Origin of the sequence: Pseudomonas fluorescens (genome assembly GCF_001648775.1) — a bacterium.
In the GTDB taxonomy this organism is placed as follows: domain Bacteria; phylum Pseudomonadota; class Gammaproteobacteria; order Pseudomonadales; family Pseudomonadaceae; genus Aquipseudomonas; species Aquipseudomonas fluorescens_M.
On sequence record NZ_LVEJ01000025.1, the window covers coordinates 1 to 57,671 of the forward strand.

General features: G+C 58.1%; 48 protein-coding genes, 5 tRNA genes, 2 pseudogenes and 1 riboswitch (1 of these 56 running past the window's edge). Of the genes and pseudogenes, 16 read left to right on the forward strand and 39 right to left on the reverse strand.

Annotated elements, in window-relative coordinates; genetic code table 11:
* The 7 genes from A8O26_RS22390 to A8O26_RS22420 form a co-directional block, all read right to left on the reverse strand.
* The coding region (locus tag A8O26_RS22390) for a calcium-binding protein (protein WP_367600777.1) at nucleotides 1–367 on the reverse strand (367 nt) is incomplete at its 3' end.
* A 288-nt stretch (nucleotides 368–655) separates the two neighbouring features.
* The gene (flgE, locus tag A8O26_RS22395; RefSeq protein WP_064119918.1) at nucleotides 656–1,993 is read right to left on the reverse strand and encodes a flagellar hook protein FlgE; all 1,338 of its coding nucleotides are present in this window, start codon (nucleotides 1,991–1,993) and stop codon (nucleotides 656–658) included.
* 30 nt (nucleotides 1,994–2,023) lie between these two features.
* On the reverse strand, nucleotides 2,024–2,749 hold the full coding sequence (flgD, locus tag A8O26_RS22400; RefSeq protein ID WP_064119919.1) for a flagellar hook assembly protein FlgD: 726 nt from the start codon (nucleotides 2,747–2,749) through the stop codon (nucleotides 2,024–2,026).
* A 15-nt stretch (nucleotides 2,750–2,764) separates the two neighbouring features.
* Nucleotides 2,765–3,208 carry a flagellar basal body rod protein FlgC gene (gene flgC, locus A8O26_RS22405; protein WP_003227217.1) on the reverse strand — a complete coding sequence of 148 codons (444 nt, stop codon included), beginning with the start codon at nucleotides 3,206–3,208 and terminating at the stop codon, nucleotides 2,765–2,767.
* 3 nt (nucleotides 3,209–3,211) lie between these two features.
* A complete protein-coding gene (gene flgB / locus A8O26_RS22410; RefSeq protein WP_007917581.1) occupies nucleotides 3,212–3,619 on the reverse strand; it encodes a flagellar basal body rod protein FlgB in 408 nt (135 codons plus the stop codon).
* 372 nt (nucleotides 3,620–3,991) lie between these two features.
* Nucleotides 3,992–4,819 (reverse strand): protein-glutamate O-methyltransferase CheR, encoded by an 828-nt coding sequence (gene cheR, locus A8O26_RS22415; RefSeq protein ID WP_016983976.1) that lies wholly within the window; start codon nucleotides 4,817–4,819, stop codon nucleotides 3,992–3,994.
* 46 nt (nucleotides 4,820–4,865) lie between these two features.
* On the reverse strand, nucleotides 4,866–5,798 hold the full coding sequence (locus A8O26_RS22420) for a chemotaxis protein CheV (protein WP_064119920.1): 933 nt from the start codon (nucleotides 5,796–5,798) through the stop codon (nucleotides 4,866–4,868).
* 82 nt (nucleotides 5,799–5,880) lie between these two features.
* On the opposite strand from A8O26_RS22420, the gene flgA reads away from it, so the two are divergent.
* The 4 genes from flgA (at nucleotide 5,881) to A8O26_RS22440 (ending at nucleotide 8,468) form a co-directional block, all read left to right on the forward strand.
* Nucleotides 5,881–6,642 carry a flagellar basal body P-ring formation chaperone FlgA gene (gene flgA, locus A8O26_RS22425; protein WP_081265242.1) on the forward strand — a complete coding sequence of 254 codons (762 nt, stop codon included), beginning with the start codon at nucleotides 5,881–5,883 and terminating at the stop codon, nucleotides 6,640–6,642.
* Nucleotides 6,643–6,791: 149 nt separating this feature from the next.
* Nucleotides 6,792–7,118, forward strand: coding sequence for a flagellar biosynthesis anti-sigma factor FlgM (flgM, locus tag A8O26_RS22430; RefSeq protein WP_007960324.1), 327 nt, complete (start codon nucleotides 6,792–6,794; stop codon nucleotides 7,116–7,118).
* Nucleotides 7,119–7,165: 47 nt separating this feature from the next.
* Nucleotides 7,166–7,633: a flagella synthesis protein FlgN gene (locus A8O26_RS22435; protein ID WP_064119922.1), complete on the forward strand. Its 468-nt coding sequence runs from the start codon at nucleotides 7,166–7,168 to the stop codon at nucleotides 7,631–7,633.
* 88 nt (nucleotides 7,634–7,721) lie between these two features.
* A complete protein-coding gene (locus A8O26_RS22440) occupies nucleotides 7,722–8,468 on the forward strand; it encodes a flagellar brake protein (RefSeq protein WP_064119923.1) in 747 nt (248 codons plus the stop codon).
* Between the two features lie 141 nt (nucleotides 8,469–8,609).
* Here the strand turns inward: A8O26_RS22440 and A8O26_RS22445 are convergent, their stop codons facing one another.
* From A8O26_RS22445 to A8O26_RS22460, 4 genes are all read right to left on the reverse strand, one after another.
* Nucleotides 8,610–9,998 carry an MFS transporter gene (locus A8O26_RS22445; RefSeq protein WP_064119924.1) on the reverse strand — a complete coding sequence of 463 codons (1,389 nt, stop codon included), beginning with the start codon at nucleotides 9,996–9,998 and terminating at the stop codon, nucleotides 8,610–8,612.
* A 68-nt stretch (nucleotides 9,999–10,066) separates the two neighbouring features.
* Complete coding sequence (locus tag A8O26_RS22450) at nucleotides 10,067–11,308, reverse strand: glutamine synthetase family protein (RefSeq protein WP_172828196.1); 1,242 nt, start codon at nucleotides 11,306–11,308, stop codon at nucleotides 10,067–10,069.
* Between the two features lie 200 nt (nucleotides 11,309–11,508).
* On the reverse strand, nucleotides 11,509–12,201 hold the full coding sequence (locus tag A8O26_RS22455) for a sensor histidine kinase (protein ID WP_064119926.1): 693 nt from the start codon (nucleotides 12,199–12,201) through the stop codon (nucleotides 11,509–11,511).
* Nucleotides 12,198–13,802, reverse strand: coding sequence for a tetratricopeptide repeat-containing response regulator (locus tag A8O26_RS22460; protein WP_064119927.1), 1,605 nt, complete (start codon nucleotides 13,800–13,802; stop codon nucleotides 12,198–12,200). The genes A8O26_RS22455 and A8O26_RS22460 overlap by 4 nt, the downstream gene beginning before the upstream one ends.
* 210 nt (nucleotides 13,803–14,012) lie before the next feature.
* Here A8O26_RS22460 and A8O26_RS22465 point away from each other — a divergent pair, with 210 nt between their 5' ends.
* Nucleotides 14,013–15,374, forward strand: a complete 1,362-nt coding sequence (locus tag A8O26_RS22465) for a lysozyme inhibitor LprI family protein (RefSeq protein WP_064119928.1) — start codon at nucleotides 14,013–14,015, stop codon at nucleotides 15,372–15,374.
* A 61-nt stretch (nucleotides 15,375–15,435) separates the two neighbouring features.
* On the opposite strand, the gene A8O26_RS22470 is transcribed toward A8O26_RS22465, so the two are convergent.
* Together A8O26_RS22470 and A8O26_RS22475 are read right to left on the reverse strand one after the other, a co-directional pair.
* Nucleotides 15,436–16,110, reverse strand: coding sequence for a hypothetical protein (locus A8O26_RS22470; RefSeq protein ID WP_064119929.1), 675 nt, complete (start codon nucleotides 16,108–16,110; stop codon nucleotides 15,436–15,438).
* Entirely contained in the window at nucleotides 16,110–16,958 is an 849-nt protein-coding gene (locus A8O26_RS22475; RefSeq protein WP_064119930.1) for a hypothetical protein, read from the reverse strand. Before A8O26_RS22475 ends, A8O26_RS22470 begins: the two co-directional genes overlap by 1 nt.
* A 173-nt stretch (nucleotides 16,959–17,131) precedes the next feature.
* Between A8O26_RS22475 and A8O26_RS22480 the strand changes: the two are divergent.
* A pseudogene (locus A8O26_RS22480) lies at nucleotides 17,132–17,748 on the forward strand (recombinase family protein).
* Between the two features lie 26 nt (nucleotides 17,749–17,774).
* A complete protein-coding gene (locus A8O26_RS22485; RefSeq protein ID WP_064119931.1) occupies nucleotides 17,775–18,548 on the forward strand; it encodes a hypothetical protein in 774 nt (257 codons plus the stop codon).
* Between the two features lie 87 nt (nucleotides 18,549–18,635).
* Here the strand turns inward: A8O26_RS22485 and A8O26_RS22490 are convergent.
* Nucleotides 18,636–18,712, reverse strand: a tRNA-Arg gene (locus A8O26_RS22490).
* 295 nt (nucleotides 18,713–19,007) lie between these two features.
* Between A8O26_RS22490 and A8O26_RS22495 the strand changes: the two genes are divergently transcribed.
* Nucleotides 19,008–19,244: a hypothetical protein gene (locus tag A8O26_RS22495; protein WP_064119932.1), complete on the forward strand. Its 237-nt coding sequence runs from the start codon at nucleotides 19,008–19,010 to the stop codon at nucleotides 19,242–19,244.
* Nucleotides 19,245–19,264: 20 nt separating this feature from the next.
* Nucleotides 19,265–19,444, forward strand: a complete 180-nt coding sequence (locus A8O26_RS22500; RefSeq protein ID WP_064119933.1) for a PA3371 family protein — start codon at nucleotides 19,265–19,267, stop codon at nucleotides 19,442–19,444.
* On the opposite strand, the gene phnN is transcribed toward A8O26_RS22500, so the two are convergent.
* Nucleotides 19,419–19,988, reverse strand: a complete 570-nt coding sequence (gene phnN / locus A8O26_RS22505) for a phosphonate metabolism protein/1,5-bisphosphokinase (PRPP-forming) PhnN (RefSeq protein WP_064119934.1) — start codon at nucleotides 19,986–19,988, stop codon at nucleotides 19,419–19,421. The genes A8O26_RS22500 and phnN overlap by 26 nt on opposite strands.
* A 390-nt stretch (nucleotides 19,989–20,378) precedes the next feature.
* On the opposite strand from phnN, the gene A8O26_RS22510 reads away from it, so the two are divergent.
* Entirely contained in the window at nucleotides 20,379–20,705 is a 327-nt protein-coding gene (locus A8O26_RS22510; protein WP_003178899.1) for an Arc family DNA-binding protein, read from the forward strand.
* A gap of 130 nt (nucleotides 20,706–20,835) precedes the next feature.
* Here A8O26_RS22510 and mgtE read toward each other — a convergent pair whose 3' ends face one another.
* Nucleotides 20,836–22,278 (reverse strand): magnesium transporter, encoded by a 1,443-nt coding sequence (mgtE, locus tag A8O26_RS22515; RefSeq protein ID WP_064119935.1) that lies wholly within the window; start codon nucleotides 22,276–22,278, stop codon nucleotides 20,836–20,838.
* A gap of 321 nt (nucleotides 22,279–22,599) precedes the next feature.
* Here mgtE and A8O26_RS22520 point away from each other — a divergent pair, with 321 nt between their 5' ends.
* Entirely contained in the window at nucleotides 22,600–23,118 is a 519-nt protein-coding gene (locus tag A8O26_RS22520; RefSeq protein ID WP_064119936.1) for a hypothetical protein, read from the forward strand.
* 19 nt (nucleotides 23,119–23,137) lie between these two features.
* Here the strand turns inward: A8O26_RS22520 and A8O26_RS22525 are convergent.
* From A8O26_RS22525 to ltaE, 8 genes are all read right to left on the reverse strand, one after another.
* Nucleotides 23,138–23,214, reverse strand: a tRNA-Arg gene (locus A8O26_RS22525).
* Between the two features lie 72 nt (nucleotides 23,215–23,286).
* Nucleotides 23,287–23,363, reverse strand: a tRNA-Arg gene (locus A8O26_RS22530).
* A 71-nt stretch (nucleotides 23,364–23,434) separates the two neighbouring features.
* Nucleotides 23,435–23,511: transfer RNA gene (locus A8O26_RS22535), tRNA-Arg, on the reverse strand.
* Between the two features lie 107 nt (nucleotides 23,512–23,618).
* Nucleotides 23,619–23,709, reverse strand: a tRNA-Ser gene (locus A8O26_RS22540).
* A 62-nt stretch (nucleotides 23,710–23,771) separates the two neighbouring features.
* The gene (gene csrA, locus A8O26_RS22545; RefSeq protein WP_002554426.1) at nucleotides 23,772–23,960 is read right to left on the reverse strand and encodes a carbon storage regulator CsrA; all 189 of its coding nucleotides are present in this window, start codon (nucleotides 23,958–23,960) and stop codon (nucleotides 23,772–23,774) included.
* A gap of 187 nt (nucleotides 23,961–24,147) precedes the next feature.
* Entirely contained in the window at nucleotides 24,148–25,389 is a 1,242-nt protein-coding gene (locus A8O26_RS22550; RefSeq protein ID WP_008086083.1) for an aspartate kinase, read from the reverse strand.
* Between the two features lie 90 nt (nucleotides 25,390–25,479).
* On the reverse strand, nucleotides 25,480–28,098 hold the full coding sequence (gene alaS, locus A8O26_RS22555; RefSeq protein WP_064119937.1) for an alanine--tRNA ligase: 2,619 nt from the start codon (nucleotides 28,096–28,098) through the stop codon (nucleotides 25,480–25,482).
* Between the two features lie 146 nt (nucleotides 28,099–28,244).
* Nucleotides 28,245–29,249, reverse strand: coding sequence for a low-specificity L-threonine aldolase (gene ltaE, locus A8O26_RS22560; protein WP_064119938.1), 1,005 nt, complete (start codon nucleotides 29,247–29,249; stop codon nucleotides 28,245–28,247).
* A gap of 198 nt (nucleotides 29,250–29,447) precedes the next feature.
* Nucleotides 29,448–29,619, forward strand: a riboswitch (FMN riboswitch).
* Between the two features lie 101 nt (nucleotides 29,620–29,720).
* Between ltaE and A8O26_RS22565 the strand changes: the two genes are divergently transcribed.
* Nucleotides 29,721–30,230 (forward strand): 6,7-dimethyl-8-ribityllumazine synthase, encoded by a 510-nt coding sequence (locus A8O26_RS22565; RefSeq protein WP_007919335.1) that lies wholly within the window; start codon nucleotides 29,721–29,723, stop codon nucleotides 30,228–30,230.
* 153 nt (nucleotides 30,231–30,383) lie between these two features.
* Here the strand turns inward: A8O26_RS22565 and astE are convergent, their stop codons facing one another.
* The 7 genes from astE to A8O26_RS22600 form a co-directional block, all read right to left on the reverse strand.
* The gene (gene astE, locus A8O26_RS22570) at nucleotides 30,384–31,394 is read right to left on the reverse strand and encodes a succinylglutamate desuccinylase (protein WP_064119939.1); all 1,011 of its coding nucleotides are present in this window, start codon (nucleotides 31,392–31,394) and stop codon (nucleotides 30,384–30,386) included.
* Nucleotides 31,395–31,406: 12 nt separating this feature from the next.
* Entirely contained in the window at nucleotides 31,407–31,697 is a 291-nt protein-coding gene (locus A8O26_RS22575; protein ID WP_064119940.1) for a hypothetical protein, read from the reverse strand.
* Nucleotides 31,698–31,754: 57 nt separating this feature from the next.
* On the reverse strand, nucleotides 31,755–33,101 hold the full coding sequence (gene astB, locus A8O26_RS22580; RefSeq protein ID WP_064119941.1) for an N-succinylarginine dihydrolase: 1,347 nt from the start codon (nucleotides 33,099–33,101) through the stop codon (nucleotides 31,755–31,757).
* A 139-nt stretch (nucleotides 33,102–33,240) separates the two neighbouring features.
* Nucleotides 33,241–34,710 (reverse strand): succinylglutamate-semialdehyde dehydrogenase, encoded by a 1,470-nt coding sequence (gene astD, locus A8O26_RS22585; protein ID WP_172828197.1) that lies wholly within the window; start codon nucleotides 34,708–34,710, stop codon nucleotides 33,241–33,243.
* Nucleotides 34,707–35,732, reverse strand: coding sequence for an arginine N-succinyltransferase (gene astA, locus A8O26_RS22590; protein WP_064119943.1), 1,026 nt, complete (start codon nucleotides 35,730–35,732; stop codon nucleotides 34,707–34,709). Before astA ends, astD begins: the two co-directional genes overlap by 4 nt.
* Nucleotides 35,733–35,783: 51 nt before the next feature.
* Entirely contained in the window at nucleotides 35,784–36,803 is a 1,020-nt protein-coding gene (gene aruF, locus A8O26_RS22595) for an arginine/ornithine succinyltransferase subunit alpha (protein ID WP_016983955.1), read from the reverse strand.
* A gap of 204 nt (nucleotides 36,804–37,007) precedes the next feature.
* Nucleotides 37,008–38,228, reverse strand: coding sequence for an aspartate aminotransferase family protein (locus tag A8O26_RS22600; RefSeq protein ID WP_008077923.1), 1,221 nt, complete (start codon nucleotides 38,226–38,228; stop codon nucleotides 37,008–37,010).
* Nucleotides 38,229–38,532: 304 nt separating this feature from the next.
* Between A8O26_RS22600 and A8O26_RS22605 the strand changes: the two genes are divergently transcribed.
* A complete protein-coding gene (locus A8O26_RS22605; RefSeq protein ID WP_064119944.1) occupies nucleotides 38,533–46,290 on the forward strand; it encodes a leucine-rich repeat domain-containing protein in 7,758 nt (2,585 codons plus the stop codon).
* 16 nt (nucleotides 46,291–46,306) lie between these two features.
* Here the strand turns inward: A8O26_RS22605 and argR are convergent, their stop codons facing one another.
* Nucleotides 46,307–47,287, reverse strand: coding sequence for a transcriptional regulator ArgR (argR, locus tag A8O26_RS22610; RefSeq protein ID WP_034153329.1), 981 nt, complete (start codon nucleotides 47,285–47,287; stop codon nucleotides 46,307–46,309).
* A 91-nt stretch (nucleotides 47,288–47,378) separates the two neighbouring features.
* Here argR and A8O26_RS30680 point away from each other — a divergent pair.
* Nucleotides 47,379–47,471: pseudogene (locus A8O26_RS30680) on the forward strand (DUF4381 domain-containing protein); the annotation flags it as partial.
* A gap of 61 nt (nucleotides 47,472–47,532) precedes the next feature.
* On the opposite strand, the gene A8O26_RS22615 reads toward A8O26_RS30680, so the two are convergent.
* The 6 genes from A8O26_RS22615 to acs all read right to left on the reverse strand — a co-directional run bounded on the left by A8O26_RS22615 (nucleotide 47,533) and on the right by acs (nucleotide 54,372).
* Nucleotides 47,533–48,297 (reverse strand): ABC transporter ATP-binding protein, encoded by a 765-nt coding sequence (locus A8O26_RS22615; RefSeq protein ID WP_003227281.1) that lies wholly within the window; start codon nucleotides 48,295–48,297, stop codon nucleotides 47,533–47,535.
* A 27-nt stretch (nucleotides 48,298–48,324) separates the two neighbouring features.
* Entirely contained in the window at nucleotides 48,325–49,437 is a 1,113-nt protein-coding gene (locus A8O26_RS22620) for a M14 family metallopeptidase (protein WP_064119945.1), read from the reverse strand.
* A gap of 1 nt (nucleotide 49,438) precedes the next feature.
* A complete protein-coding gene (locus A8O26_RS22625; protein WP_007912703.1) occupies nucleotides 49,439–50,137 on the reverse strand; it encodes an ABC transporter permease in 699 nt (232 codons plus the stop codon).
* Nucleotides 50,134–50,823, reverse strand: coding sequence for an ABC transporter permease (locus A8O26_RS22630; protein WP_007912702.1), 690 nt, complete (start codon nucleotides 50,821–50,823; stop codon nucleotides 50,134–50,136). Before A8O26_RS22630 ends, A8O26_RS22625 begins: the two co-directional genes overlap by 4 nt.
* Nucleotides 50,824–50,914: 91 nt before the next feature.
* Nucleotides 50,915–51,688 carry an ABC transporter substrate-binding protein gene (locus tag A8O26_RS22635; protein ID WP_064119946.1) on the reverse strand — a complete coding sequence of 258 codons (774 nt, stop codon included), beginning with the start codon at nucleotides 51,686–51,688 and terminating at the stop codon, nucleotides 50,915–50,917.
* A 728-nt stretch (nucleotides 51,689–52,416) separates the two neighbouring features.
* A complete protein-coding gene (gene acs / locus A8O26_RS22640; RefSeq protein ID WP_034153332.1) occupies nucleotides 52,417–54,372 on the reverse strand; it encodes an acetate--CoA ligase in 1,956 nt (651 codons plus the stop codon).
* A 465-nt stretch (nucleotides 54,373–54,837) separates the two neighbouring features.
* Here acs and A8O26_RS22645 point away from each other — a divergent pair, with 465 nt between their 5' ends.
* Nucleotides 54,838–55,098, forward strand: a complete 261-nt coding sequence (locus A8O26_RS22645) for a DUF2790 domain-containing protein (protein WP_008084846.1) — start codon at nucleotides 54,838–54,840, stop codon at nucleotides 55,096–55,098.
* A 561-nt stretch (nucleotides 55,099–55,659) separates the two neighbouring features.
* A complete protein-coding gene (locus A8O26_RS22650; RefSeq protein WP_064119947.1) occupies nucleotides 55,660–56,910 on the forward strand; it encodes a ribonucleotide-diphosphate reductase subunit beta in 1,251 nt (416 codons plus the stop codon).
* Nucleotides 56,911–56,994: 84 nt separating this feature from the next.
* Here the strand turns inward: A8O26_RS22650 and A8O26_RS22655 are convergent, their stop codons facing one another.
* Nucleotides 56,995–57,671, reverse strand: partial view of an McrC family protein gene (locus A8O26_RS22655; RefSeq protein WP_064119948.1) — the 3' portion only. The gene runs 652 nt beyond the window's last position; 677 of the gene's 1,329 nt are visible here — the last part of the coding sequence; its start codon lies beyond the right edge, outside the window; its stop codon occupies nucleotides 56,995–56,997.

The following is a 57,671-nucleotide window of genomic DNA, read 5'->3' on the forward strand; positions in this document are numbered from 1 at the left end:
CGTTGACGTAGTAGATGTCATTACCTGCGCCACCGTTTAACGTGCTACCGGATGCCTGGGCGGTAAGAATGTCATTAAATGCAGAACCAATAACGGCCTCTATGGACGTCAAGGTATCGCCTTGGGCATCTGCGCCTACGCCTGTGCCAGCGGTCAGATTGACGGTCACTCCTGCCGTCGAATTGGCATAGGACGCGGTATCGATACCGTTCCCGCCATTCAAGACATCAGCACCTGCCCCGCCATCCAGCAGGTCGTTGCCATCGCCACCACTCAGCGAGTCATTTCCTGCAAACCCATACAACTCATCCGCACTTGACGTGCCTACCAGTGTGTCCGTACCCGACGTTCCGTTTATAACTGCCATTGTTTCTTCCTTGCCTTTTTGATGAATCGATAGTCAACGCAATGCTTCAGAATCGCCTCGATAAGGCCGAGTACTTTTGAGCGTGGTCATTGATGAGACGTTTAACCGCCTTGCAACCAGAGGTCCATAATCTGCGGAAGTTTGACGCGCCCCCTCCTCAGCTCGGGGCATCTGCAATTACTGCACCACAGCGACCGACGAACGGTAGTTATCTGAGAAAAGCCTGGCAGCGGGCAAAAAAAAACCGACGCCCAAGGCGTCGGTTTTCAGTGCTGCTATCAGATAACATCAGGTCATCTGAATAATGGTCTGCATGATGGTGCTCTGAGTGGAAATGGTCTTGGCGTTCGCCTGATAGTTGCTCTGGCCCTTAATCAGGTCCACCAGTTCGTTGGTCAGGTTAACGTTGGACTCTTCCAGCGAGTTGGAGGCGATCGAACCCAAGGTACCGGTTTCCGGTGCATCGTAGCCCGGGATACCCGAAGCGAACGTCTCTTTCCAACTGGTGCCACCGATAGCCTGCAGGCCTTGTTCGTTGGTGAAGCTGGCCAGTGCAACCTGGCCGATGGCCTTGCTCTGGTTGTTGCTGAAGTTTGCAAACAAAGTACCAGTGCCGTCGATGGTCAGGTTGGTGATCTGGCCAGTGGCATAACCATCCTGAGTAGGAATCGAACGCGAGGTATCAGCGTTGTACTGAGTGGTCTTCGCCATCGAAATGGTAATACCGGCCGGGTTCGCCGCAGCACCGTTAGGCGTAAAGTTGCCATTGACCACATTCCCCGGCACCCAGCCTTTAAGCGTCAGGTCGCTGCTGATGATTGGGTTCGGCGCCGGAGGCGGCAAGGTGCTCGGCGTGCTGACCTGAGTCAGTTTGCCCGCCGAGTCAAAGGTCATGGTGGAGGCAACCGGCGGAGTGGTTTTCGGATCGGTACCGGTAGCATCCGGGTTGCGACCGTCTACCAGGGTGTACACCTTCCAGGTGTTGTCACCGGTTTTCACCACGTACTGATCCATCGGGTGCATGTTGCCCTGACTGTCGTAGATCGGGGTGCTGAACGACTTGGTGTAGGTCGCGAGGTTGGTCGGGTCAAACTTGCCGGCCGGCACGGTGTCGTCGATCTTCGGCGCAGTCGAGTTCAAGTTGATGGTCGAGGTCACCAGCGAAGAGGACTTCGGCGCCAGGTTCGAGGTGTCGATCTTCAGGTCGGTCAAGACGCCGTTCATGATCTTGCCGTTGGCATCCACACCATAACCTTGCAGGCGCGAGGTGTAGTCGGTGTTAGTGATGAAGCCGTTATTGTCGACCTTGAAAGTACCGGAACGGGTATAGGACACCGAACCGTTGTTGCTCAGCGTGAAGAAGCCCGAACCGTTGATGCCCATGTCCAACACGTTACCGGTGTTGTTGATATCACCTTGGGTGAACTGCTGGGACACGTTGGCCAGGCGCACGCCGTTGCCGATGACTTTGCTGCCGCTGCCCAGGCGAGTGGCCGAGTAGACGTCTTCGAATTCCGCACGGGACGATTTGAAACCGGTGGTCGCGACGTTGGCAATGTTGTTGCCGGTCACGTCCAGTTGTTTGTTGGCTGCATAGAGACCGCTAAGGCCGATATTGAAAGACATATTCCACTCCTTTGTGCCGGTTAGTCGGCTCTATATACCAATGGTTTGTACTTTGGACAGGGCAACGGTGCCCTTGCCGGACAGGTTGAGCATAAGCTCGCCGCCGGTCTGGCTGATCGTCACGCTGGTGACGGTAGCCGGCAGGTAGGTCGCCATGTCGGTCGAGGTGCCATTGATCGATGCGTTGGCCTTGACGGTATAAGTACCGGTCTTGACCACGTTGCCGTCCTTGTCCTTGCCGTCCCAGGTGAAGCTCGCGCTGCCTGCGGCGCGACTGCCCAGATCGATGGTGCGAACCACCGTGCCGCTGCTGTCGGTGATGCTGACGGTGCCGCCTGCAATCGACGACGGAACGGTGACCGAACCGGTCATGCCTTTGCTCGGATCGTCGAGCTGAACCGAGTTGGTCTGCACGATCACGTTGCGACCGACCAGCGACGAAGCTTGCAGCGCTTGCGAAGAGTTGTAGTTGCCAGCAAGGCCACTCACGGTGGAGTTCAGCGTGGTGATGCCTTCCAGGCTACTGAACTGCGCCAACTGGGCAACGAATGCACTGTTGTCCTGCGGATCGAGCGGGTTCTGGTTTTTCAGCTGGGTGACCAGCAATTGCAGGAACGCGTCCTTGCCCAGGGCCTGGCCGCCGGTGGCGCTGTTCGTGGCCGAAGCAATGCCACCTGTGGTCGAACCGGTCTTTTTCGACGAGTTCGCCAGGATGTCATTCATGCTCAAGCTGCTGGTGGTATCGGAAACACTCATGGCAGTCGCCCCTTATTACTGACCGAGGGTCAGTACCTTCTGCATCATGGTTTTGGCGGTGTTCATCATTTCGGCGTTGGTCTGGAAGGACCGGCTCGCGGAAATCATGTCAGCCATTTCTTCCACCACGTTGACGTTCGGGTAGTAGACGTAGCCTTTGGCATCGGCCGCCGGATGGTTCGGCTCGTAGCGCGCTTCGAGGTTGCTCTGGTCTTCGACCACGCCGAGCACCTGCACGCCTTGACCGGCCGCGTCCTGGCTCTGGAACAGCGAGTTGCTGCCGCTGTTCTGGCCGCCCTGGAACATGGTGGCGAACACCGGGTGACGGGCGCGATAGGTCTGGTCGATGCTCGACGAGACGGTTTCGGCGTTGGCGATGTTCGAAGCCACGGTGTTCAGACGCGTGGTCTGTGCGCTCATGCCGCTGCCGGCAATGTTGAAAACGCTGGACAGGGACATGGATTACTCTCCGCGCAGGGCTGACACCAGCCCTTTGAATTTGCTGTTGAGCAGGGTGAAGCTGGCCTGGAAGCCGACGGCGTTTTCCGCGTAGTTCGACTGTTCCAGTTGGGCGTCCACGGTGTTCTGGTCGATCGACGGTTGCATCGGCGTGCGATACATCAGCGATTCGTCGCCATTGCCCAGACCTTCAGCTTCGATGTGACGGCTGTTGGTCATGTTCAGGGCGATGGTGCCGTTCGCATTTTTCTGGGTCTGTGCTTCAAGCACTTTGGAGAAGTCCAGATCCCGCGCCTTGTAGTTCGGGGTATCGGCGTTGGCGATGTTGTTGGCCAGCACTTCGGCACGCTGGGCGCGGAAGCCCAATGCCTTTTCGTGAATGCCGAGCGCTTTATCGAAGCTGATGCTCATGTCGGGAACCTTCAGGTGACCGGTTTTTCGTAACTGAAGCTTTAGCAAGCGCCGTGCCAAACCGAGAAACCCCCGTAAACCGGGGCTTTGCCGGGAATCGGCAAAGCGGCAATGCCAGAAAAGCGGCAAGCGGTTTCCGCCGGATGCCGCTTTTCTGCCGCTCCCCGTCCATCTCACTATCATCACCGGACAACTGTGGGAGCGAGCTTGCTCGCGAAGGCGGTGTGTCAGCCGATGCAAATGCAGAATGTGACGGCCTCTTCGCGAGCAAGCTCGCTCCCACAGGGATTTTTGGTGTTAAGGAGAATTTCTTGGGGCACAAAAAAACGGCAGGCCTTTGCGGGCCTGCCGTTTTTTGTATTGCCGATGCAGTTATTTCGCCTGGTAAATGATCCCCGGGCTGCACTGGACCATCTGGTAATGGTCCGGCAAACCGTTCAGCGCTTCGGAAGCGCCAAGGAACAGATAACCGCCCGGCTTCAACGTGCTGTGAATGCGCAACAGGATGTCCTTCTTCACTTCGGCAGAGAAGTAGATCAACACGTTGCGGCAGAACACGATGTCGAACTTGCCCAGCGCGGCATAGCTGTCGAGCAGGTTGAACGAGCGGAATTCCACCCGGTTCTTGATCGGCGCCTTGATCACCCAGCGCCCCGGCCCTTTCGGGTCGAAGTAACGCTGCAGACGTTCCGGCGACAAACCGCGACCGATGGCCAGGCTGTCGTACTCGCCCGTCTTGCAGTTGGTCAGCATCAGGCCGGACAGATCCGTGGCAACGATCTGCACGCCCATCTTCAACTGACCGAGGTTGGTCCGCTCGAACTCGTCGATCGACATCGACAGCGAGTACGGTTCCTGCCCCGACGAGCACGCCGCCGACCAGATCCGCAGACGCTGGTTGGGGCTGGCCTTGATCGCTTCGGGCAGGACCTTGTTCTTCAAGACTTCAAACGGATAGGTGTCACGAAACCACAGGGTTTCGTTGGTCGTCATGGCATCGACCACCTGCTCGCGCAAACCGCTGCGCGGCTGGGTCTGGATGCGCTGAACCAGCTCACCCAGGGATTTGATGCCTTGCTGCTCCATCAGTTTGTTGAGACGGCTCGAGACCAGGTACTGCTTGTTTTCACCGAGCAAAATGCCACAGGCTTTTTCCAGGAAGACCCGGAACTGTTCGAAATCCAAATTACCCGTAGACAATGATGCCGCCTCTTAAATCGTGTTGACCGCCAGGAGCAAAGCGCTCCTAGCTGATATCTGCTGCTTTGATCCGGTCGACTACCCGGGATGCCAGGTCATCAGGACGGAATTTGGCCAAAAAGTCATCGGCACCGACTTTCTTGACCATCGCCTGATTGAATACCCCGGACAACGAAGTATGCAGGATGATATGAAGCTTTTGCATGCGCGAGTCAGCGCGAATCTCGGCCGTCAAAGTGTATCCGTCCATCTCCGGCATCTCGATGTCGGAGATCATCATCAGGAACTCTTCTTCGGGCTTCTTGCCCTCATCGACCAGCTTGCGCAGGTAATCCAGCGCCTGCTTGCCGTCGTTCAGCGCCACCACTTCGACGCCGACCGTCTGCAGGCAACGCGTCACCTGCTTGCGCGCCACCGATGAGTCATCGACCGTCAGCACTCGCAGCGACAACGCTTTGGTCTGGGTCTCGACATCGACCACACCGACCGAAATCGCTTCCGGCGTCGGCGCCACTTCCGCCAGCACTTTCTCGACGTCGATGATTTCGACTAACTGATTGTCCACCCGAGTCACAGCGGTCAGGTAATGATCGCGACCCGTGCCCTTGGGCGGTGGATGAATCTCTTCCCAGTTCATGTTGACGATGCGCTCCACCGAGCGGACCAGGAAACCCTGGGTCTTGGTGTTGTACTCCGTGATGATCACGAACGGGTTTTTCTTGTCTTTCAACGCTCCGGAACCGGTCGCCATTGCCAGATCAAGGATCGGAATGGTTGCCCCCCGGATATTTGCCACCCCGCACACGACAGGACTGGACTTGGGCATCAACGTCAGCGACGGGCACTGCAACACTTCCCGTACCTTGAACACGTTGATTCCATAGAGCTGCTGACCGTCAAGACGGAACAACAACAGCTCCAGGCGATTCTGCCCCACCAGTTGCGTGCGCTGGTTTACCGAATCCATTACACCAGCCATGCCCAGACTCCTACACCAACGCCAAGTGTTGTTGCGACGCACATTCATTGCTAAACGGCACGGCGCTTGCTTTTTAACTCGTATGAACGCTCAAACGACATTTTTCCGACACCTGACATCCCGCGCTCGCAAAAGCCTTTGCGCGATGTCAGCCGTCTGCTGCTTTTTCGCTGGCAGCCCTGCCATTGCTGATGCGGTTACCTTGCCTGACATGCTTATCGGCGTCACTCAGGGCTTTCTTGAGTTCACCGTAGAAGACTATCTGGCTACCAGTCAAACGGAAGGCCGCTACGAAATCGAAGTAAACCAGCTCGACCCCCGTATGCGCATGCCTATGTGCGACAAGGAATTGACAGCCACTCTGGAGAGCCCGGCGCGTCCGCTGGGCCGGGTAACGGTCAAGGTTCGCTGTGAAGGCGCCTCGCCCTGGACTGTGTTCGTGCCCGCTCAAGTCCGCCTGTTTCGCGAGATTGTGACGACCACCCGACCACTCAAACGCGCAGGGATTATCGAGCCGCAGGACGTGACCTTGCGTGAGCGCGACGTCAGCACGATTAATCAAGGCTTTCTGACTTCCGTAGACGAAGCGATCGGGCAGAAATTAACCCGACCAACGGTAGCCGATCAGGTGATTACCCTGGTCCATCTGGAACAGGCGGAAGTCGTACGCAAAGGCGATCAAGTGGTCATCACCGCGCGCAGCGGCACGCTCGCCGTGCGCATGCCCGGTGAAGCGCTGGCCAATGGCGGCTTGAAAGAACAGATCCGGGTGAAAAACCTCAACTCCCAGCGGGTCATCAAGGCGCAAGTCACCGCGCCCGGCCAAGTGGAAGTGGCGATGTAGAAAACTGGCGCTGACCCCGGCTGTTCCCTAAACTGTGCCGCAGCAGGACACGCGTCGGCGCATGCAAGGTTCATTGGTAAATGCGCCTAAAGTTTTCCAGGGGATGGCCGAAAACATGGCAAGCGTCCAAATTCCCAGAGGTTTTTATCATGGTCATCGATTTCAGCCGTTTGAACAGCTCCTCGTCACTTACGGGCAGTACACGTACCAGCAACGCCAAGGAAACCGCCGAAACCGGCACCTCCGCGCCGCTGAATACCCCGGCCGAACAGGCCAGTACCGCAAAAAGCGGGGAATCGGTACACCTCAGCAATGAGGCTCAACAGTTGCAGAAGGTCACTGACAAGCTGCGCGATCAGCCTGCTGTCGACAAAGCCCGTGTGGCCGAGTTGAAAGCCGCGATTGCCGATGGCAGCTATAAAGTCGACAGCAACCGTGTAGCCAGCAAACTGCTCAACTTCGAAGCCCAGCGCTAGGCCTTTGCCTGCGCAGGCTTTTGGACGCTTAACCCCCAAGGCCAGCCATGCACGACACTAATTTATTGCAACTGATCAACGACGACTTTGCTCCAGCGCAACAATTGCTGGAGTTATTGCAAACCGAGTCCCTCGCCTTGCACGGTCGCGACATGCCGCTGCTGGAAGAAATTCTGGCGCACAAACAGGCATTGATCATTCTGCTTGAACAGCATGGCCGCAAACGCAGCGAAATCCTCGCCAGCCTCAACCTGCCGACCGATCGCAGCGGCCTTGCGCAACTGGCCAGCCAATCGAGCATTGGCGACCAGTTGCTGACGCAAGGCGATGCATTGACTGATCTGATCGCTCAATGCCAGACGGCCAACCTCAAGAATGGTCAGTCGATCCAGATCCAGCAGGCCTCCACGGCCAATCAGTTGAAGATCCTCACCGGCGGTGAAGCACCGGCGCTGTACAACGCCAGTGGTACTTTCGCCAAACCGGCCGTACCGCGTCCGCTCAGCCAGGCATGAGTCGTTGATGCGCCAGCACTATCAACCCGCGGAACATGCTGGCAAAATGCTGGCAAGTCGTCATATTTTGTCTGGAGATTGATTAACCGTGTCCAACGCCCTCAGCGCGGATGATGCTCCGCAGCCCCCTAAGGTGCTTACCACGCCACTGGAAATCTCCAGCAACCTGCGCCAACTGCAAGAAAGTCACGATCCGCTGATCATCACCTTCCATGAGCGCAGCCAGCGCTTCCAGAGCTACCTGATCAAAGTCGACCGCGACAGCGCTTCGATCGCTCTGGACGAAATGATCCCGCGCGATGGCGAACGCTTCCTGCTGGCCGGCGAACCGTTCCGGGTCGAAGGTTTTCACGAAGGTGTGCGCATTGCCTGGGAATGCACTGGCACGCTGAACATCGAAGAGTCCGAGGGTGATCGCTTTTACACCGGCGATTTGCCGACCGAAGTGGTTTATCACCAGCGTCGCAATGCGTTCCGCGCAGCTTTGAAGCTGACTGATCTGGTCAGCGTCGAACTGGGTGGCGAAAAGCTCAAGGCGCCGATCAACGGCAAGCTGCTGGATATTTCCGCGACCGGGTGCAAGCTGCGTTTCGAAGGCGATATCACCGATCGCCTGCAACTGGGTCAGGTCTACGACCGCTTGATCGCCCCGCCGCTGTTCGGCAACCAGCCGACCTCCGTTGAACTGCGTTATCTGCATTTCGAAGAAAAACTCAACATCACCTTTGCCGGTCTGCGCTTCCACAACATCAGTGGCCAGGCAGCCCGCAACGTTGAGCGTTTTGTTTATCAGTTGCAGCGTGAAGCACGGCGTTTCGATAAAGACGATCTCTGATTCGCACGCCAACACAAAAAAGGGCAGCCCCGAATGGGACTGCCATTTTTTTTGCCTCACGCAATAGCAGGACCGATAACTATCCTGTGGCGCGGGAGCTTGCTCCCGCGCCACAGTTAAAGCATCGTTTGGACTACGGCGTCAGGGCCGCGCACCGCTGATGTCCGGCGTCGGTTTATCGCTGCCGTCATCCGGGTCAGGCACCACCGCCGGATCAGGCTGAATTTCAGGTTCTGCATCAGGTTGCGGTTCTGGCTCAGGCGCCACGGGATTCTGCATCTGCTCCTGCACCACTTGCTCATCCACGCGCGGGTCCAGTGCTGCCACCAGCGGCGAACTGGACATGCTGTCCGGCATCGCCACGTGATGCAGCGGTGCGTCGTCGACCTGGTGCAGATTGGTCACGGCTTTCGGCCGGATCCGCCACACCAGCACCAACGCGAAGAAGCTGAAAAACGCGTACAGGCTCTGGCTGCCGAACAACTTCATCAATACGCCTGCGAGCAACGGCCCGATGCTCGCGCCGACACCGTAAGTGACCAGCAGCATCGCCGTCAGCGACACCCGCCGATCACCTTCCACATGGTCATTGGAGAACGCCACCGCCAGCGGATACAAACAGAACTGCACCAGCGAACAGAGGAAGCCGACCCCGAACAACACTTCCAGCGGCACGTGCGGAAGGATCGCCAGCGGCAATGCCGCCACCGCGAGGAACCCGGCAAAGCAGCGAATCAGCAGCGCCCGATCATAACGGTCAGACAACCAGCCCAACGGCCACTGCACCAGCAAACCGGCAAAAATGCAGCTACCCATGAACAGACCGACCTGCTCGGTCGACAGCCCCTGTTGCGAGGCATACAACGGCGCCAGACCGTAGAACGAACCGATGATCAAACCGGCACCGAGCACCGTACTCAACGACTGCGGTACCCGCTTGATAAAGAAGCGCGGCTCCATCGGTGCCGGATGCAACGGCGCCGGGTGAATCCGCCGGGTCAATGTCACTGGCACCAGACACAACGCGAAGCACAGCGCGACCAGCATCAGCAGTTCCAGGCCGAGGCCCGGGTGCATGACCAGAATCAGTTGGCCGAGTACCAGCCCCAGATACGAGGCGATCATGTAACCACTGAACACCAGCCCGCGCTGATTGGCGTCCGCCTGCTCGTTGAGCCAGCTCTCGATCACCATGTATTGGCACATCATGCCCAGACCGACGATGGTCCGCAGCACCAGCCACGCCGGCAGCCAGTCGACCAGACCATGACCGAGTACCGCCGCCCCGACGATCCCGGCACACGCCGAGTACGCACGAATATGGCCGACCCGGGCAATCAACCGGTGACCGATCTTGCCGCCCAGCACCAGGCCGAAATAGTTGGCCGCCATCAACGCACCGACCCACAGCCCATCAACATGGTCAGCGGCCAGGCGCAACGCCAGATAAGTCGATAGAAGGCCCGAGCCGATCAACATCATCAGCGAGGCGAAATACAGCGCTCGAAAGGATTTCCAGATTTGGCGCATCGGCGTTCCGAGCGGCTCCTTGCAGTAAGTACCGGGCTATCAAACGATAGCCCGGTGGCGACGGTTCGTCAGGCCTGGGCTGCTAGAACGCGCCGTTCCCAGGGAGTGATTTCATCATAGAAGCTGGTCAACTCCAGGGTCTTCGAAGCGATGTAGCCTTCGATGAACTCCTGTCCGAACAGTTCCCTCGCCAATTGGCTACGTTTCAGACGTTCGAGGGCGGCGTGCAAGGTACACGGCAGGGAAAGATTGTCCGGCACCTCGAATTCGCCCTGAATGGCCTCGGTCGGTTCCAACTCATGCTCGATCCCATGCAGCCCGGCGGCCAGACTGGCGGCGATCGCCAGGTACGGATTGGCATCGGCGCCCGGCAAGCGGTTTTCGACTCGACGAGCGACCGGCGAACTTGCCGGAATCCGCAGCCCCGCCGCCCGATTGTCGTGGGACCAGCAGGCGTTGTTCGGCGATGCATACGGATGGCACAGGCGCTGATAGGAGTTCACGTTCGGGGCGAACAACGCGGTGAAATCGGCCATGCCCGCCTGTTGCCCACCGATGAAGTGGCGGAACATCGCGGTCGGCTCACCGTGCGCGTCACTGAACACATTCTTGCCGCTGTTGATGTCGACGATGCTCTGGTGAATGTGCATTGAACTGCCCGGCGTGTGTGCCAGCGGTTTGGCCATGCACACCACGGTCAAGCCGTGCTTGAGCGCGACTTCCTTGAGCAGGTGTTTGAACAGGAATGTCTGGTCGGCAAGCAACAGCGGATCGCCGTGCAACAGATTGATCTCGAACTGGCTGACACCCATTTCGTGCATGAAGGTGTCGCGCGGCAGGCCGAGGGCGGCCATGCATTTATAGACTTCGCTGAAGAACGGCCGCAGACCGTTGTTGGAACTGACGCTGAACGCGGACAAGCCGTCTTCGCGACGACCGTCGAGGCCAACCGGTGGACGGAACGGCTGAGTCGGATCGGTGTTCGGCGCGAACACGAAAAATTCCAGTTCAGTGGCCACCACCGGCGCCAGACCGCGCGCGGCATAACGCGCAATGACCGCTTTGAGTTGACCACGGGTCGAGAGGTTGGAGCTTTCGCCGGTCAGTTCATCGGCATCGCAAATGGCCAGGGCACGCGGGTCGTCACTCCATGGCAAGCGATGGATCTGGGTCGGTTCGGCAATCAGCGCGAGATCGCCGTCATCGCTGCCGTAAAACCGCGCCGCTGGATAACCGCCCATGATGCATTGCAGCAACACGCCACGCGCCAGCTGCAAACGCCGCCCTTCGAGGAACCCCTCGGCGGTCATCACCTTGCCCCGTGGTACGCCGTTCAAATCCGGCGTGACACATTCAATCTCATCAATGCCCGTCAATCGCTGCGCGAGTGAACGCTGACCATCGGTAGTCATGACGCTATCCTTGTTATTGTGCGAGCCGCGAACGGCGACTCGTACAAAATAGGCTCCGGCTGTTCGGAATATCAAGCAGCGTCAAACAAAAACCCGTGTCACGGCAGATAAAGGCTGAACACCCCGCCGCCGAGCGGTCCGCCGTTGCTTATTTCGGTGCGACCTTCGACGCCATTGCGCTGATGCAGCGCCGCGATCCGGTTAGCGAAGTACAGGCCAAGCCCGGTGCTGCCGCTGCTGTGATTGATGCCCTGGACGTAATCGGCCTGACGCTCGAGCATCTCGGGCGGATAACCGTCGCCGTCATCATTGATGCTCAGCACCAACTGCCCGGCTTCGTCGCTGACGGTGATCAGCAACGATTCGCGCGCATAACGAATCGCATTGTTGATGCAGTTACCGAGCACCGAAGCGATCAGTTCACGGTCGAAGAAACCCAGCGGGCTCAGCGGATCGACTTCATAGGTGGCGATGATCCCGCGACTGGCAAACACCTCTTGATGCGCGGCCAGTTGCGCCTCGATGAAATCGTCGAGCTCGTGATAGGCCGGTTGCAGCGGCATCTGGTTGACGCCGAGCTTGTACAGCCCGAGCAGTTGCACCAGCATGCCGTTGAGGTGGGCGAACTCGAAGTCAATCACGCCCTGCTCCGCGCCTTGCCGTTGTGCCTCAGGCAAGCGCGCCAGCCATTGGCTGTGGGCCTGCATGAGCATGGCCAGCGAGTTCTTCATGTCGTGGACGGTGGAGGCGATCACCGTGGAAAAATCCAGAGCCTGCTCGTCGTGGTTCATTCGCCAAACGCCTTGCTTTTCAGCTTCTGATAACGCGCAAAACGCGCGTCGGTGTCGGGCATCAGGCCGACCATTTTCAGGCAGGCCCGACATTCTTCCAGCTCCGCCGACGGCACACTGGTGTCGGTGCCATGCAGCAGCGACTGGGCCATGTTCAGCGCGATACTGATGTTCTTCGGTTGCATCTTCAGCGCCTTGCGGAAGACCTCGCGAGCCTCCACCAGATTGCCGGTCTTGTACACGCGCACGCCCTGGCGGTTGAGGTCGGCGGCAGCGTTGCTCGAACTGAGGATCGTCGGGTCGTCGGTGAGCTTGGCAATGTCTTTCATCACCGCAGGGTCATCACCGTAGATCTCCGCGCAGCTCTTGAGCATCGAGGTGCCCGCCTCGGCCTGACCGAGCATCTGCAACTGTTTGGCGACCAACAACGCCGCTTCCGGGCTCATGAACTGCTCCATGCCGTCGAGACGCAGCATCGCCTGCTCGGTGAGCTTGTCAGCGGTTTCGGCATCGTTGAGCAGCAGGCTGGTGGCCTTCATCAGGCGCGCACGAATCTGCAGGCCGGGGTCGCTCGGGTTCTCTTTGGCCACGGCACTGAGGGTGGTGTTGATCTCCAGCCGCGTGCGCGTATCGAGTCCGCGCTCACTGCCCTTGCTGATCAGCGCGTGAGCCAGCCCGAGATTGCTTTCCGGATCCTTGAAGCGCGACTGCGCACCTTGCGCCACGGCCTGACGATAAGCACGCGAAGCGGTGTCGAAATCCTCGTTGGCCATCGCCAGTTTGCCGAGCAAGGCCTGGCGACGCACCGCCAGTGGCGACAAGCGAATCGCCTCTTCCAGCACCCGCTGCGCACCTTTGGTGTCGCCCTCGGCAACCAGCACGTCGGCCATGCCGTCATACAACGACGGCATCATCGGAAATACTTTCAGCGCTTTCTCATAGACGCCTTTGGCCTGCGCCACCTGACCGCGCTTGAACAGCAACTTGCCCAACCCGGCAAACGCCCACGGCAATGGCCGGTCGGCGATGATGCTGTCGTAAAGGCGTTCCAGCGCTTCGTTCTGGTTCATGTCGCGCAACGCATCGGCGCGGTAGCGCAGGCACAGCGGCGAATAACGAATGTCCTGCTTGCACAGGGCGATGCACGCGTTGAGCACCTCGACCGGTTTGCCACGATCAAGGGCTTGCAGAATCGGTTTGAGCAACGTCTTGCGTTGCTCCAGACGCTCCAGGCGCTGCGCCAGGCCGGAACGGTTGAACGGTTTGGTCAGGTACGCATCCGGCTCATGCTCCAGGGCACTGAGCACCATCGCCTGACTGGTCTCGGCGGTGACCATGACGAACACCGCCTCATGGCTGATCAGCTTTTCCAGCATCAAGTCTTCGAGCACCTGCTGGCCGTTCTTCTTGCCATCGCCGAGATGGAAATCCTGCAGGATGAAATCATAGGACTTCTGCGCACACATCTTCAGCGCCTGCTCACCGGTATCCGCAGTGTCGACGTCCTTGACGCCCAGCTCACGCAGCATCGAACGCACGGAACTGCGGAAATCCGAGAAATCATCGACGATCAGAAAACTCTTTTGGTGATACGACAGCATCGAAGATTTCCAGGCAATTGAAGTGAGGGCAATTTCAGGCGCGCAGATGATAGCTGCCGGCCAAATGCTATCAAGCGAATTCACGCGACTTTTAAGTCACCGAGTGGGTTATCGGCCACAAGTGGCGTTCTCTGAAGCCGGCGCTTCAAGATTCCTCGCGCAGCGATTACCCTGCGCGGCTTCTTGGCTTTCCACTACAAGGTTTATCTCGTGTACATCAAAGGACGTTGCATCGTGTCCGTCTGTGCGCTGCTGTTTTTCCAGCAGGCGACGGCGGCCGGAATGGATTGTGCGAAAGCGGTGAGTGCGGCGGAGAACGCTGTTTGTGCGGATAAAGGGTTGTATGCGCTGGATGCGCAGATGGGCGCTACTTACAGCAAACTCATGAAGACCAGTCTAGATACAAAAGCCAAGCTGAAAAGTACTCAACAGCTTTGGCTAAAGGACCGCAACCAATGCGCGGAGGATGTCAGTTGCCTGAATCAGCGTTATCGCGAACGCCTGGAATCGCTGCAAGCGCAATGGATCGATACGCTGGCGTATTCGCCCGACGAGATAGACAAACAGGTGATGGCGCAACTGCAGCAGCGTATTGAGGCAGCGAGCAAGGCTGACCCCGAGTTCGCTCTGGAAAAAACCCTTGATGCATTCACGGTAAGCCTCGATAAAACGTCTTTCGCCGGCATCCCCGATGACGACGAACAAACGCACTTTCCCGAGACGATCCCGAAAGGGGTAAGCCAGCGTGAATGGAAGGCATTAATTGCGTCCAACATCACCGGGGCCGCCGACACAGGTCAGACGACTTATATCCTCACTGATCTGGATGGCGATGGACTGCGCGACCTGATCGTTGAAACGTATTCCGGCGGTACAGGGTTGTTCTCGTATACCGAAACCTGGCGCGGCATGGGCAACAGGTTCACCAGAAGGGGCGCCGAAGCGGCTCTCGAAGCCAACGCCGAGACAACCCTTTTCTACACCAATGATCGCGGCGCCAACCAAGCGGTCAACTGGATCAAGGTGAATGGGAAAATCTACGCCGCCTACCGAGACAGTGCCTACGGTGTCGATAAGGTCTATCTGCTCAATCCCCTGCAGATCAACCGTCAGGTCCCGACAATAACGGTGCGGTATCGTTATGAACTGAACGTGCCTCGCACTCAGGCAAATCAGGACAACCCAACAGCCTACGAACTGGAACCGTCCGTGCAAAAAGCGCTCATGCAAGGCTTGGCCAAGATAGGCAATAACCAAACAACGAACTCCAAACCGATCTGCCCAATCCCTGCGTCAGGCCCCGGGGACGACGACTATTACAGTTACGGTGCAAGTTATTACGCAATTGAACCTGTCGCTGACGTTCCGGTGATCCTCGGCAATGACTGTTTCATCGCCAGACTGATCAATTGGTACGGCTCCTACGATGAAAAATCCGGGCTGTTTGCTCAACTGACGTTGCGTAAGCCTGGGTCTGAAGAACAGGCACAAAGTTACACGGTCAATGGCCGCCGCCACATTACCCAAGTCAGCACTTCGATAGGCAAGGCTGAGGGTGGCGCGGCAAACTAGCCAGCGGTGACTGGAACGAAAAAGCCCCGGCAGACCATTCTGCGCGGGGCTTTTTTGCAAGCTACTTTTGTAAGGTGTCGGAGAAACTCGTCCGAATATCGGTAAGCTCTCCGGCAGAATATTTTACCGCCACGAAGTAAGGAAGCAGACTCTCAACGAAAAAATGAAATGACGACCAGGTTACGACAGTGAACATAATAAACCCTGCCATCGCGACACCTACGTTAATCCAACTAAACGGAAGCACTATCAATATCGCCAAAAAAATAATCAAAAATAAATCAGCAAGCGATCGAATCCGCCCTATCTTTTTTTGATTTCGCTCTATCTCGACTTTTGCACCAAGTCCAAGCGCGCGCCGACGAACCTCATCATGCTTTCGCTCATGAAATATAATGGTCATTTCAACAATCAAAAGCTGAAAGTCAGCTTTCAAAGTGAACATATAGAAAAGCCCCTCTGAAAGCTTGCGTGCTAGCCAAATAACAAATACGACAAACGCAATTGAATATAGAACCTCCAACATAGTCAACGAAGGGATAGCCCCATCCGACATATCTATAATGGATTTTAGTTTTACATTTGCCAAGCCTTCCAAAACATTTGAAGCTTTTCCTTCGCCTGCGACTCGAACGCACACGACATAAAATATCCAGCTAAATATATTAGCTAGTCCGAATTTAAAGCCCAGCTCCTCGTCGTAGCGCGCCTTGCAATACTCAATGAGCTTTTCCATCACGCGAGGCCAATGAAAAAAACGTCGCCGCCCTTCGCGTCGTATGCTCCACCTTCATAAATAGGGCTGCCGATGAAGTTCATGGGCACAGCCATACCAAGATACGTCTTGATCAGCTCAAATTCGGCATCTCCTCGATATTGAAGCTTGATCATGCGATCTGTTACCACATTCAAAACTTTCGCAGATTTATTAACAGCGTCCAGCTCTGTCACCTTTACAGAAAAAATTAATGGCTCGCCTAGATATCGCCTAGACACGAGAGAGTGAAAGTTCTCACTTGACACTTTATTAAATTTAAAAGCCTGGGGGATATCTGTTCCGACTATCAACTCGATCGTGCTTTGCCCTGAGTTTCTATGCCTTACCACGCCGATGAGCTGATCAATCTCTTTATTTATCGCGCGATCACCGTAGGGATGCTGCGAAGCAGTTGGAATATAGTTTTCGTATGTTTGAGGATCTATGATGCCAAGATTAACTTGTTGTTCTCTTAATGCAGACTGGTCTGCGAGAGAACCTGCATTTATTAGAGCCTGTGTTTTTGATTTTTCTACTGCGGGACTTACCGCGGAGACAATTCTAGTTAGGGTTTTTTTCAGTCGAGGACTGTTTTCAAAAAACTCTATTATGTAGCCGCCATCTCGCGGGGGACTGGACCATAACTCGGTCTCTGCATAATCCTCAGAGGTCAATCTAGCGTTCTTCCAAACCTCCCCATAACGCACATCCAAATGCGCACGGTTCACCGCGCCCTGAAGATGATGGAGGCTTTGGCCAAGGGTCCGGAGACTCACCGTGTGGTTACGGGTGATGTCGCCTTCGAAATGGAGATGCAAATAGCTCATTCTTGCGTCCTTGCCAAATTTGGTTTTTTGCTTGCGCAGGTGGGGCGCCTGATCCTTTTCAATCTACACACACCGTCGCCGGTTGCACATAGACAATAGTAGTAATTTGCCATCCTTGTAGGGTATGCCTGAGCTGATACGGAGCACACCTTAACTAATACGGACAGCACATCATGTTCATCCGCGCATATCTCCGAGCATCAACCGAAGAGCAGGACGCCGGCCGCGCCCGGTCATCGCTTGAGTAATTTGCCACTGACCACAACGAGGTGATCGCGAGTGTTTACCTGGAGAACGTTAGCGGCGCCTCGGCAGATCGGCCTGAGCTGTCGCGCCTGCTTAAAGATGCGCGCAAGGGTGACGTCTTGCTGGTGGAGTCGATAGACCGCCTCTCACGCCTTCCTGTGGAGGATTGGCAGAAGCTCAAGGCTGCGATCGACTCCAAGGGCTTCCGCATCGTAGCGCTCGACCTACCGACAAGCCACCAAGGAATGCAAGACACCAAGGGCGACGAGTTCACTGGCCGGACGCTGGGCGCGATCACTCGATGTTGGTGGAGATGACGGCGGCGATAGGGCGCAAGGACTACGAGCAGCGCCGCGAGCGTCAGGCTCAGGGCATCGAAAAGGCAAAGGCCGCCGGCAAGTATCAGGGTCGGCCAGTGGACACCGACCTTCACAAGCGAGTGACTGAGTTGCTCGCAGCTGGTTTAGGCATACGAGCAACGACACGACACGCGAGCTGTTCGACTACAACTGTCCTACGCATCCGCGACCAGGTTTCTATCTGATTGACTTGAGACAGGAGAAAGTTGCTTTGAAGAACCATCTGACGCTACTGAACAAAGGCAGCAAGATTGGAGGGGCGGCGGTTGGAAGTGCCATTGGCTCTCTGGCGGGGCCACTAGGAGCCGCAACAGGAGCTGCTCTTGGTGCGGCAGTCGGAGAAATATGCGTGGTCGTTCTTGATGATCTTGCCAATAGATACCTTTCACCAAGAGAAGAACAGCGCGTCGCTGGCGTGGCCGCGCTAGCAATTGAAGGCATCCGAGAGCGACTTCTAATGGAGCCGAAGAGAGATGATGATTTCTTCGATGGAGACCCTAGCACCCCATCTGCTGCAGAAGAGCTGTTCGAAGGAGTGTTGCTTAATGCAAAGCAGGAGCATGAACAGCTAAAGCTTCCATATCTCGCAAATTTTTACGCAAACCTGATTTTTGACCGTAGCGTAAAGCGAGCTGAAGCAAACTATTTGTTGAGCATTGCTGAATCGCTGACTTACCAACAGCTATGCCTTATTGGTCTGAAGTCGAATCTTCAAAAAGAGAAATTCGATCTAAGGCAAGGGGGGTGGGTATACGGAGAAGTGGTCTCGGCAGAAACTCGGGATCTGACTCAGCAAGCACTTTATCTCTACCAGCGACAAATATTTTACAGCCGCCCGAAAGAGATCAGCTCTACGCCGAGCTTTGAGGTCAACGTGACACTTCCGATCGGAGCGTCTCTTTCAATGACCGGTCAACGGCTAGCGAATCTTATGTCTCTTCATAACATCGAGATGAAAGATCTTAGGGCCGTGGCGGCCGCTTAGTAGAGAGTGCTCAGCACATTTGCACCCACCCTGCACTCACGTGTGAGGAGTAGCTGATACGCATATCGCTGGAGGCCTTGAAAGATATGGTGTCCCAGGGCAGGTTCGAACTGCCAACCTTCCCCTTAGGAGGGGGATGCTCTATCCAATTGAGCTACTGAGACACTGGGTTGTCGCGGCCAGAGACGGTGCGACGGACGGCGTGCATGTTAACGGCCGAGCCCTGATTTGTCATGTCGTCCGTGGCGCTTTTTAAGTGTAGGCAGGCGCCTTGCAATGCTGCGGGAAGTTTTACCGTGCATTTTGCACTACCGCAAAAAGCCATCATTGCAGATTGCAACCCGGCCAATCGGAAAAACCCTTCCAAATGCTTGTTTTTAAAGGACTTAACAGCGGTTAGACTGTTGGCACGCCGGCTGCTTTGGCTGTTCCATAGAAGAACAATTGGAGCAGCGCCCCATGAACAGCACTCTCTTGCTCGCAAACGCAGCCGCATTGGCGGTTTTGGTGGGTTTTCACTTCGCCCCACAGGGTGCTGCGCCGGAAGCGGTCGCTCAGCGCATGCCGCATTATTTGCAGGTGCAGAGAGCGCCGCAGTGGGCGGTATTGAATGATCGCAGTGATGTCGCCCCACAGGCGGTCAGTGAGCCTGTGCAGGCACTGACTGGGTCCGTTGGCGAACGTCTGGTTTTTTGAAATATCTTCAGGAGTACAGCATGTCCAAGTCAGCTGCAGGATTTCTGATCCTCGCCTTATTGAGTGGCGTTGTGCATTTTTCGCTGTTCGAGGAAACCGAAATCACTCTGCCGTTGGTTGGCTGTGGCGTGTTTGCGGTGTTGTTTGTGTTGGCATTGGTGGCTGGGCGCCGGATCAAGTTTGATCCGGTGTTGCGTTGAGTCGGATCAGCTCGAGCAATTGATGGACGGCGGCTGCCAGGTCGCCGGAGTTATCGATCAGGTGCACCGGGGCGTCACTTGATCGCCTGTCCTTGAACAGCGCATTGCGGGCTAGCCGGGCTTCAATCTGTTCCAGCGTCTCTCGGCCACGGCGCAACAAGCGTTCGCGCAGTACCTCATCCTTGACTGTCAGCAGAACCGGCAACAACGTCGGATAACATTCCATCGCCTGGCGCAGGTTGGCGCGCGAGCCGTTCACCAGCACATCGCGCCCCGCACGCAACCATTCGTCCATTTCTCCGGGAATGCCATAGGCCAGACCATTGGCTTGCCACGCGAGGGAAAACTCGCCGGCGCGCTGACGTCGTTCGAACTCTTCAGGCGTGACGCCGATGGCATCCTCACCCACCGACTCCGCTGATCGGGTAATCACCCGACGCATGATCTCGCAATGCCTCGCCCGCAATGGCTCACGCGCGGCCTCGATCAGGCTGTCCTTGCCTGAACCGGACGGTCCCATCAGATAAATAAGCCTGCCATCCATCCTGAAAAAGCCCTCGGGGACGTGTCTGCCCCTAGTAAATCGGCAAATTGCCACTATCCTGTACAGGTAAGGAACAAAGGATTGAAACCCGCATAGCATGCACGTTCTGAGGTCTTCGGACATCAATTGATCTGCATGAAGAAGCGGTCAGAGAGGCCGGCCAAGGTAAAGTTTTCCAACCAGTCCGCATTTCTGATAATTGGTGCTGGCATTACGCCTTTACCCGGCTCAATATTTGTCACAGAATTGACGCCAATGATCTGGCAATTTTGAGGCATGATGCCGGCCTCTTAACAATTCAGGTTGAACCATTTGGCGCGGATGCTTGTCCTACCACACATCCTGCGGCCAATCCCGAGAACCGCTCCCCTGAACTAACCGGTTAAATATATGCGCCCATTGAAACAGGCAATTTATTCCAGCCGTACGGCTGACAAGTTCGTCGTACGTCTGCCAGACGGAATGCGTGAACGCATTGCCGAGGTGGCTCGCAATCATCATCGCAGCATGAACTCCGAGATCATTGCGCGCCTTGAGCAGAGTCTTATTCAGGAAGGTGCATTGGGCGAAGAGCTGAGCATGCGCCTGGACAGCCCGGAGCTGTCGTTGCACGAGCGCGAGTTGCTGCAACGCTTCCGTCAGCTGTCGCACCGTCAGCAGAACGCGTTGGTGTCCTTGATCGCCCACGATGCTGAAATGGCCGCAGACGCGTCCTGAGCCGTACCGAACACCTCAAGCCAGCATGAGTGCTGGCTTTTTTTTGCCTGCGAATTGCGCACTGGACCACGGGTAAAGCTACAGGTACAAAAAAGCCCGCCATGTTGGCGGGCTTTTTCATTAAAACGGATCAGAGCAGGAAGATTGTCGCCAACCCCAGGAAGATGAAGAAGCCACCGCTGTCGGTCATTGCCGTGATCATCACGCTGGCACCCATGGCCGGGTCGCGGCCCATCTTGGCCAGAGTCATCGGGATCAGCACGCCCATCAACGCCGCAAGCAACAGATTGAGCGTCATTGCTGCCGTCATTACCACGCCCAACGACCAACTGCCGTACAGCAGATAAGCGACCACACCGATCACCCCGCCCCAGACCAGACCGTTGATCAAGCCGACCGCCAGCTCCTTGCGCATCAAACGCGAGGTGTTGCCGGTGCTGACCTGGTCGAGCGCCATGGCGCGCACGATCATGGTGATCGTCTGGTTACCGGAGTTGCCGCCGATACCCGCCACGATCGGCATCAGCGCGGCGAGCGCGACCAGCTTCTCGATCGAACCTTCAAACAGACCAATTACCCGAGATGCGACGAATGCGGTGATCAGGTTGACCGCCAGCCACGCCCAACGGTTGCGCAGGGACTTCCAGACGGAGGCGAAGATATCTTCCTCTTCACGCAGACCCGCCATATTGAGGACTTCGCTTTCGCTCTCCTCACGGATCAGGTCGACCATCTCGTCGATGGTCAGACGGCCGATCAGCTTGCCGTTCTTGTCGACCACCGGGGCCGAGATCAAGTCGTAACGTTCGAACGCCTGAGCGGCGTCGTAGGCGTCTTCGTCCGGGTGGAAACTCACCGGATCGCTGGCCATGACTTCGGCCACCTGTTTTTCCGGATCGTTGACCAGCAAACGCTTGATCGGCAGCACGCCCTTGAGCACGCCGTCGTAGTCGACCACGAACAGTTTGTCGGTATGGCCGGGAAGCTCTTTGAGACGACGCAGGTAGCGCAGAACCACTTCGAGGCTGACATCCTCACGGATCGTCACCATCTCGAAGTCCATCAGCGCACCGACCTGCTCCTCGTCATAGGACAAGGCCGAACGTACGCGCTCGCGCTGTTGGTTATCCAGGCTCTCCATGAGTTCATGGACGACGTCTCGCGGCAGCTCGGAAGCCAGGTCAGCAAGTTCGTCGGCGTCCATGTCCTTGGCGGCCGCCAGGAGCTCGTGATCGTCCATGTCGGCGATCAGCGTTTCACGAACCGAATCGGATACTTCGAGAAGAATGTCGCCGTCGCGATCGGCCTTGACCAGTTGCCAGAGCGTCAGACGATCGTCCAGCGGCAAGGCTTCGAGAATGTAGGCGACGTCGGCGGAGTGCAGATCATCGAGCTTGCGTTGCAACTCGACGAGATTCTGCCGGTGAACCAGGTTTTCGACCCGGTCGTGATGCGCGCCTTCCTGGCGATGAGTCAGGTCTTCGACGACCCGTTGGCGCTGCAGCAGCTCGACGACTTGCGCCAGGCGATCCTGCAGGCTGTCCTGTGTTTTCTTTACTTCGATTTCAGACATAGGCGAACTCCACTCCCAGCAGCGGGGCACGCCGGAAGGATCAATCAGTCAATTCATGATTGGTAAAGCGGTTTACTGAGTAACTACTGGGTAAGTCCATGGAGGTTTTCCATAAGCCCCGGCGGGGCTGACGGGCGCAATGATACACCGCCTGACGGTTTTAAACGTTAAAAAATCACGGTCGAAACAAGCGCTTGCGAAACAAACCTGAGCACTGTCCTGATCCTTGCCAATGCGACGACTCATCCTGAAAAGAAAACACACCAGCGGTGAAAAATGTAGCGACTACCCTTGAGCGTAGATCGTCATGGAGGACATCGAATGCCATCCAAACCGTTATTTTTTTTGCTCACCAGCCTGCTTTTCCTCCCGCCCGCCGGGGCCGCCACCAGCTTGCATCGCTGCGAAGCCGTCGATGGCAGCATCACCTTCACCAGCATGAGCTGCGCGAGCGGTGAACAGCGCTCAGTGCAGGAAGTCCACCCCTACTCACCCGGATCCGTCGTGGCGGTAATGCCGGAACACAACCACGAAGAAATATCCGCTATGAAAAATACAGGACGCGAACCCGGCGTTATCGGCATTGCCGAAGACCGATGTGGAAACCTGATCGATGCCAGACAACGTCGTGCAGCGATCATCAATCAACGCGTGATTGCCGGCATGACTCAGCAGGATGTCGAAAGCGCGCTGGGCAAACCGGACAAGGTCAATATTCGAACGTCGACGACGAGCTATCGCTATGACCTCAAGCGAGGCCGTAGTGCTCAAATAGATTTTGATGAGAGGGGCTGCGTGAAAGGAAAAGCCAAATCCCGGACAGCAAAAAGCCCGCGTTAAACGCGGGCTTTTCGGTATATGGTGCACTCGACAGGATTCGAACCTGTGACCGCTCGGTTCGTAGCCGAGTACTCTATCCAGCTGAGCTACGAGTGCAATTTGTGTTTTTAGACCAGACCACAACTGGCTGAAACCAAGTTATTCGCATTGCTGCAACTAACTCTTAAATGGTGCACTCGACAGGATTCGAACCTGTGACCGCTCGGTTCGTAGCCGAGTACTCTATCCAGCTGAGCTACGAGTGCATTTGTGTTTTTAAACCAGACCACAACTGGTTGAAACCGAGGTATTTATATTGCTATAAACAACTCTTAAATGGTGCACTCGACAGGATTCGAACCTGTGACCGCTCGGTTCGTAGCCGAGTACTCTATCCAGCTGAGCTACGAGTGCATTTGTTGCGCCGCATTATAGCCCGTCTAATCTCTATTCCAACCACTTTTTCTAATAAATTCAACAAGTTACAGAAAAAGCCAGATTACGACGTACTAAGCAAATAATGGCGGAGAACGGGGGATTCGAACCCCCGACACCCTTTTGAGGTGTACTCCCTTAGCAGGGGAGCGCCTTCGGCCACTCGGCCAGCTCTCCGCAACACGGGGCGTATCTTAACCAACCTTTTCCCCGTTTGCAAACATAAAAATCGATAAAAATTAATGGCTTGGTTCTTCGTCCTTCTCTTTCTTTATACGCAGGTAAATTTCCTCACGGTGCACAGCAACCTCTTTCGGGGCGTTGACGCCGATACGCACTTGGTTTCCTTTAACGCCGAGCACGGTCACGGTGATTTCGCCATCACCGATAATCAGGCTTTCTGCGCACCGACGAGTCAGAATCAGCATACCTTTCTCCTCACGCAATTCAGTTCAGGGACAACAGTCTGCAAAAAAAAGGCACCCGACCTACAACCGGAGCGATCGTAGCCCTACATGCCTGAGTATTGACCAGCGCGAGCAAAAGAACAGTTCAGGGCTCGCGCCATTCAAAAAATAAAGGGCGCGGTCAGACCGCGCCCTTCAAGAAATGGAATTACTCGCCTTGACGGGCCGGAGCATCCAGTTCGAAAGCCGTGTGCAGGGCGCGCACGGCCAGCTCCAGGTACTTCTCTTCGATCACCACGGAAACCTTGATTTCCGAGGTCGAGATCATCTGGATGTTGATGCTTTCTTTGGCCAGGGATTCGAACATGCGGCTGGCGACGCCTGCGTGGGAACGCATGCCGACGCCGACGATCGAGACCTTGGCAATCTTGGTGTCGCCAACCACTTCACGGGCACCGATCTCGCGAGCGGTGTTTTCCAGCACGGTCTGTGCGGCCTGGTAGTCGTTGCGGTGCACGGTGAAGGTGAAGTCGGTGGTGTTATCGTGCGCAACGTTCTGCACGATCATGTCGACTTCGATGTTCGCGGCACTGATCGGGCCGAGAATCTTGAACGCCACGCCCGGGGTGTCTGGCACGCCACGGATGGTCAGCTTGGCTTCATCGCGGTTGAAAGCGATGCCGGAAATGATCGGCTGTTCCATGGTTTCCTCTTCATCAATAGTAATGAGGGTGCCCGGACCCTCCTTGAAGCTGTGCAGTACGCGCAGCGGAACGTTGTACTTGCCGGCGAATTCCACCGCACGGATCTGCAACACCTTGGAACCGAGGCTGGCCATTTCCAGCATCTCTTCGAAGGTGATCTTGTCCAGACGCTGAGCGACCGGGACAACGCGCGGGTCGGTGGTGTAAACACCATCGACGTCGGTGTAGATCTGGCACTCGTCAGCTTTCAACGCAGCAGCCAGTGCCACGCCGGTGGTATCGGAACCGCCACGACCGAGGGTGGTAATGTTGCCGTGCTCGTCGACACCCTGGAAACCGGCGACAACCACCACGCGACCTGCCTTCAGATCACCACGAATTTTCTGGTCATCAATCTGCAAGATACGCGCTTTATTGTGCGCACTGTCGGTCAGGATCCGCACCTGATTACCGGTGTACGACACCGCTGGCACACCGCGCTTGATCAGCGCCATCGCCAGCAGGGCAATCGTCACCTGCTCACCGGTGGAGACAATCACGTCCAGTTCACGCGGAACCGGTTGGCCATCGCCACTGATTTGCTTGGCCAGATCGATCAGACGGTTGGTTTCGCCGCTCATTGCAGACAGCACAACCACCAGGTCATCGCCGGCATCGCGGAATTTCTTAACCTTGTCGGCGACCTGCTCGATTCTCTCGACAGTACCGACCGAGGTGCCTCCAAATTTCTGTACGATCAAAGCCATTTCAAAGCCGCCTCTGCCCATGAAGGGCGCCCAATAATCACTCGAACAGCCGCCCGGCCCGCCACTAGACTGCGGGCCGGACGGACTGCCTTATAAACCCTGCTCGACGAATGGAACGGTCAGCGCCAGTGCGCCATCCAGCGCGCCGGCATCAACACCGCCGCCCTGCGCCATGTCCGGACGACCACCGCCCTTCCCGCCCACTGCCGCAGCAGCCTGCTTCATCAAATCACCGGCTTTGAGTTGGCCAGTCAGGTCCTTGGTTACGCCTGCAACCAGTACGACCTTTTCCTCATGGACACTGCCGAGCAGGATCACTGCGCGGCCGAGTTTGTTCTTCAACTGATCAACCAGCGCCAGCAGCGCCTTGGCGTCCTGACCATCCAGACGTGCGGCCAAAACCTTCACGCCTTTGACGTCCAGAGCCGAGGACGACAGATCGTCGCCCGCAGCGCTGGCCGCCTTGGCTTGCAACTGCTCGAGTTGCTTCTCCAGTTGGCGATTGCGCTCCAGCACAGCCGACAGCTTGTCGATCAGGTTGTCGCGGCTGCCCTTGACCAGGCTGGCCGCTTCCTTGAGTTGTTCTTCTGCCGCGTTCAAGTACGCCAGTGCCGCAGCACCCGTGACCGCTTCGATACGACGCACGCCGGAAGCCACACCGCCTTCGCTGATGATTTTCAGCAGGCCGATGTCGCCGGTACGGTTGGCGTGGATACCGCCGCACAGCTCGACGGAGAAATCACCGCCCATGCTCAACACGCGCACGTTGTCGCCGTACTTCTCGCCGAACAGCGCCATCGCGCCTTTGTTCTTGGCGGTTTCGATGTCGGTTTCTTCGGTTTCAACGGCGGAGTTCTTGCGAATTTCGGCGTTGACGATGTCTTCCAGCGCTTTGATCTGCTCAGGCTTGATCGCTTCAAAGTGGCTGAAGTCGAAACGCAGACGCTGGCTATCCACCAACGAACCCTTCTGCTGAACGTGCTCACCGAGAACCTGACGCAGTGCAGCGTGCAGCAAGTGGGTGGCCGAGTGGTTCAGCGAAGTGGCGTGACGCACTTCGGCATCGACGTGCGTTTCCACCGGCGCGCCGATGGTCAGGCTGCCCGAATCCAGCACGCCGTGGTGCAGGAAGGCGCCGCCGGTCTTGGTGGTGTCACGGACGTCGAAACGGCTGCTGCCCGCCTGCAGGAAACCGCAGTCGCCGATCTGGCCGCCGGATTCAGCGTAGAACGGCGTCTGGTTCAGCACGATCACCGCCTCTTCGCCTTCATTCAAGACGTCGACCGACTGGCCATCTTTATAGATAGCGACGATTTTTGCCGAACCGCGGGTGTCTTTGTAACCGGTGAACTCGGTGGCCACATCAACCTTGACCAAGGTGTTGTAGTCCAGACCGAACGAGCTGGCCGAACGTGCGCGAACACGCTGGGCTTCCATCTCACGTTCGAAACCGGCTTCATCGACAGTCAGGCTGCGCTCGCGGGCGATGTCGGCGGTCAGGTCCATCGGGAAACCATAGGTGTCGTAGAGTTTGAACACCACGTCGCCCGGCACCACGGTGCCTTTGAGTTCCAGCAGATCCTGCTCGAGAATCTTCAGGCCGTGCTCCAGCGTCTTGGAGAACTGCTCTTCTTCAGCCTTGAGCACGCGCTCGATGTTGCTCTGCTGCTTCTTCAGTTCCGGGAAGGCTTCGCCCATCTCGGCAACCAGTGCGGCAACGATCTTGTAGAAGAAGCTGCCAGTGGCGCCCAGTTTGTTGCCGTGACGGCAGGCGCGACGGATGATCCGGCGCAGTACATAACCGCGACCTTCGTTGGACGGCAGCACGCCGTCGGCGATCAGGAAGCCGCACGAACGGATGTGGTCGGACACTACTTTCAGCGAAGACTGATCGCCGTTTTCGCAACCGATCGCTTCGGCCGAGGCCTTCAGCAGGTTCTTGAACAGGTCAATGTCGTAGTTGGAATTGACGTGCTGCATCACCGCACTGATCCGCTCCAGGCCCATGCCGGTGTCGACCGACGGCGCTGGCAACGGATGCAACACGCCATCGGCGGTGCGGTTGAACTGCATGAACACGTTGTTCCAGATCTCGATGTAACGGTCGCCGTCTTCTTCCGGCGAGCCCGGTGGGCCGCCCCAGATGTGGTCGCCGTGATCGTAGAAAATCTCGGTGCACGGGCCGCACGGGCCGGTATCGCCCATGGTCCAGAAGTTGTCGGAGGCGTACGGCGCGCCTTTGTTGTCGCCGATGCGGATCATGCGCTCGACCGGCACACCGATTTCTTTGGTCCAGATGTCATACGCTTCGTCGTCGGAGGCGTAGACGGTGACCCAGAGTTTTTCCTTCGGCAGTTGCAGAACGCCGGTCAGGAAGGTCCACGCGTAAGTAATCGCGTCCTTCTTGAAATAGTCACCGAAGCTGAAGTTACCGAGCATTTCGAAGAAAGTGTGGTGACGAGCGGTATAACCGACGTTTTCCAGGTCGCTGTTCTTGCCACCGGCACGCACGCACTTCTGGCTGCTGGTCGCACGGGTGTACGCACGTTTTTCCTGGCCCAGGAAGCAGTCCTTGAACTGGTTCATCCCCGCGTTAGTGAACAGCAGGGTTGGGTCGTTGCCCGGAATCAAAGAGCTGGAGGCTACACGGGTGTGGCCTTGCTCTTCGAAGAAGCGAAGGAAGGCTTCACGGATTTCTGCGCTTTTCATTAGGTTCTTCCACGGAGGCTGCGGCCAAAGGCCTGTTCGAAACGTCAACAGACGAAGCGACGGCAAAGGGCCGCATTATATCGGCCCTGCGCGCGGGGTACAGCGTGTTTATACGATAGAAACGGTCAATTGGACGGCTAACGCTGTCACTTGCGCGAAAAGTCGACGAATGTCGCGATCACTTGCTCGATTTGCGAGCGATTGACGTCCATGTGCGTAACCATGCGCAGGCGCGCGGCGGCGCTCAACTTGATCCCGCGTTCGCCGGCAAAGGCCTTGATCGCTTCGGCTTTGTCGCCCATTTGCACATAAACCATGTTGGTTTGCACGGGTTCGACGATGAAACCCGCTTCACGCAGACCGTCGGCCAAAAACTGCGCGTTGGCGTGGTCGTCGGCCAGACGCTCGACGTTGTGATCCAGTGCATACAGCCCCGCCGCTGCCAGCAAGCCGGCCTGACGCATGCCGCCTCCAACCATTTTGCGCAAACGGCGTGCCTTGCCAATCAGTTGCTCAGAACCGCACAGCACCGAGCCCACCGGCGCGCCTAGGCCTTTGGACAGGCACACCGACACCGAATCGAAATGCTGGGTGATTTCCCGCGCATCAACGCCCAACTTCACCGCCGCGTTGTACAGGCGCGCGCCGTCGAGGTGCAGTTGCAGGCCATGGTCTTGGGTAAATTGGCGAGCGCGGGCCAGATATTCCAGCGGCAGCACTTTGCCTTGCATGGTGTTTTCCAGCGCCAGCAAGCGGGTGCGGGCGAAATGGAAGTCGTCAGGTTTGATCGCTGCCGCGACCTGATCCAGATCCAGCGAACCGTTAGCCTGCACTTCCAGCGGCTGTGGCTGGATCGAACCGAGCACCGCCGCGCCACCGCCCTCGTACTTGTAGGTGTGCGCCTGCTGACCAACGATGTACTCGTCGCCGCGCTCACAGTGCGCCATCAAGCCCAGCAGGTTGCTCATGGTGCCGGTCGGCACGAACAGCGCTGCGGCGAAGCCCAAACGTTTGGCCAGTTCGGCTTCCAGGTGATTGACCGTCGGATCTTCGCCGTACACGTCATCACCAGTGGCCGCCGCAGTCATCGCGTCGAGCATGGCGGGAGTCGGTTGGGTGACGGTGTCGCTGCGAAGATCGATAACGCTCATGAACCTGGCCTCAAGTCAGCAGGGGAAATCCCTTTACGAAGTGGAATTACTGCGGTCATCGCGTGGATTAATCAAGCCTTGCGCAAGGAAAAGTCGTTTCGAGCCTGCAAAAAATTCGATGACAATCATCAGAAAGGCGCAATGCACAGACACACAATCTGTGTTAAAAACGCTGCGCCGCCCGAGAAAGGGCGGCAAAAACGTTCTCAGGGCGGGGTGCAATTCCCCACCGGCGGTAATTGCGCGCAACGCGCATAGCCCGCGAGCGCTTGGCGACGAACACGGCTTTGGTTGTGAGCGGCGGCAAGGTCAGCAGACCCGGTGTGATTCCGGGGCCGACGGTCATAGTCCGGATGAAGAGAGAACGGGATTAACGCCAAAGGGCCGTCCGCGCGATATTGTGCGTGTGCGCACCCTTGAATCCCTTTCGATTCATAACGCCCTGTTTTTCACACAAACAGGAGTCAGAACATGCAACCCACCGCTATCGACAGCAAAAGCAAACACCCTCATGGCGAGCGCGTCGCGTTCATCCAGGCCTGCTGGCACAAGGAAATCGTCGACCAGAGCCGTAAAGGCTTCGTCGCTGAAATGATTGCCTTGGGTTATCAGGAATCGGACATCGATATCTTCGAAGTCGGCGGCGCTTTCGAAATGCCTCTGCACGCCAAGTTGCTGGCCAAGACTGGCCGTTACGCCGGCATCGTCGCCGCTGCCCTGGTGGTGGACGGCGGCATCTACCGTCACGAGTTCGTTGCCCAATCGGTTGTCAGCGGCCTGATGCAGGTGCAGCTGGAAACCGAAGTACCGGTGTTCTCGGTGTCGCTGACGCCGCATCACTTCCATGCTGGCGACGAGCATCAGAAGTTCTTCTTTGAGCACTTTGTGCACAAGGGTCAGGAAGCGGCGCGCACTTGCGCGGATACGCTGCGCAAGGTTCGCGCACTGCGCCGCACCGAGCCGCATGCGGTAGCCGTGTAACACGAGGAGTGAGATCTCTGGTCTCACTCATTCCCCTGTGGGAGCGAGCTTGCTCGCGAAAGCGGACTGACAGCCAACTCAAATGTTGAATGCCAGATTGAATTCGCGAGCAAGCTCGCTCCCACACGGTTATATGTCAGACCGGAAATTGGGTCAGGCTAGGTTTTCGTCGCTGGTCGGGACGATCAGGATGCCTGCGCGCAAGCCGTTCTTGACCTTGGGATTAGGGAAGATAATGCGTGCGCCCTGCTCTTCGATGATCCAGCGGGTATTGGCCAAATCTTCAGCCAACACATAACCCACCTCCAACTCGGAAAAGTTCTCGATGTCCTGCGGCAGGTTCAAGCGGAATGCATCGCTGTGCTTGATGATTTCCCGGGCGACGCTGAACAGTTGCAAACCATCCAGCTGCGCTTCAGCCATCTCCGGCTCAGTGCCTTCGATAATCTGCTTCAAACGAGTTTCCAGCAGCGAGACGTTAACCCCGTCGTTCTGCCCGAACGGCCGTGCCTTGCCCAGTTCCAGCGTGAAAGCCTCGGCGCCGAGCTTGTCGTAGGTGTACGAGCTGAACACGATTGACGGTTTGTTCTGCAACAGCACCGCTTCCATGCCGGCAGCGCGCAAACGCGCCAACTCAAGGCGCGAATGCTGGCGCCCTTCCTTCCACGGATACAGCGCGAACTGTTCGATCTTCGAGCCGCGAATCGCCGTATGCAGGTCGTAGTGCAGACGCTGACGATCCGGTTTGCTGAAAAAGCTCGCCGCCAACCGTTCCAGCTCACAGGCTCGCAGCGCTTCCGAACCACTGCTTTGTTCATGACGGCCGTTGAACAGCCGATTGACGTCCTGCTCGACAAAGCGCTCGCCTTTGCGAATCGCTTCCGGGTTGCCGAACAGGAACAGAATGCGTGCGCGCGGCTTCAGATCGCCGCGAGCGATGTCATGCAGCAGCCGATCAAGCAACTCGATCGGCGCTGTTTCGTTGCCATGGATCCCGGCCGACAGCAGCAGGTCCAGGCCATTGTCGCGTGCTTCCGGTGGCCGGACTTCCAGCGCACCTTCGCTCAACCAGCGCATGCGCACGCCTTCGACAGTCAGTTGAGTCTTCTCCGCCGGTTCGCGGCCGGCGAGGGTCAGTTCAAGCAGTTTGCCGAGGGCGAGCATAGAGCGGTTTCCTTAGTGATCGTGGTTGCAATCCGGGCCGTGCACGTGGTCTTCGTCGTCGCCGACGTCGGCCGGTTCCATTTCCAGTTGCAGACTTACCAGATTAGTCGCCAATGGGCGCAGCAGCAGGTTGGCGTACTCGGCGTCACCTTCTTCGACGTCCACGCCGATCAGCAGTTGGCCACGACCGTCTTGCTGGATCCACAGCTCTTTGCCTTGCCACAGGACCGCGACGCGGGTGCAGGAGGTCTCCAGTTGCGTGCCGTCGGTGTCTTCAAGGATCAGCTGCAGGGAATCGCTCATGTTTTTACTCTCTTGGGGAGACAAGCCGCGCGCCGCGTTCAGGCGACGCGCCGGCCATCAATTGATTTGGAATGGATAAACCGCGCCCAGTTTAAGGATTTGCGTCAGTTCATCCAGTGCCGTCCGGCATTCAAGCAACAATTGCGGGTCCGCCAGATCGGTTTCGCTCAGGCGGTCGCGGTAGTGCTTTTCAACCCATGCGGTCAACGACCCGTACAACGGTGGCGTCATGATAACGCCTGGGTTGACGGCCGCCAGTTCGGTTTCGTTAAGCGCGACGCGAAGACGCAGGCACGCCGGGCCACCGCCGTTCTGCATGCTTTGCTTGAGGTCGAAGACTTTCACTTCGCGGATCAGGCCGCCGGAGCTGGTCAGCGCTTGCAGGTAAGTCCAGACGCGCTCATTGGCCTGGCACTCTTGCGGCACGATCAGCAACATCGAACCATCAGGGCGCGACAGCAACTGGCTGTTGAACAGGTAGGAACGCACTGCGTCATCGACGGTGACCGCCGAACGCGGCACACACACCGACTGGAAGTTGCCGCCCGCCTTGGCGAGTTTGCCTTGCAGTTCGGCCAGCATCGACTCGGTGTCGAGGAACGCGTCCTCGTGATAGAACAGCACCTCGCCGTTACCCACGGCGATCACGTCGTTGTGGAACACGCCCTGATCGATCACGTTCGGGTTCTGCTGGGCGTAGACCACGCCGTCGTCACGCAGCCCGTGCAGACGCGCAACCGCTTGCGACGCTTCGAGGGTCTGACGGGCCGGGTACTTCTGCGGCGCCGGGAAACGGTTGTCGAACGCACTGCGACCGAACACGAAGAACTCGACGCCCGCCTCGCCATAGTCACGGCAGAAACGTGTGTGGTTGGCCGCGCCTTCGTCGCCGAACTGCGCGACCGCCGGCAATGCCGCGTGATGAGCGAAGTGTTGCTGATTGGCGAACATCGCGCCGAGCACACGGCTGGTGGTCGGGTGCTCAATGCTGCGGTGGTATTTGCAGTTGAGGTTGGCGGCAGTGAAATGCACGCGACCGTCTGCAGTGTCGGCACTCGGGCTGACCGTGGCGGCGTTGGCCACCCACATGCTCGACGCCGAGCAACTGGCGACCAGCAGCGGCATGGCTTCTTTGGCGGCGCGCTCGATCACTTGCGCGTCAGTGCCGCTGAAACCCAGACGGCGCAGAGCGGCCACGTCCGGGCGTTCCTGTGGCGCCAGCACGCCTTGCTGAAAGCCCATTTCCATCAGCGCTTTCATCTTCGCCAGACCTTGCAGCGCCGCTTCCTTCGGGTTCGAGGATTGCTGGCTGTTGCTCTGCGAGGCAACGTTGCCGTAGGACAGACCACCGTAGTTATGGGTCGGCCCCACTAGACCGTCAAAATTGACTTCATAGGATTTCATCAGCGAGGCTCCACGAGAATCTGTTGTTATAGGCTTCAGTAACTGTTCTTTTTGACCGAGGTGCGGCCTTCGCGAGCAAGCTCGCTCCCACAGGGATCTTCATCGCACTTGTGGGAGCGAGCTTGCTCGCGAATGGGCATCACGCCATCTTCACGCCGGGTGTCAGAGAGGCTGGCAACACCAGGCTCGGGGTTTCCAGCGACGCCACCGGGTACGCGCAATAATCCGCCGCGTAATAGGCACTGGCGCGATGGTTGCCCGAAGCCCCGACACCACCGAACGGCGCGCTGCTCGCAGCACCGGTCAGTTGTTTGTTCCAGTTGACGATGCCGGCGCGGCTTTCCAGCCAGAACTGCTGATAACGCGCTTCGGAGTCCGACAGCAAACCAGCGGCCAAGCCATAAGCAGTGTCGTTGGCTTCAGCGATCGCCGCTGCAAAATCAACGTAGCGAATCACTTGCAGCAACGGGCCGAACAGTTCTTCGTCCGGACGCTCGGCCACCGCCGTGACATCAAGAATGCCTGGGGTTAGCAACGCGGCTTGCGCCTGTGGCTGAGTCATCGCCAGCAGCGACACTGCGCCATTGGCCAGCAGATGCTCCTGAGCATCCATCAGCGCTTTCGCCGCGCCGAGGGAAATCACCGAGCCCATGAACGGCGCCGGTTGTTGATCGAATGCGCCAACCTCAATGGTCGCGCTGACTTCAACCAGACGCTGCAACAGGCTGTCGCCCCACGCGCCTTGCGGCACCAGCAGGCGGCGTGCACAGGTGCAACGCTGGCCGGCAGAGATGAACGCCGACTGAATAATCGTGTAGACCGCCGCATCCAGATCCGCGACCTGATCAACCACCAGCGGGTTATTACCGCCCATTTCCAGCGCCAGAATCTTGTCCGGACGACCGGCGAATTGCTGATGCAGATGATTACCCGTGCGGCTGGAACCGGTGAAGAACAGGCCATCGATGCCCGGGTTCGCCGCCAGCGCGATGCCGGTTTCGCGAGCGCCTTGCAGCAGGTTCAACACGCCTGCCGGCAGACCGGCTTCGATCCAGCACTTGACCGTCAGCTCGGCGACTTTCGGGGTCAGTTCGCTTGGTTTGAACAGCACGCTGTTACCCGCCAGCAACGCCGGCACGATGTGACCGTTAGGCAAGTGGCCGGGGAAGTTGTAAGGGCCGAACACCGCGACCACGCCGTGTGGTTTGTGGCGCAGCACGGCGGTGGCGTCGCCCAACGGGCCGCTCTTCTCGCCGGTACGCTCGCGGTAGCTCTGCACCGAAATCGCGATCTTGTTGACCATGCTGGTCACTTCGGTCGCCGATTCCCACAGCGGTTTGCCGGTCTCTTCACCAATGGTGCGGGCCAGTTCGTCAGCGTGGTTTTTCAGCGACGCGGCGAAAGCCTCCAGCACCGTGATGCGCTCGTCCAGCGTAAGACGCGCCCAACCCGGAAATGCCTGACGTGCAGCTTGCACCGCCGATTCAACCTGAGCGGCAGTAGCGCCCTCCCCCGACCACAGCACTTGCTGGGTCACCGGGTTCAGCGATTGAAAGGCTTCGCCCTGACCGGCCAACCACTCACCTGCGATGTATAGCGAATTCATTATTTCGACTCCCGTGCAGCGGACAACGCCACGGCGCGCACTTGATCGCCAGCGTTGAGTTGAAGACGTTTGGCGGTCTGCTGATCGACCACCAGCGTACCGGCGGCGAGACGCGCCGGTGCAGCGGTGATGCGGCAGTCTTCGCGCTTGCGGTTATGGATGATGAACGGCGTGGCGTCGTCGCCCGGTGTGCCGACGGCCAGCACCAGCGCTTCACTGTCACGCACCGCGCGGATCTTGCCGGTTTCGCATTCGATAGCGGGACCTGCGTCGAAGATGTCGACGTAGCCCTGATAGCTGAACCCTTCGCCCTTGAGCATCGCCAGGGCCGGCTCGGTGTCCGGGTGCACCTGGCCGATGACGTTACGTGCGCCTTCAGAGAGGAAGCAGGTGTACAGCGGGAATTTCGGCATCAGTTCAGCGATGAAGGCCTTGTTGCCGACACCGGTGAGGTAATCGGCCTGGCTGAATTCCATCTTGAAGAAGTGCCGACCGAGGCTTTCCCAGAACGGCGAACGGCCGGCGTCATCGGAGACGCCGCGCATTTCGGCAATGATCTTGTTGCCGAACAGTTCCGGGAATTCGGCAATGAACAGCATCCGCGCCTTCGACAGCATCCGGCCGTTCAGACCACTGCGGTAATCGGCGTGCAGGAACAGCGAGCACAGCTCGGAATTACCGGTCAGGTCGTTGGCCAGAAACAGCGTCGGAATCTCGCGATAGATATTCAGTTCTTGCGAGGCGCTGACGGTCAGGCCGACACGGAAGTTGTACCAAGGCTCACGCATACCGACCGCGCCAGCAATGGCGGAAATCCCCACCACGCGGCCGTCGTCGTCTTCGAGCACGAACAGGTAGTCCGCATCACCACGGCCAGCTTCGCCGCGAAAAGTCTTCTCGGCCCAGCCGACCCGATGGGCCAGACGTTCTTCGTTGGCCGGCAAAGTCGTGAGGCCCGTGCCGGTGCTGCGGGCCAGGTCGATCAGCGCGGATAAATCGCTGCTGCGTACGGGACGAACAATCATGCTATCTCCTCAAACGGGCCGCTTTCGCCACCCGTGAAACTCGCTAAGGCGTTAAACCGCCACCAGGCGCACGCTGGCACCTTCACCGACGCCCAGGGCTTCGGCCGCTTCCAGATCCAGAGTCACCGGTTTGCCCGGTGCGTAATCCAGCTCCAGCAACACCGCGCGGTAATCCTGCAACTGCGCGTTGGCCACCAAATACTGGCGCCCGGCGCCTTTGACCGGCTCGCCGATCTTCACCGGCACCACACGGCTCTGGGCGATCGAACGGATCCCCGAAACACGTGCATGCAGGGTTGGGCCGCCGTCGAAAATGTCGATGTAGTGATCGGTCTCGAAGCCTTCGCGCATCAGGATGTCGAAGGTGATCTGCGCACGCGGGTGCACCTGGCCCATCGCCTCTTGGGCGGAGTCCGGCAGCAGCGGCACGTAGATCGGGTAATGCGGCATCAGCTCGGCAAGGAACGTACGGCTTTTCAGCCCGCACAGACGCTCGGCTTCGGCGTAATTGAGGTCGAAGAAATTGCGACCGATCGCGTCCCAGAATGGCGAGTCGCCGTTCTCGTCGCTGTAACCGACGATCTCGGTCACCACCGAATCGGCGAAACGCTCCGGGTGGCTGGCGACGAACAGCAGACGGCCACGGGAGTTGAGTTCCGACCACGGCGAGCCGACCAGCTCGCGCTGTACGTAGAAACTGGTGAGCAAGCTGTTGCCGGTCAGGTCGTGGCACTGCGAAAGCACGTGGATCTTGTTGTGGATCTTCAGCTCGCGCGAAGCATGCACAAAGGTCTCGTTGCGGAAGCTGTAGAACGGTTCCGAGTAACCGGCCGAAGCAACAATCGCCGAGCAGCCGACCAGTTTGCCGGTGGCGGAATCTTCGAGGACGAAGAAATAGCTTTCCTCGCCGTTGAAGCTCACTTCGGCGGCGAACGAGGCTTCGCTCGCGGCGATCTTGTCGCTCAGACGTTCCACGTCATCCGGCAAGGAAGTGACACCAATCGGGCTGTCCGCAGCCAGACGCTGTACCTCGCCCAGATCAGCCATTTGCGCAGGGCGCATCACCAGCATGGTGTCACTCCTTTCTCTTATAAACTCACAGAAAAAAACACCGGACACTGTGGGAGCGAGCTTGCTCGCGAAAGCGGTGTATCAGTCAGCATAGATGGCGACTGAAACTCCCTCTTCGCGAGCAAGCTCGCTCCCACAATGAATCTCACCGGCATCAAAAATTGGGTTCGACGCCTGAAAAAACTCCAGGCGTCGAAGGGTCTATCAGGCTTGCGTCAGTGCTGCAGCGGCGCGTTCGAAACGGTCCAGACCGGCATCGATATCAGCGTCTTCCACCACCAGGCTCGGGGCGAAACGGATCACGTCCGGGCCGGCTTGCAGAATCATCAGGCCTTCTTTTTCAGCGGCGTTGAAGATGTCTTTGGCCTTGCCTTTCCAGGCATCGCTGAGCACGCAACCGATCAGCAGACCGAGACCACGCACCTGAGTGAACAGGCCGTATTTCTCGCCGATCTGCTCAAGGCGCGCCTTGAACTTGTCGTGCTTGGCGTTCACGCCGTTCAGCACTTCAGGGGTGTTGATCACGTCAATCACCGCTTCCGCGACTGCGCACGCCAGCGGGTTGCCGCCGTACGTGGTGCCGTGAGTGCCAACGACCAGATGTTTGGCCAACGCTTCGGTGGTCAACATTGCCGCGATCGGGAAACCGCCGCCCAGGCTCTTGGCGCTGGTGAGGATGTCCGGGGTCACGCCGTAATGCTGGTAGGCGAACAGCTTGCCGCTGCGGCCCATGCCGGTTTGCACTTCGTCGAACACCAGCAGCGCGTTGTTGGCGTCGCACAGTTCGCGGGCACCTTGCAGGTAAGCCAGTTCGGCCGGCAGCACGCCGCCCTCGCCCTGGATCGGTTCCAGCACAACCGCGCAGGTCTTGTCGGAAACCGCTGCTTTCAGTGCGGCCAGGTCGTTGTAAGGCACGTGGGTGATGCCGGTGATTTTCGGGCCGAAACCGTCGGAGTACTTCGACTGGCCACCGACATTGACGGTGAACAGGGTGCGACCGTGGAAGCTGTTCAGCGCCGCAATGATTTCGTACTTCTCAGTGCCGAAACGGTCGAACGCAACGCGACGGGCCAGCTTGAACGCGGCCTCGTTGGCTTCAGCGCCCGAGTTGCAGAAGAACACGCGCTCGGCGAACGTGGCGTCGATCAGCTTGTGCGCCAGGCGCAGCGCTGGCTCGTTGGTGAACACGTTGGACACGTGCCACAGCTTGTTCGCCTGTTCGGTCAATGCACCGACCAGCGCCGGGTGCGCGTGGCCCAATACGTTAACGGCAATCCCGCCGGCGAAGTCGATCAGCTCGCGGCCGGCCTGATCCCAGACGCGGGAACCGGCGCCACGCACCGGAATGAAAGCGGCAGGCGCGTAGTTGGGAACCATTACCTGGTCGAAATCGGCGCGTTGTACCGCAGCGTGCTCAACGGACATCGGAGTCTCCTGATGAGAAGCACTCGCCTGAAACTGGCGAGCTTGGTGAGGATTGTAAGGACAGTTTTCCGCCCGGCCTTGTCGCCAAGCGACAACTTCTTATAGCGCAAACCCCGGATTTTCACGGGTTTACGGCAATGCGACAAATAGCGTCGCAAAGGCGCAGTTTAAACTGTCACCGGCGAAATACGGCAGGCCCGGGAGGATATCAACTCAGATCCGCCTCGCCGGTATAAATATGTACCGCACCGACAGCACAGTCTTTTGATTTGCTGGCCACTTTCCCGCCGCCAAGGATTGGCCGATGCAACCCAGCGAAGCACTCTCCCCCGCCCTGAGCGCCGATGCGCTCAGCCCCCGCGCCGACGCCCACTATCTGCATCTGCAGGCCAGCCTGCCGCAGTGGCTCGGCAATCTGTCAGATGCCAGACGCCAGGCATTGAAAACCACTCAACCCGCCCAGCCACAAACGCTCCAGACCCTGCCGGCAGGCCAGCACCAGTTATTGAAAACGCTCAACGCCGCACACTGGAGCGCACAAAGCGCAGTCGACCAGCGTCTTCAAGACTTCAAAGATGCCAGCACCTTTGCCGAGCCCTTGTTGAAGGCTGCGCTGAAAACCCGCTTCGATCTGGATCTGGACGTCAGGACCACATTCCTGCGTCTGTACCTGCCCAGCACCCTCCCGCTGTTTGCGCTCGACAGCGGCGGTGCGCGCACCTGGACCGTGTCCCTGCTGGATGCGGCGCTGCACAACTTCGAGCAGAAAGAGACCGAGGACGACGCTTATGAAGCGGCATCGACCTTCATTACCCAGCCTTCGGCCAGCGGCCAGTTCGACACGCTGCCGCAGGTCAAGGCAAAGCTCAGCATCGCGGCCTTCACCGGGTTGTGCCGAGCGCTGGATATCGGCGCGCAGTACAGGGCGTATCTGCAACAACACCTGGGCTTCAGCGACCCGGCGAACGCGGCGGACTTGCGGCAAAAGATCGACAAGAGTCAGCGGGCTGCGCTGCACGCCGCGCTGCAGTTTGCGCGGATGAACCGCGACATCAGTGAAGGCTACTTCCGTACGATCAGCGCCCTGGCTGAAGGCCTTCCTCATCTGCGGATCAACGGCCAGCCGCTGCAATGCCACAGCCTGACGATGATGGCCGCGCCCCTCAGCGACATCATTGTCTTCGCACCGCCGGCGGACGAACCGCGCACCATTGCCCGAGTGGTCGCCTATGTGCCGGATGACCCGCAGCATCCGATCAAGGAGTACGCCTCGTCCGCCGAAATGGAAGTCGAATTGACCCGCCAGTTGCGCTGCGCCGACTACCAGAAATTCTTCAGCCGCTTCATCCTTCACGACCAGCGCGGTGTGTTCTTTTCCAGCCTCAACAATCGCCTGAGTCGAGTGACCTGGCACGCGCCGGAGCCGGGCAGTCAAGCGCCGGCATGGCGCGACACGCCCTTCGAGCGGCCCGACCTGCAACTGGCCGCCACACCGATTCGCCTCGAACTGTGGGAGCACCTGTATCAGGGCAAGCTGAACAAAATCCTCAATGACGCTCGGGTCATCGCCGTCGCCACCGCCACGGTCGATTCGCGGGCGCGCTGGGCGCTATGGGATTCCTTTGTCGGGATCGCCTCGGCTATTGTGCAAACCGCCGCGTTCATCATTGCGCCGTTCGTGCCGGTGCTCGGGGAAATGGTGATGGCGTACATGGCCTATCAGTTTCTCGACGAGGTGTTCGAGGGCATCGTCGACTGGTCAATGGGCCAGAGCGCCGAGGCGATCCAACATTTGATCGGCACCGTTGAGTCGCTGATTCAACTGGGCGGTTTCGCGGTCGGTGGCGCCATCGCCGTCGGCGAATTTCGTAACGTCCTGCCCAAGGACATCGTCGCTTTCATCGACCGCTTCAACCCCGTGCAAATGCCCGACGGTCAAACCCGCTACTGGCAACCCGATCTTGGCCGCTACGCACAAAATATCGCCCTGGATGCGCAATCGCGGCCCAATGAACTGGGCCTGCTTCAATACCAGCAAAAGCAACTGCTGCCGCTGGACAACGCGCATTTCGCCGTGAGCGAAGGCCAGGTTCCCGGTCAGTACCGCATCGAACACCCCAGCCGCCCCGAGGCTTACCGACCGCGGGTGCGCCATAACGGCGACGGCGCCTGGCACAGCGAACTCGAACAACCGCTGGAATGGGACACACCGACGGCGCTGCGGCGCATTGGTCATTCGGTTGAATCACTGACGCCGGCGCAACGCGAGCGCGTGCTGCACATCAGCGGCGTCGACGAGCATGCCCTGCGCCAGATGCACGCCGACCAGCAACCGCTGCCGCCGTTGCTGGCCGACAGCATTGCGCGCTTTACCATCGATCAGGATCTGCAGCGGTTGATCGAACAACTGGGCAGCGAGTCCGCCGCGCAGTATCGCGCCGCTGACCCGAGCACTCAGTTGCAACTGCTCAGCGAATACGGACGCTGGCCTGCCGACAAACGTCTGCGTCTGATCAATCAGCAAGGCGAAGTCATTTGGCAGTCGACAACCGACGAAACCTTGCCCGTCACCGACCTTCATGCAGACAACCTGATCGAAGGCGACCTGCTCAAGACGTTGCTGCAAACACTCGACGAACAAGACGCCAAAGCGTTGCTGGGCGAAGCCTTCGCCGACGCTGATCTGCCGCTGGACGTGCGCTCGCACAACTTGCGCCGGCAACTGCTGCAACACGCCAACGCCCAGCGCAACACGTTGTTTGAATCGCGCTATCGGGACCTGCCCCGAACTGACGATCCATTGTTCGACAACATCGCCGAGCATGCGCCGTCGCTGCCCACAGCCGTCACTGAAGCGCTGCTCAACGATGCCAGCGGCGATGAACTGTTGCTGATCAGCGAAGGGCAAGTTCCGCCGCGTCAGCAAGCCTTGATTCAGCTCGCCAGTGAAGAAGTACGCGTGGCGCGCGCGTTCGAAGGGCTGGAGCTGGACTCGGTGAACAATCCCGACAGCGACACGCTGGCCCTGCACAGCCTGCGCTTCGTACCCGGCTGGACCGGTGAGGTGCGCATGGAAATCCGCGACGGGCGCTATGAAGGTAAGTTGCTCGACAGCACCGGCCGCGCCGATGCACCGGCGCAAAAAGTGTTGGTCAGGCAGAACGATGGTCGCTACCAGCCGTTCGATGAGCGCGGCCAGGAACTGCATTCGGCGACTGATCTGTACTCGAGCATTCTCTACGCCCTGCCGGATGCCGAACGCCAGTCGATGAACCTGCACATTGGCCAGACCGAGCCACTGAAAACCGCGATCCGTGCCCGGCCTCTTGCCCGAGATGAATTGCGCGTGGCGATGGCCCTGCCGGCCACTGCCGATCCACAGCTGGAAGGCTTGCGTCTGGTGGGACGCAGAAGCTGGCCCGACACGCAGCTGCTTGAGGGCGGCGAGCCTTCGGTTGCCCTCGCGCCGCTGGAGCCGATTCAACTGATCTATCGAGATTACACCGCTAACGATGCTCAGGAATTTGCGCTGAGGTATCGCCACGACCCGCTGGCGATGAGAAACGAACTGCATCGCCTGAGGAGCGAACTCGCCCGGCTGCAGGACGATCTGCGACTGTGGGAAACCCAGATTCCCCCGATCAATCCGGCCAACGGCATGCCCTGGACGGTGATTGAACGGCGCCTGGTAAAACAGAGCCGGGCGACATTCAGAAATGACCTGGAACGCTGCTGGCGCCGGCAAACGCGCAGTTCCGCCGGTTACCTGTTGCAGATCAAGCAGCCGATCATTGGCGACCTTCCCGTGCTGGATGCCGACTTCAGCCATGTCGTCTCGCTGAGTATCAACGGCAGCCCACATACCACCGGGGTCGATGGTTTCTTGCAACAGTTTGCACAGCTGCGACATCTCGACATGCAAAACCTCAATCTGCGCAGTCTGCCGCCCGCGATCAGCGCCATGCCGAAAATGCAAAACCTGATCCTGCGTGACTGCGGCATCAGCCTGCCTGCCGACAATCAATCGCTGTTTTCGCCTTTCGCGGAACTCTCGTTGCTGGACCTGCAAGGCAATCCGCTCGGCGTTTCGCCGCAGGTGCAGGCGATGCCTTCGCTGCGTTTTATCAATCTCACCAAGACCGGCATTGCGTCGCTGCCGCACGGTCTGCTCGATCATCCACGCTTGATCACGGGCCGCTTTATTGGCAATCAGCTCACCGACATTCCCCCAGCCTTTTTCGACCTCGCACCGGTGCTCAGCGAAGGCTTCAGTTTTGCCGACAACCCGCTTTCCCCTGCCAGCCGGGAGCGGGTGAAAACCTACTTCAAGGACACTCAAAAGCATTTCGGCGTCGTGCCTGAAGCGACGGATGTCAATCGCCTGAGCAATCTCTTCCCCGACCTCAGCACCGAGCAAACAACCGAGTTGCTCTATCAACTGCCCGGCACCCTGGTCGACGGTCGTGCGCAGCTGGCTGCCTGGGAAAGCGAAGTTGGTCGGTTACACGATGACCTCGCGCAGTGGAGCAACACCATTCCCGAGCACTCGCCCGAGACCGGCCAGCTGTTGACGTTCAATGAACAGGTGAGCGAACGCCTCGCCCGGCAGGCGTTCAGCAACAAGCTTGAGCAGTTGTGGCGCCAAGGCCCACCGTTAGCCGCCGCGCGCAACGTTCGACTGGATGCCGCGTTGGAGTTCGTCGGCGATATGCCGGTGTTGCGCGCGGACTTCAACCACGTGCGTGAAATCATCCTCGATGGCAACCAGCACATCTCGGCACTCTTGCCATTCCTGCAGCAGTTCCGGGAACTGAACCTGTTGGAGCTGAATTTTTTCGACCTCGAACCGGCAACGCTGCCATCGCTCGACAGCTCGCAACTGCTGACGTTGCGCCTGAAAAATTGCGGCGTGCTGATGACGCCGCAAACCCAGGCCGCACTCTGCGCCATGCCGCAGTTGCAGATACTCGAATTGCGCGGCAACCCGCTCGGGAGGTTTTTTGATCTGAACCTGCTGCCGTCGCTCAAACACCTCGACCTGTCTGCCAGCGGCCTGAATGAACTGCCAGCGGGGCTTGCCGACGGCCCTTACCCAAGAACCGTACTGCTCAGTGAGAACAACTTCGTCGAACTGCCCGACGCGCTGTTTGCCATGCCGGCCGAGCACAGCGAAGGCATTAACCTGGCCGATAACTCAAACCTCTCCGCTGCCGCGCGCAACCGCATCAAGAGTTACTACCGCAACACCGGGAACGATTTCAGCGTACTGGCAGACTCTGCGGATATCGACCTGGCGAGAACGCTGTTTCCGAGCCTCGACACCATCGACGCCAGCGAAATGATTTATGACCTGCCCGGAACCCTCGCAGACAGCCGGACCCAACTCCAGGCCTGGAGTATGGAACTCGATGGACTCAAGCAAGACCTGCGGACATGGGCGTTGCAGGTTCCGGTGCAAGACCCGTTGACTGCTGAGGCGCTGGATGCCGTCGAGATGTACAACCACTACACCGCCCGAACCGACTTTGCCCAACAGTTACAACTCTTCTGGCAAAGCCGCTCGCGAGTCTCGGGCATGCGCGAGGATCAATTGCTGGCCAACCTGACCTTCAGCGGAGAGATGCCGCCGCTCAGGGCCGATTTCAGTCATGTTTCCAGCGTGCACCTCATGGGCAACGCGGGGATTGCCGATGTCAGCGCATTCATCCAACTGTTTCCCCACGCCGAGGTTCTGGAACTGCACAACTTCGCCTTGGGGCACATGCCGGCCAGTCTCGGGCAGTTGCCCCAGCTGAAAAAACTGACCCTGGGCAACTGCGCCATTACCCTCACGCCTGAGGGGCAAGCCCTGTTGCATTCGCTGAGTGACCTCGAATATCTGGACCTGGGCAACAACCCACTGGGCTTGAATCCGGATCTGACGCCGCTGCCTACACTCAATGATGTGCGCCTGTACAACTGCGGCATTGGCGAAGTGCCGAAGGGTCTGGTCACGCATCCCAACCTGAGAAATGCGCAACTCAACAGCAACGCCATCACTGATCTGCCAGAAGATTTTTTCGCCCTCGACATCGATCTGGCCGACGGCATCGATCTGGCCAATAACCCCTTGTCGACAGCCACCCGAGATCGCATCAAGCACTTCTACGCCGGCGCCGGTTATGACATTGGCGTACTGCCTGATCTGGCCGACATCAGCGCTGTGCAGGCACTGTTTCCCGGGCTGAGTATCGAAGATGCCACCCAAGTGATCTATCGATTGCCGGGCACCCTGGCAGACGGCAGCGCGCAATTGGCGCGTTGGCAAACAGAAGTCGCGCAAATGCTCAGCGACCTCGCGGCCTGGTCGGAGCGTGTGCCGACCGGTACACCAGGATTAAACATGAGCGCCGCCGACAGGGCCGCGCAGCGTGTCGATCGCAGAGCGTTCAGCCGCACCGTGGAATGGCTCTGGCGCAGCCGGCAAACCAGCAAATCGGAACTGCGGATCAACGCGTTCAACATCGATCTGAACGTGATCGGCGAGCTGCCGACACTGAATGTGGATTTCAGCCACGTCAGCCAACTGGCGCTGCAGGGTAACGTACGGCTGAGCAGCGTTGACGGTTTTCTGAAATGCTTTACCGGCCTGGAAGCGCTGGAAATGCGCCGCTTTGCCCTCGGCCAGTTTCCCCCGTCCATCGCCCGCATGAGCCGACTGAAAACACTCGCGCTGACCAGCTGCGGCATCGTTTTCGATGACTCGGCGCAAGCCGCACTGGCCGCGCTGTCTGGCCTGCGAGGGCTAGACATGTACAACAACCCGCTGGGCCGCGTCCCGCAAATTGCACCACTGAGCACACTGGATTTCATCGACCTGTCCAGAACCGGAATCGATCAACTGCCCGCCGGCCTGCACGAACTGCCCAACCTGAAAGTCGCGCTGTTCAGTGAAAACCATATCCGCGAATTGCCCGAGGGGATTTTTCAACTGCCGGACGACATCAGTAGCGGTTTTGACCTGGACCATAATCCGCTGACAGAGCCCACACGCGAGCGGATAAAAACCCACTACCGTGAGCACGGCATTGATTTCGGTGTGTCGATCGGCGATGAGGACAGCCAGTTGGCCCGCACGCTGTATCCGCTTTCCAGCGATGCCAACATCAACCATATCGTCTATAGCTTGCCCGGCACGCTGGCTGACGGTCGCGTTGAACTGATGCGCCGCCAGATCGAGCTTGCGACCATGATCCGTGATCTCGAAACATGGACACAGGAGTCGCCGATCAACGCCGACGACTCCACGCCACTGGACGCCGAAACCCTGCGCCTGCAGCGAGGGTACAGGGACCAATTCAAGGCTCGCCTGGAATATTGCTGGCGGCAGGTGCCCATCGTCGGCCAGACCGGACTGGAGTTCATTGCCGATTTACCGCTCATGGGCGAATTGCCAACGCTGTCAGCCGATTTCAGCCATATCCAGACACTCAAATTGAACAGCAGCAGCCTGACGCCACCGCGGGTCGGACGATTCCTTGAGCACTTTCCCAACCTGCAATCGCTGTCCATTCAGGGCTATCGCTTGGGCGACCTGCCCGAGGCGGTGCTGGCCATGGACAAACTCAAGGCACTCAGCCTGCCGCAGTGCCAGATCAGCCTGACTGAACAAACCGCCGAGGCGCTGGCCAATTTGAAGAACCTCCACAAACTGGTGTTGCGCGACAACCTGCTGGGGCGCACACCCGATGTGCGCCAGATGCAGGGGTTGACCTGGCTGGATTTGAGTTACACGGGCATCACTGACGTACCGGCAGGCTTGTTCGATTGCCGCCACCTGCACTCTGCCAACCTCTCCTGGAACAGCATTTTCGAGGTGCCGGTCGCGTTGCTGAGTAACAGCGCATCGGAGTTCGACTTCAGTGGCAATCTGCTCTCCGAGATCAGCCAGCAACGCGTGGCCGCGCAACGTCTTGCCCGCGAGCACGTGCTGATGCTGCAAGAGCAATCCGACGGTTCATCGATTACCCCGGTCAACGAGGCGTCAGCGACGCTGAGTGAAACATCGGAGTCTTTGTTCTGATGGTATCGGCGACGGTTTAACCGCGCTCGGGCGGCACCGACGACAATTCGAATGGACTGCTGCTGCGCCGCTGGTTGCGATCTTCCCGCGGCGTGGCACCGAAGAAGTTGCGGTAGGCGCTGGAGAAATGCGGCCCCGAAGAGAAGCCACACGAGAGGCCGATCTGAATGATCGACTTGCTGGTTTGCATCAACATCTGCCGGGCCTTGTTCAGGCGCAGTTCCAGGTAGTACTGGCTCGGCACACGGTTGAGGTATTGCTTGAAGATCCGCTCCAGCTGACGGCGGGATACACACACGTGCTGGGCGATTTCGTCGGTGGTCAGCGGCTCTTCGATGTTGGCTTCCATCAGCAACACCGCCTGGGTGAGCTTCGGATGGCTGGAGCCGAGACGGTTCTGCAACGGAATGCGCTGACGCTCGCCACCTTCGCGGATGCGTTCAACCACCAGTTCTTCCGAGACGGCACCGGCCAGTTCTGCACCATGATCGCGGGCCAATACCGCCAGCAACAGATCGAGAACAGACATGCCACCGCACGCCGTCAAGCGATCGCGATCCCAGTCGAACAGGTGACTGGTGGCGATGACTTTCGGGAAGCGCTCGGCGAAATCGTCCTGCCAGCGCCAGTGCACGGCAGCGCGATAACCGTCGAGCAAACCGAGTTGCGCCAACGGGTACACACCGGCGGACAGACCGCCGATGACCGTGCCCGCACGCACCAGTTGCTTGAGCGCACTGCTAAGAGCCGGGGCCAACGTGGTCGGCGGCTCGTCAGCGAGGAGGAACAGTTTCTGGAAGTTTTCGAGCTTGCCGGTCCAGGCTTCACCGGGCAATTGCCAGGCGCCTTCGGCCGGTGGCTCGGCCTGCAGGAACGACAATTCGTAGACCACGTCCGGGTGCACACGCTGAGCAACACGCAAGGCTTCCTCCGCCAGCGCCAGCGTCAACGCTTTAGTGCTGGGCCAAATCAGGAAACCAATTCGATGGGCAGTCATGGGCGGGCAATCCGAAGCGAAGAACAGTGATGAAGGCATGGGCCAATGCTAGCCCGTAAATGAACACAAATCATGAGGCTGACAAAGATCCATTGTGGGAGCGAGCTTGCTCGCGAAGGCGGCGTATCAGTCAACATCGTTGGTATCTGAACTACCGCTTTCGCGAGCAAGCTCGCTCCCACAGGGGATTTTGGTCAGTCTCTAGGTCGCGAAGCATGACCTAATTTGGTGCATAACGGCAGCGATTACTTGAGGCTGCCCGAGAGGAATTGCTGCAAACGTTCCGATTGCGGATTGACCAGCACTTCGCGTGGGTTACCGCTCTCTTCCACCACGCCTTTGTGCAGGAACACCAACTGGTTCGACACTTCACGGGCGAAGCCCATTTCGTGGGTGACCACGACCATGGTGCGACCTTCCTGAGCCAGCGCTTGCATCACCTTCAGCACGTCGCCAACCAATTCAGGGTCAAGCGCCGACGTCGGTTCGTCGAACAGCATCACTTCCGGCTCCATCGCCAGCGCACGGGCGATCGCCACACGCTGCTGCTCGCCACCGGACATGTGCCCCGGGAACGCGTCTTTACGATGGGCCACGCCGACCTTGTTCAGGTAGTGCTCGGCTTTCTCGCGGGCTTCAGCCTTGGAGACGCCGAGTACATGCACCGGCGCTTCCATGATGTTTTCCAGCGCGGTCATGTGCGACCACAGGTTGAAATGCTGGAACACCATCGACAGGCGCGAACGCATGCGCTGCAGCTGTTTCGGATCAGCGGCTTTCAGCGCGCCGTCCTTGTTCGCTACCAGTTTCAGCTCTTCGTTGTTGAGCAGAATCTTGCCCGCGTGCGGCTGCTCGAGCAGGTTGATGCAGCGCAGGAAAGTACTTTTGCCGGAGCCACTGGAGCCGATGATGCTGATCACATCGCCGGCTGCCGCTTTCAGGGACACGCCCTTGAGCACTTCGTGACTGCCATAGCGTTTATGCAGGTCTTGGACTTCAAGTTTGTACATGCGGTCGGTTCTCACAAAAACAGTCAGTCAGTCGTTGAGCAAGCGCCCGTGACGCAGCGCTTCGCGCCCCGCCACCTTGGCCAGCCAGAAACCGGGTTGGGCATAACGCAGCCGTTCAATGGCAAACAGCACCCCGGAGGTACCAGCACATACCGTGCTGACCCGATCGGACAGAGGATCAATCACTTCAAAAATCTCGTCGCCCGCCTCGACCCATTCGCCGGGCTTGCGCAGAAAACTCACCACGCCAGGGTGCGGTGCGAGCAGCAACTCGGTGCCTTCGAACGGCATGCCTTCACAGGCTTCGTGCGCCGGGTTCGGCCACTCGCCGGTGAGCAAACCTTGCTCGGCGAGGAACGCGAGAATGCCTTCAGCATACGCGCAGGCTTCAGCGCGACCAGTGTCGGCCTGACCGCCCAGCTCAATGGTGGTCGCCAGACACGCCAGCGGAATCTGCGCATCGGGGAACTGCCGCGACAGGCGCAGCCACGGCAACGAGCACGCTTCATCGAACGAACTGCCGCCGGAATCTTCCGCCAGCAATCCGACCTTCACATTCAGATGCGCCGCCAGCGAACGCCACTGCGGCCAGTGCTGCGGCAACGCATACATGTGCAGCGCGGCTTCGGCATCGCAATGCAGATCGAGCACCACATCAGCCGTGCAGGCATGGCTGAGCAATACGCGCTGCATGCCTTGCAACTGGCTGCTCGCCTCCGGCAATGCCGCCAAGTGATCAGCCATCGCCTGACGAATCAGGCGCACATTGGCGTGAGGATCATCACCGAGACGGTCGGCCAATGCCGCCGCAACCGGCGCGCTCAGCTCAACGAAATCACGGTTGAAATTCTTGCCGCTGCCCGCTTCGAAACGGCCTTGGTGATTGCCTTGCAGCAACTGCCCGAGACCCAACGGGTTGGCGACCGGCACCAGTTCGATGACGCCGTTGAGCAAGCCTTTGGCTTCGAGTTCGCCGAGGCGCTTTTTCAGCTCCCAGGCGGTGCGCATGCCCGGCAATTCATCAGCGTGCAGGCTGGCCTGAATGTAGGCCTTGCGCTCGCCGCGTCCGAAGCGGAACACCGAAATCTTGCGCTCGCTGCCCAGGTGGCTCCACGGCAATACGTGGTCGATGCGTTCCATATCAGTGCTTCCGCGGGGCCAGGTAGCTCAACCAGCGACGCTCGGCCAGTTTGAACAGTTTGACCAGAATGAACGTCAGGCACAGGTAGAACACGCCAGCGGTGATGTACGCCTCGAACGGCAGATAGAACTGCGCGTTGACCGTGCGCGCCGCACCGGTGATGTCGATCAGGGTGACGATGGAGGCCAGACTGGTGGTCTGCAGCATCATGATCACTTCGTTGCTGTACTGCGGCAGTGCCCGGCGCAGGGCCGATGGCAGCAGGATGCGTTTGTACAGTTTGAAGCGCGACATGCCCATGGCCTTGGCCGCTTCGATCTCACCGTTCGGCGTGGCCTTGAGGCTGCCGGCAATGATCTCGGCGGTGTAGGCGCTGGTATTGACGGCGAAGGCCAGGCACGCACAGAACGTTGCGCTGGACAGCCACGGCCACAGGAAGCTTTCGCGTACCGCTTCGAACTGCGCCAGACCGTAGTAGATCAGAAACAGTTGCACCAGCATCGGCGTGCCACGGATCACGTAGGTGTACAACCACGCGGCGCCGTTGACGACCGGGTTCTTCGAGACGCGCATCAGCCCCAGCGGCAGGGCCGCGAGCAGACCGAAAAACAGCGACAGCGCGAGCAGTTTGAGGGTGGTCAACAGGCCGCCGAGGTACAGCGGCATCGCCTCCCAAATGACGTTGTAGTCGAAGATCATAGATCAGCCGCCCTTACGCCTACCGAGTAGCGCTTCTCAAGTTGACGCAGGATCAGCAACGAAACACTGGTAATCACCAGGTACATCGCCGCCACTGCGAGGAAGAAGGTGAAAGGCTCGCGAGTGGCATCTGCCGCCTGCTTGGCCTTGAACATCATGTCTTGCAGACCGACCACGGAAATCAGCGCGGTCGCCTTGGTCAGTACCAGCCAGTTGTTGGTGAAGCCCGGAATCGCCAGGCGAATCATCTGCGGCACCATCACCCGGAAGAACACCTGAAAACTGCTCATGCCGTACGCCATGCCCGCTTCGGCCTGACCTTTGGGAATGGCCATGAACGCGCCACGGAAGGTTTCCGACAGGTACGCACCGAAGATGAAACCGAGGGTGCCGATACCGGCGGCCAGCGGATTCAGATCGATGTAGTCGTCATAGCCGAGCATCGGTGCGACGCGGTTGAGCAAGTCCTGACCGCCGTAAAAGATCAGCAGGATCAGCACCAGATCGGGAATCCCGCGGATCACCGTGGAATACAGATCGCCCAGCCAGGCCAGCCAGCGCACCGGCGACAGGCGCAACGCGACACCGATCAGCCCGAGAACGATGGCCAGAGCCATGGACGACAAGGCGAGCTGAAGCGTCAGCCATGCGCCATCGAGGATGACAGCCCCGTAGCCTTTCAACATGATTCAGGTCCTCGAAAGTTGGGATGAAAAAATGGCGCAAACCGCAGAGATCCTGTTGCTTGCGCCATTTCGGACTTGTCGCAGAGACGTCTTACTTGCCGTAGATATCGAAGGCGAAGTATTTGTCCTGGATTGCCTTGTACTTGCCGTTTTCGCGGATGGCCGCGATGGCTGCGTTGATCTTGTCTTTCAGAGCGTCGCCCTTGCGGACTGCGATGCCTACGCCGTCGCCGAAGTATTTGACGTCGGTGAACGCAGGACCAGCAAACGCGAAGCCCTTGCCGGCGTCGGTGTTGAGGAAGCCGTCTTGCAGCAGGGTGGCGTCAGCCACGGTGCCGTCGAGGCGACCGGCGGCCACGTCGAGGTAGATTTCGTTCTGCGAGCCGTACGGCTTGATCTCGGCACCCAGTGGCGCGAGGACTTCGCGGGCGAAACGTTCGTGGATCGAACCACGTTGCACGCCGATGTTCTTGCCTTTCAGCTCAGACAGATTGTCGCTGACAACGCTGCCTTGCTTCATGACCAGACGTGCCGGGGTGTTGTAGTACTTGTTGGTGAAGTCGACCGACTTCTTGCGATCTTCAGTGATCGACATCGACGACAGGATCGCGTCGATCTTGCGCACTTTCAGTGCCGGGATCAGACCGTCGAACTCTTGCTCGACCCACACGCACTTGACCTGCATCTGCTCGCACAGAGCGTTGCCGATGTCGTAGTCGAAACCGACGATGCTGCCATCCGGTGCTTTCGAGGCGAACGGAGGGTAAGCCGCTTCGATACCGATCTTCAGAGGTTTTTCGTCAGCGAAGGCATTCAGCGACAGCACGGACAGTGCCAGGGCGCCAAGCAGCACAAGTTTCTTCATCTTGGGACTCCATCGGTAAAGGGCAAAAACGGCAGAGTGAGCGACAGCCCAATATGCGAATGGGTGAATCGGGAAATCGGTTGCTGCATCGGTGGGAAATTTCCCATTGAAACCGTCAGAGGTTTCAACGTCAGCCACGATGAGCGAGTGATCGGCATTCTAACGACAGGCCGGAAGCCGATATTTCTTCAATGCGACAACTAATTACAGATGCACAGAGAAAGCGACTTTGGCGCATTGACAGCCCTGCAATTTCATGCAGGAGCGAAAGACAGTGAACCGATCTATGCTGCAAATTGCGGGCCTATTATTCGCAAACCCTTCTAATCCGGCAAGCGCAGCGTTGTGTCTTATTTTTCACCGGGGGTTTCGAGGCTCTAAAACGGGGCGATGCGTTTCCCTTCGCCCCGCTCCGGGGCGGGCGGTTACACATTCGGTTACGTGGAAAGCGGCGGGTAACAGTGGGAAATGTCTTACGGGGGAGATCGATAATTATTGGTTGGGTGAGTCCGCGCTCCGACAGCGGACTACACCAGCGTCTGACAAATTGCCTTCGCGAGCAGGCTCGCTCCCACAGAGATCTGCATTTTGTCTGAAGGTACTCGGTCAAACTGTGGGAGCGAGCCTGCTCGCGAAGAGGCCAGCCCAGCCACCACAAAACCTCCAGACACAAAAAAGCCCCGCCCGGCATACACCGGACAGGGCTTTCTTCTTCTCAGACCTGCTACTTAAGCAACATTCATGGTCTTGTGCGTATCAATCAAATGCTGCACCACACCCGGATCCGCCAGGGTCGAGATATCTCCCAAGCCATCGTATTCCGCCGTGGCAATCTTGCGCAGAATGCGGCGCATGATCTTGCCCGAACGGGTCTTCGGCAGCCCCGGTGCCCACTGGATAACGTCCGGCGAAGCAATCGGCCCGATCTCTTTACGCACCCAGTTCTTCAACTCCAGACGCAGCTGCTCGGTCGGCTCCTCGCCATTCTTCAACGTGACATAAACATAAATGCCCTGCCCCTTGATGTCATGCGGCACACCCACCACAGCAGCCTCAGCGACTTTCGGATGCGCAACCATCGCGCTCTCGATCTCGGCCGTACCCATGCGGTGGCCGGACACGTTGAGCACGTCATCGACACGCCCGGTGATCCAGTAGTAACCATCGGCATCACGACGTGCGCCGTCACCGGTGAAATACATGCCACGGAAGGTCTTGAAGTAGGTATCGACGAAACGATCGTGATCGCCATACAGCGTGCGCGCCTGACCTGGCCACGAATCAAGAATCACCAGATTGCCTTCAGCCTCGCCCTCGATGATGTTCCCGAGGTTGTCGACCAGCGCCGGCACCACACCAAAGAACGGACGCGCCGCCGAACCCGGCTTCAGCGCGTGCGCACCCGGCAACGGGCTCATCATGTTGCCGCCGGTTTCGGTCTGCCACCAGGTATCAACGATCGGGCAACGCGACTTGCCGACATTCTTGTAGTACCAGTCCCACGCTTCCGGGTTAATCGGCTCGCCGACCGAACCGAGCAGACGCAGGCTACTGCCATCCGCGCCTTCAACAGCAGCCTGACCCGAGGCCATCATCGCGCGGATCGCGGTCGGTGCGGTGTAGAGGATGTTGACCTTGTGCTTGTCGACGATCTTCGCCACCCGGGTGATGTCCGGATAGTTCGGCACGCCTTCGAACAGCAGCGTGGTCGCGCCATTTGCCAGCGGGCCGTAGACGATGTAGCTGTGGCCGGTGACCCAGCCGACGTCGGCGGTGCACCAGTAGACTTCGCCCGGGCGGTAGTCGAACACGCGCTCGTGGGTCATTGCCGCATACAGCAAGTAACCACCGGTGGTGTGCTGCACGCCCTTCGGCTTGCCGGTCGAGCCTGAGGTATAAAGGATGAACAGCGCTTCTTCCGCGCCCATCTCTTTCGGCGCGCAAACAGTGCCCGCCACTTTCATCAGGTCTTCGTACCAGATGTCGCGATGCTGGTTCCACTTGATGTCGCCACCGGTGCGTTTGCACACAATGACTTTCTGGATGCTGCTGGTTTCCGGGTTGGTCAGCGCGTCGTCAACGTTGGCCTTGAGGGAAATCTTCTTGCCGGCGCGAATACCCTCGTCGGCAGTGATCACCACTTTCGATTTGCAGTCGATGATGCGACCCGCCAGGGCTTCTGGCGAGAAGCCACCGAACACCACCGAGTGAATCGCGCCGATCCGGGTGCAGGCCAGCATGGCGACCACGGCTTCGGGAATCATCGGCATATAAATGGTCACCACATCGCCGCGGTGCACGTCCTGACCACGCAGGGCGTTGGCCAGTTTGCACACTTGTTCGTGCAGTTCGCGATAAGTGATGTTGCGGCTTTCGGAAGGATCGTCGCCTTCCCAGATGATCGCCACTTGATCGCCGCGCTCGGCCAGATGGCGGTCGAGGCAGTTGTAGGAAACGTTGAGGGTGCCGTCGGCAAACCACTTGATGTCGACATGGTGATCGTCGAAGGAAGTCTGTTTCACCGTGGTGAAAGGTTTGATCCAGTCGAGACGCTGAGCTTGCTCGCGCCAGAAGCCATCAGGGTTGACGACCGACTGCTGGTACATGGCTTTGTAGGTCGCCTCGTCAGTCAGCGTGTTAGCCAGAACCTCGGGACGAACGGGATACAGAGAAGCCGCACTCATCTTTCCTACCTCGGTGTAATAGTTGTTTTTGTATGACCCTGTTGTAACGGGGCGGGGGCCATAGAACCATTCGACGATGGTAGTAACAAGCCCCTACAAATCCTCCACCTACCCCGCACCCAGGCCCCGAGCCGCTTATTCAGACAGCCCACAACCCCTGTGGGAGCTTGCCTGCAAGCGATTCAGACAACTCGGTCCCACAGACAAAACACCCGGTTATCAATCCCCATCTCAAGGGATTGTTACCAAATCTGCCAAAGGTGTTTATCAAAACCCGCTCTGTTTACCCCCACCCCACCTCCCTAAAATCCACCTCGCCGACAAGGCAAACACGATTAACAACGATACAGCCCCCACGAAGGCCGTTAATCCAACTCTCAAGTAATAACTGCAAACGATGAAGTTCCACACGCAATCCTAAAAAGGTTGCGTGACCCCACTCGACCTCAAAAAGGTAAATCTGAAATGAAAGCTTTATTGGTTCTGGCCCTCAGCAGTCTGTGCGCAACCGCCATGGCAGATGAGGTCCCGACTGATGTCGCACAGCAACAACCGGTTATCGAGGAATACACTTACTCCACGCACCTGGACATCGCCAACGTCGTATCGATGAGTGAAATTCCCAACGTCTGCGAAGTAGTACCGGCAAAAATGGAGTACGACGACTCCAAAGGTCAGCGTCACATCCTGCGCTACAGCGTGATGGGTAACGGTTGCACCAATTAATGATTGCAGACTGCACCGAATTGGATCTCTCAGCGCTTCATTGAGGGTCGATTCCAGCCCGACTTCGGTCGGGCTCAGTTGTGTCTGTAGTCGTTGAAAAGGGTTGCAAAACACAAGATATAGTGAAAAATGCGGTTTTTTGCTCATTTCTTGAGCAACCAAAGCCCGGCGAAAAAATTAATCAAAAAAAATTCTCACGGGCCAACATCGGCGAAAGCCCTGTAAACCCTCGCTCCGACTCAAATCGCCCTCCCGCTCGACCGCCCTGCGCGCTTTCGCCCTCCCCCACGAGCACAATTTTTTCCCTATAATGCCGCCCTAATCGGGTCAGCAATATTCCCTTACAGGGATCAAAGCCATTCTGAAGCCCCGCAGTCGCGTTCAACGTGATCTGCGCCCGTCAGAGGCTCTCGGAAACCCGTACAAAATTCTGTTTTATTGCCTGCGTATAGCTGCAAAAAACGATTCCTTAAGATCCAACGCGGTCTGTACGACCGTGTGAAAAACCAACCAATCAGGTTTCACACGGGCGACAGGCCCTCACGCAGGAGACGACACGTCATGCTGAGCTGGGACGAATTCGACAAAGAAGACAGTGAAGTAGCAGCAGTGAAAGGCGCCAACGCCGGCCACGCTACTGAAGCCAACATGGACCGCCTCGACAACGCTGGCGGTGCCGCCGCGATCGAAGCCCGCGCCGTGACCGCCGACGACTCGGCCGCTGTCGCCCGCGCCAAGGCTGCACTGAACTCCCTCGACGTTGCCGAAGGCCTCGCCGAACTCGAAGGCGCCTCCGCCCGTGTCGCCGTTGACGAAAAGCGCATGATCAACTGCCGCGCCGACCTCAACCAACTCGTGCCATTCAAGTACGACTGGGCCTGGCAGAAGTATCTGGACGGTTGCGCAAACCACTGGATGCCACAAGAAGTCAACATGACCGCCGACATCGCCCTCTGGAAAGACCCGGAAGGCCTGACCGACGACGAGCGTCGCATCGTCATGCGCAACCTCGGCTTCTTCTCCACCGCCGACTCCCTGGTTGCCAACAACCTGGTACTGGCCGTGTACCGCCTGATCACCAACCCGGAATGCCGCCAGTACATCCTGCGCCAGGCTTTCGAAGAGGCGATCCACACCCACGCCTACCAGTACTGCATCGAATCGCTGGCCATGGATGAAGGCGAAATCTTCAACATGTACCACGAGATCCCATCGGTCGCTAAAAAAGCCGCCTGGGGCCTGAAGTACACCCGTTCGATCTCCGATCCGAAGTTCGAAACCGGCACCCCGGACACCGACAAAGAGTTGCTGCGCAACCTGATCGCCTACTACTGCGTGCTGGAAGGCATCTTCTTCTACTGCGGCTTCACCCAAATCCTCTCCATGGGCCGCCGCAACAAAATGACCGGCGTCGCCGAGCAGTTCCAATACATCCTGCGCGACGAATCCATGCACCTGAACTTCGGCATCGACGTGATCAACCAGATCAAAATCGAAAACCCACACCTGTGGGATGCTGAGATGAAGGAAGAAGCGACCCAGATGATTCTGCAAGGTACGCAGCTGGAGATTGAATACGCGCGTGACACCATGCCTCGCGGGGTGTTGGGTATGAACGCGGCGATGATGGAGGATTACCTGAAGTTCATCGCTAACCGTCGTTTGTCGCAGATTGGTTTGAAAGAGGAATATCCAGGGACGACTAACCCGTTCCCTTGGATGAGCGAGATTATGGACTTGAAGAAAGAGAAGAATTTCTTTGAGACTCGGGTTATTGAGTATCAGACTGGTGGTGCGCTGAGCTGGGACTAATAGTCTCGCTCGGCATGATTTGACGATTGCGGTTTGAGTCGGCGAGTCGAGAAAGCAAAAAGCCCCGATTTTATCGGGGCTTTTTTATTGGGTGGTGTTTTGTAATGCGTGATTTGAATGTTCTGAGTTTTCAGAATGCACCATCGAATGAAGTGGAAACCCCTCAGGAGCGCCAACTAGTACGCCACGCTCCATATCAAACGGCAACACCCAAAGTTTAAGTTGCGGAGCAAATTCAAATACTTCTAGCGGCACATCAAACGCCGAACGCCTTGGGTAGACCAGCATCAACTCTCCGTCGCCTCCAAGGTATTTATGACCATACGCAAACAATTGGTAAAAATCGGATTGTTTTAAATCGTAGTTTTTTCCTTCTGCAAAAGAGCTCACCCTTTTCCACTTTGTATCTAGCACCCATTTTTTTTGTTGAGAGCCAACTATTAGATCTGGCTTTAGTTGGAAGAAGCTCCTTCCCTTGTGTTGACACATGTACTCGCTCTGGGCCTGAGACTGAAGATGGGCATCTGGAAGTAAATCAGCGTGAAGGCTAGCAGCAACATAGCGTTCAAACAGCTTTTCCATAGGAAATAACAGGCTCATGCCATGCCACTCGCCAGCAACCGCCAACGGTACATGTTGATTAATAATCAGTTCACACCATGGTTTTACTGGAACGTAGTGAGCCATCAACCGTTCTCCACTCCATTTCTTGAAATCCTGCCGAGCATCGCAACTTGCAGGAATTTCTAACAAAGCATTTC

Excerpts from the sequence above, each read along its gene's own strand:
- A8O26_RS22475 (WP_064119930.1), bottom strand. The coding sequence starts at position 16,958 with ATGAGCTATTTGCATCTCCATTTCGAAGGCGACATCACCCGTAACCAC.
- A8O26_RS22500 (WP_064119933.1), top strand. The coding sequence starts at position 19,265 with ATGTCCAAGTCAGCTGCAGGATTTCTGATCCTCGCCTTATTGAGTGGC.
- flgE (WP_064119918.1), bottom strand. The coding sequence starts at position 1,993 with ATGTCTTTCAATATCGGCCTTAGCGGTCTCTATGCAGCCAACAAACAA.
- A8O26_RS22450 (WP_172828196.1), bottom strand. The coding sequence starts at position 11,308 with ATGACCGCCGAGGGGTTCCTCGAAGGGCGGCGTTTGCAGCTGGCGCGT.
- argR (WP_034153329.1), bottom strand. The coding sequence starts at position 47,287 with ATGACTGCCCATCGAATTGGTTTCCTGATTTGGCCCAGCACTAAAGCG.
- flgB (WP_007917581.1), bottom strand. The coding sequence starts at position 3,619 with ATGAGCATCAGCTTCGATAAAGCGCTCGGCATTCACGAAAAGGCATTG.
- astB (WP_064119941.1), bottom strand. The coding sequence starts at position 33,101 with ATGAAATCCTATGAAGTCAATTTTGACGGTCTAGTGGGGCCGACCCAT.
- A8O26_RS22460 (WP_064119927.1), bottom strand. The coding sequence starts at position 13,802 with ATGCTGTCGTATCACCAAAAGAGTTTTCTGATCGTCGATGATTTCTCG.
- phnN (WP_064119934.1), bottom strand. The coding sequence starts at position 19,988 with ATGGATGGCAGGCTTATTTATCTGATGGGACCGTCCGGTTCAGGCAAG.
- flgA (WP_081265242.1), top strand. The coding sequence starts at position 5,881 with ATGAACGCTCAAACGACATTTTTCCGACACCTGACATCCCGCGCTCGC.
- A8O26_RS22615 (WP_003227281.1), bottom strand. The coding sequence starts at position 48,297 with ATGTACAAACTTGAAGTCCAAGACCTGCATAAACGCTATGGCAGTCAC.
- csrA (WP_002554426.1), bottom strand. The coding sequence starts at position 23,960 with ATGCTGATTCTGACTCGTCGGTGCGCAGAAAGCCTGATTATCGGTGAT.
- A8O26_RS22620 (WP_064119945.1), bottom strand. The coding sequence starts at position 49,437 with ATGGAACGCATCGACCACGTATTGCCGTGGAGCCACCTGGGCAGCGAG.
- A8O26_RS22645 (WP_008084846.1), top strand. The coding sequence starts at position 54,838 with ATGAAAGCTTTATTGGTTCTGGCCCTCAGCAGTCTGTGCGCAACCGCC.
- flgD (WP_064119919.1), bottom strand. The coding sequence starts at position 2,749 with ATGAGTGTTTCCGATACCACCAGCAGCTTGAGCATGAATGACATCCTG.
- A8O26_RS22635 (WP_064119946.1), bottom strand. The coding sequence starts at position 51,688 with ATGAAGAAACTTGTGCTGCTTGGCGCCCTGGCACTGTCCGTGCTGTCG.
- A8O26_RS22630 (WP_007912702.1), bottom strand. The coding sequence starts at position 50,823 with ATGTTGAAAGGCTACGGGGCTGTCATCCTCGATGGCGCATGGCTGACG.
- A8O26_RS22420 (WP_064119920.1), bottom strand. The coding sequence starts at position 5,798 with ATGGCTGGTGTAATGGATTCGGTAAACCAGCGCACGCAACTGGTGGGG.
- A8O26_RS22605 (WP_064119944.1), top strand. The coding sequence starts at position 38,533 with ATGCAACCCAGCGAAGCACTCTCCCCCGCCCTGAGCGCCGATGCGCTC.
- alaS (WP_064119937.1), bottom strand. The coding sequence starts at position 28,098 with ATGAAAAGCGCAGAAATCCGTGAAGCCTTCCTTCGCTTCTTCGAAGAG.
- aruF (WP_016983955.1), bottom strand. The coding sequence starts at position 36,803 with ATGCTGGTGATGCGCCCTGCGCAAATGGCTGATCTGGGCGAGGTACAG.
- ltaE (WP_064119938.1), bottom strand. The coding sequence starts at position 29,249 with ATGAGCGTTATCGATCTTCGCAGCGACACCGTCACCCAACCGACTCCC.
- A8O26_RS22455 (WP_064119926.1), bottom strand. The coding sequence starts at position 12,201 with ATGAACCACGACGAGCAGGCTCTGGATTTTTCCACGGTGATCGCCTCC.
- A8O26_RS22495 (WP_064119932.1), top strand. The coding sequence starts at position 19,008 with ATGAACAGCACTCTCTTGCTCGCAAACGCAGCCGCATTGGCGGTTTTG.
- mgtE (WP_064119935.1), bottom strand. The coding sequence starts at position 22,278 with ATGTCTGAAATCGAAGTAAAGAAAACACAGGACAGCCTGCAGGATCGC.
- A8O26_RS22650 (WP_064119947.1), top strand. The coding sequence starts at position 55,660 with ATGCTGAGCTGGGACGAATTCGACAAAGAAGACAGTGAAGTAGCAGCA.
- A8O26_RS22600 (WP_008077923.1), bottom strand. The coding sequence starts at position 38,228 with ATGTCCGTTGAGCACGCTGCGGTACAACGCGCCGATTTCGACCAGGTA.
- A8O26_RS22470 (WP_064119929.1), bottom strand. The coding sequence starts at position 16,110 with ATGGAAAAGCTCATTGAGTATTGCAAGGCGCGCTACGACGAGGAGCTG.
- flgC (WP_003227217.1), bottom strand. The coding sequence starts at position 3,208 with ATGTCCCTGTCCAGCGTTTTCAACATTGCCGGCAGCGGCATGAGCGCA.
- A8O26_RS22520 (WP_064119936.1), top strand. The coding sequence starts at position 22,600 with ATGCCATCCAAACCGTTATTTTTTTTGCTCACCAGCCTGCTTTTCCTC.
- A8O26_RS22550 (WP_008086083.1), bottom strand. The coding sequence starts at position 25,389 with ATGGCTTTGATCGTACAGAAATTTGGAGGCACCTCGGTCGGTACTGTC.
- A8O26_RS22445 (WP_064119924.1), bottom strand. The coding sequence starts at position 9,998 with ATGCGCCAAATCTGGAAATCCTTTCGAGCGCTGTATTTCGCCTCGCTG.
- flgM (WP_007960324.1), top strand. The coding sequence starts at position 6,792 with ATGGTCATCGATTTCAGCCGTTTGAACAGCTCCTCGTCACTTACGGGC.
- acs (WP_034153332.1), bottom strand. The coding sequence starts at position 54,372 with ATGAGTGCGGCTTCTCTGTATCCCGTTCGTCCCGAGGTTCTGGCTAAC.
- A8O26_RS22435 (WP_064119922.1), top strand. The coding sequence starts at position 7,166 with ATGCACGACACTAATTTATTGCAACTGATCAACGACGACTTTGCTCCA.
- A8O26_RS22575 (WP_064119940.1), bottom strand. The coding sequence starts at position 31,697 with ATGAGCGATTCCCTGCAGCTGATCCTTGAAGACACCGACGGCACGCAA.
- astA (WP_064119943.1), bottom strand. The coding sequence starts at position 35,732 with ATGATTGTTCGTCCCGTACGCAGCAGCGATTTATCCGCGCTGATCGAC.
- A8O26_RS22510 (WP_003178899.1), top strand. The coding sequence starts at position 20,379 with ATGCGCCCATTGAAACAGGCAATTTATTCCAGCCGTACGGCTGACAAG.
- astE (WP_064119939.1), bottom strand. The coding sequence starts at position 31,394 with ATGCTCGCCCTCGGCAAACTGCTTGAACTGACCCTCGCCGGCCGCGAA.
- A8O26_RS22625 (WP_007912703.1), bottom strand. The coding sequence starts at position 50,137 with ATGATCTTCGACTACAACGTCATTTGGGAGGCGATGCCGCTGTACCTC.
- A8O26_RS22565 (WP_007919335.1), top strand. The coding sequence starts at position 29,721 with ATGCAACCCACCGCTATCGACAGCAAAAGCAAACACCCTCATGGCGAG.